This window comes from Faecalibacterium sp. Marseille-Q0746, from assembly GCF_017377595.1.
Taxonomy (GTDB): Bacteria; Bacillota; Clostridia; order Oscillospirales; family Ruminococcaceae; genus Faecalibacterium; species Faecalibacterium duncaniae.
On record NZ_JAFREI010000017.1, the window covers coordinates 1 to 56,941 of the forward strand.

Consider the following 56,941-nt stretch of genomic DNA (forward strand, 5'->3'; position numbering starts at 1 on the left):
AAGCTTTTCGATCTTTTCGAACTTGTGGCTCGTTTTTCAACGTATCCATATTGGTTCTTTCGCTTTGCTTCTGCCGCTTTCAGAAGTCATTCTTTCCGGCGGCCCTTGGCGCTCAAGTATAATACCACATCCCCAGCCTTCTGTCAACACTTTTTTGCATCTTTTTTGAGTTTTTTCTATATTTCTTGAATTTGTTTCATTTCCCCGGCCGGGTGTTTCTTTTTTATCCCATAAACAGCACAAAGCCCTGCGCGCAAACGCAGGGCTTTGAAATACAAATGATCACAGTTCTCCCCGGCCAGACAACGCCCGGTACAGGGTCGTCTCATCGGTATACTCCAGGCTGGCACCCACGGGCAGGCCATAGGCCAGACGGGTGGTCTTGATGCCCAGGGGCTTGATGAGCTTTGCCAGATACATGGCCGTTGCCTCACCTTCAACGGTGGGGTTCATGGCCATGATCACTTCCTTCACTTCACCGTCCCCCAGACGGGCCAGCAGTTCCTTGACCGTCAGCTGTTCAGCACCGATGCCATCCATGGGGCTGATGAGACCGTGGAGCACATGGTACATGCCATAGTACTCCCGGGTGCGCTCAAACGCCTGCACATCACGGGGCGTTTCCACCACGCAGATGACAGAGCGGTCCCGCTTGGCACTGGCACAGATGGGGCAGAGCTCGGCTTCGGTATAATTCTGGCAGACACGGCAGCGGTGGAGCTTGGTGTGGGCGTTCTGGATCGCACCCGCCAGTGCGGCGGCATCCTGATCCGACATGCTCAGTACCTGATAAGCCATCCGGGTCGCACCCTTCCGCCCAATGCCCGGGAACTTGCTGAATTCTTCGATCAGCTTTTCCAGCGGGGCTGCATTATAACCCATGGTGCTCCTCCACTTTGATCAAAGACCGGGAATGTTCAGGCCGCCGGTCAGTTTGCTCATTTCGGCCTCGGCAGTCTCATCCACCTGCTTGACGGTTGCATTGACGGCAGCAGCCACCAGGTCTTCCAGCATCTCGATATCATCGGGGTCCACGGCCTCAGGCTTAATGGTGATGCTCAGCACCTCGTGCTTGCCGTTCATCTTCACAGTGACCATCTCACCGGATGCACTGCCGGTGTACTCAGCAGCTTCCAGCTCTGCCTGCTTGGCCTTCATATCTTCCTGCATCTTCTGGGCCTGACGCATCAGGGAGTTCATATCGGGGCGGCCGAAGCCTGCGGGCATTCTTGCTTTCATGGTTGGTTCTCCTTTTATTTATCGTTTTTTGCGTTCACTATCCTCAATCGACACCTCCAGCCCCAGCTGTGCCAGCTTGCGGAGGGATTCCTCGGCGTTGGCCGAAGCGCGATTGACCGTCTTGGATTCATAGGGGCCGATGGGCACCGCCACACCGGACACCTGCGCGATCAGCTTTTTGATGAGCTTCTGGCTTTCCTTGTTGGCGCGGATAAAATCCCGGAAGGTCTTTCCGCCATCGATAAGCACCCGGGTACCATCAAAGTAACCCTTGGACTTTTTCAGGTAGGTGTAGAGCATGGGATCCTGCTCCTGCAGGAGCTTGATGACCTCTGCCCATTGCGGGAAGGGATTGATCCCCTCTGCTGCCACCTTGCGGGGCTTGTTCAGCGCCGGGTCCGCCGTATATTCCGGCTTGGGCTCCGGCTGAGGCTGGACCGCAGGCACTTCCTGCGCGGGAGCCGGAGGCGCTTCTCTCTGCGGCGGCGCAGCCGGGGCCGGCTCGTCCCAGGGGGGCGGGGCCTCCGAAGTCACCGGCGGTTCCTCCGGCAGGGGCGGAAGCTCTTCTTCCGCAGGAGCTGCTGCTTCTGCCTTGGGAGGTTCCACGGGCTGAGGTACCGTTTCCGGCTCAGACTGCTGCATCGGCGCCGGTTCCACAGAGGGTTCCTGCACGGGAGCCGATGCCGCCGGTGCACTTACAAAAGGCTTGACCGGTGCCGACGCAAACGGTCTGGGGGCCTCCTGTGCAGGGACCGCAGGCCGGGCGGCGGGCACAGCCTGTACCGCCACCTGCTGGGGCGGCTCCGAAAGGCTGAACAGGGCCAGTTCCAGCTCTATCCGCTGGTCACTGCCACGGGTCATGTGCTCCAGAGCGTTGCCCAGAGCCCGGATGGCCCGGATCGCCTCCCGCTGCCCCATCCGGGGGCCTTTTTCCAGATAGAGCTTTTCCTCTTCCGGGGATACACCCGAGAGCAGTGCCTGCCCGCCGGGCAGGGCCGCCAACATCAGCGCACGATAATGGGCAATTAGCTCCTCAGTCAGCCGCTTCACATCCACTGACTGCTGGCGCAGTTGAGCCAGCTGTGCCAGTGCCGCGGCAGCATCCTGCGCTTCCAGCGCATCCGAAATATGGAACAGATAGCTCCGGTCGGTCACACCTGCCATCCGGCGGACAACGTCCGCATCGATCTTTGCCGTGACACCGGCACAGGTATCCAGAATGGACAGCGCGTCTCGCATGGCACCATCGGCAAGGCGGGAGATGAGCTCCGCCCCCTCGCCGGACAGCTCCAGTCCCTCCTGCCCGGCGATGTACTCCACACGCTGGGCGATATCCTCGGGGCCGATGCGGGTAAAATCGTACCGCTGGCACCGGGAAAGGATGGTGGCGGGAACCTTCTGGATCTCTGTGGTCGCCAGAATAAAGATGACGTGGGCGGGCGGCTCCTCCAGCGTTTTCAGCAGGGCATTGAACGCTGCCGTGGAGAGCATGTGCACCTCGTCGATGATATATACCTTATAATGACAGGCGCTGGGGGTGTAGGCCGTTTCATCACGCAGATCACGGATATCGTCCACGCCGTTGTTGGAGGCCGCGTCCATCTCCACCACGTCCAGAATGCTGCCGTTGTCGATGCCCCTGCAGATCTCACACTCACCGCAGGGGTCACCGTTCTGGGGATGCAGGCAGTTGACTGCCTTGGCAAAGATCTTGGCACAGGTGGTCTTGCCGGTGCCGCGCACGCCGGTAAACAGATAAGCGTGGCCCACACGGCCTGTGGCGATCTGGTTGCGCAGTGCGGTCACAATGCCGCGCTGGGCCACCACGTCCTCAAACCGCTGGGGCCGCCACTTGCGGTACAGGGCTCGATACATCTGCTTCTCCCCTTTCAACAAAAAAGCCGGGCAGCGCTGACGGGGTTTGACCCCCGCCTTGCGTAACTCGGCATACGGATGCAGGCTGACTGAAACGCACGGGACACACCGCTTAAGGCTGCTTGGTTCCCCACCTGACCTGGTTCACAGCGGCCCCATCGTACAGGGCCCGCATCCGTATGCCGAACCACGCAGCAGGCGCTGTCCGGCATGGCACATTTTGTGCTTGATTATTATAGCATGTTTTTGGGGAGATTGCAAGCCCCGGCAGCGGGCTCACCCTCTCAGGCGCTTTGCGCCAGCTCCCCCAAAGGGGGAGCCTTTGGCAAAACCATCAAACAACATGCAAAACAAAAGCCCCTTCCGGCATTACACCAGAAGGGGCAGAGTGCTGAATAAAAGTTAGGACTGGCAGGCAGTGATCAGGCTCATCTTGTAGACCTCGTCAGCGTTGCAGCCACGGGACAGGTCGTTGATGGGTGCGTTCAGGCCCTGCAGAATGGGGCCGTAGGCAGCGTAGCCGCCCAGACGCTGAGCGATCTTATAGCCGATGTTGCCGGCCTCGATGCAGGGGAAGATGAAGGTGTTGGCCTGGCCAGCGACCTTGCTGCCCTTGCACTTGACCTGTGCAACTTCGGGAGCAACGGCAGCGTCAAACTGCAGCTCGCCGTCCACAGCCAGCTCGGGGTCCATCTCCTGAGCCTTGATGGTAGCGTCATGGCTCAGAGCAACGGTGCCGCCCTTGCCGGAGCCCTTGGTGGAGAAGCTCAGAACTGCGACCTTCGGATCGATGCCGAACAGCTTTGCGGTCTTGGCAGTCTCAACGGCCACCTCAGCCAGCTTTGCGGATGCAGCGAGCTTGACCTCGCCGGTAGCCTTATCAACGGTATCGGTGTAATCAATGTTGACAGCGCAGTCGCCCATGGCAATGCGCTTCAGGCCCTCTTCGCCAAAGTCACGGTCCAGAATGAAGCAGGAGCTCACCAGGTGTGCGCCCTTCTTGGTCTTGACCAGCTGCAGAGCGGGGCGGATGGTATCGGCGGTGGAGTAAGTCGCGCCGCCCAGCAGGCAATCAGCCTTGCCCATCTTGACCAGCATGGTGCCGAAGTAGTTGGACTTCTTCAGCATTGCGGTACACTCTTCAGCGGTCTGCTTGCCCTTGCGCAGCTCGACCATGGTGTTCACCATCTCGTCGAAGCCTGCGTAGTTCTCAGGGTCAATGATCTCAGCAGCGGAAATATCAAAATTGCCTGCGGCAGCAGCGGCCTTGCACTCAGCCTCGTTGCCCACCATGACAACCTTCAGAACGCCCTCGGCCAGCAGCTTGCTGGCTGCCTCCAGGATGCGGGGGTCATTGCCCTCGGTAAAAACGATCGTCTTGGGGTTTGCCTTCAGCTGTGCTACCAGCGGTGCGAACATATCAGCCATTGTTGATTACCTCCGAATTAACTATCCAATATTCACATCCGGGTGCCTGTTGGACACAAGGATGCCTTTCTCTTTTATTCTAGCACACCCGGCAAAAAGTTCAAGACAAAATTGGCTTTTTGTGCTATTATTTTAGGAGAAAACCATTTTTTATTTGTGAATAAATTATCATTCAGCTGCAAGGAGATCAAACTGCTATGGATTGGGATACATTAAAGGCCGAGTGCCTTGCCTGCCGCAGATGTGAGCTGTGCACTGACCGCACCCATGTGGTGTTCGGGCAGGGTGTCCAGACTGCTGAGGTGCTGTTTGTGGGCGAAGGCCCGGGCCAGAGCGAGGACGAGCAGGGCCTGCCCTTTGTGGGCCGCAGCGGCCAGCTGCTGGACAAATACCTGTTTGCCATCGATCTGGACCGGAGCAAAAACTGCTACATTGCCAACATCGTCAAGTGCCGCCCGCCCCACAACCGTGACCCGCTGCCCACCGAGAGCGAAGCCTGTATGCCCTGGCTCCGGGAACAGTTCAAGCTGCTGCAGCCAAAGATCGTGGTCTGCCTGGGCCGCATCGCCTCCCAGCGGATGATCCGCACCGATTTCTCTGTGACCAAGGAGCACGGTACCTTTGTGCAGAAGAACGGTGTGTGGTTTATGGGCACCTTCCACCCCGCTGCCCTGCTCCGGCAGGCGCAGAACAAACCCGCCGCCTTTGCGGATTTTGTGGCTCTGCGGGATAAGATCCACGAGGTGTGCGGGCACACATATTAACAAGCTCACCCTCTCCGTCATTGCTGTCGCAATGCCACCTCTCCCGAAGGGAGAGGCCTTGGCAGAAAGATGAAGCTCACAAAAACTGCCAAGGGCTCCCACTTTGGGGGAGCTGGCGAGCGGAGCGAGACTGAGAGGGCAAGGCCGTTTCCAAGTATCATCTCCCTTCATTTTTGCATACCCTAAAGCAAAAGTGAGGTGTTCTGATATGAAAACGATCCAAAGCCGTTCCCCCGATTTCTTTCTGGGGGCCACCACACCGGCGGGCTTCAAGGGTTATTTTGAGCCGCTGCGCCGGGAGCCCGGGATGCAGATGCTTCTCATCAAAAGCGGGCCGGGATGCGGCAAATCCACCTTGATGAAGCATCTGGCCCAGGCCGCCGAGCAGCAGGGCCAGCGCATCGAAAAGATCCACTGCGCCAGCGACCCGGACAGTCTGGACGGGGTCATCTTCCTCGACCAGAAACGCGCCATCATCGATGCCACCGCGCCCCATGTGGTGGAGCCGGACGCGCCCGGGGCTGATGAGCTGGTGGTGAGCCTGTACCACACCATCGATGCCGGAAAGCTGGCTCCCCACCGGGACGAGGTCAAGGCCCTGTTTGCCCGGAATGCCGCCCTGCGGGGCCGGGCGGCCCGGTATATCGCATCGGCGGGCAGCCTGATGCTGGACAGCCGCCGGGCCGAGGCCTGCAGCGCCAACTTTGAAAAGGTGCGCCGCTACGTCAAGCGGCTCTGCACCCGGCTGCTTCCCCGCACCGAGGGCACCGCCAGCGAGGAGCTGCGGCTGCTCTCAGCCATCACCCCCAAGGGGATGGTATTCTACCGGGGCACGGTAGAAGCGCTGGCCGACCGGTATGTGGTATTCCGGGATGATTATGGGGCGGTCTCCCGCCTGCTGCTGGAACTCATCCGGGCCGAAGCACTGGCCCGGGGCTACCACATCATCACCTGCCCCTGCGCCATGCACCCTGAAGATCAGATCGACCACATCTTCATCCCGGCCCTGCGGCTGGCTTTTTTGACCGACAACCTCTGGCATCCCATCCAGCTGCCCGGCGTGCAGGCCGTGCGCTGCACCCGCTTTGTGGACCGGGAGAACCTGTCCGGCTTCCGTGCCCGCCTGCGCTTCAACGACCGTGCCGCCTCCGAGCTCATCGACCAGGCTGTCGCCCTGATGGCTCAGGCCAAGAACTGCCATGATGAGCTGGAGACTTATTACCGGGCCGCCGTGGATTTTGACCAGGTGAATGCTGTTGCAGCAAATTGTCAAAAGATTCTGGGTCTCGGGTAGGCCCTGCTGTTAAACCCCACCGTCAGCCCTTTGGGCTGCCACCGCCCCTAGTAGGGGCGGCCTTGGCAAAGCGATGTAGTTTGTGCGTAAAGGGGAACCCCAAAAAACTTTACGTAACGCCAGAGGCCCCACTATTAGGGGGGCTGGCGAGCGATAGCGAGACTGAGGGGTTTAGTTTCCCAACATACTGTGCACAACCTGAAAGGAAGTGACCCCCATGCCAACCATCCGTCTCTCTGTCCGGGAGCTGGTGGAGTTCCTGCTCCGCACCGGCAGTATCGACAGCCGCTTTACCGGCTTTGACCGGGCCAACGAGGGCGCACGCATCCACCGCAGGCTCCAGAAGGCGGCGGGTGAAGGCTACGCCGCTGAGGTGTTCCTCACGGCAGAGCGGACGATGGAGGGAATCGGGTTCACCATCGAGGGCCGGGCCGACGGCATCCTTACTGACGAGGACGGCACAGTGGTCATCGACGAGATCAAGACCACCGCCGCGCCCACCGATGCCATCACGGAGGACATGAACCCCTGCCACTGGGCGCAGGGCATGGTCTACGGGGCCATCTGCGCCGAACAGCGGGAGCTGGAAACACTGGATGTCCGGCTGACCTATTACCAGATCGACACCGATGAGATCATCCGCTATACCCGGCACTTCTCCGCCGCTGAGCTGGATGCGTTTCTCAACGACTTACTGCGGCAGTATCTTCCCTGGGCACGGCGGCAGCTGGACTGGGTGGAAGCCCGGAACCGGAGCCTTGGGGCCCTGCAATTTCCGTTTCCGGCCTACCGTCCCGGGCAGCGTGCCCTTGCTGGGGAGGTCTATCGCGCCTGTGCTGCGGGCAAGGCAGAGCAGAAGGGCGGTACCCGGCTGTTCTGCCAGGCACCCACCGGCATCGGCAAAACGATGAGCGCCCTCTTCCCTGCCCTGAAAGCCATGGGCGAGGGCAAGGGGGAAAAGATCTTCTACCTGACCGCCCGCAACACGACACAAGCCGCTGCTGAGGATGCACTGGCCCGTCTGCGGGCGGCAGACCCGGCGCTTTCCCTGCGCAGCGTGACCCTTTCGGCCAAGGAGAAGGCCTGCCTGTGCAAGGATGCTGAGGGCCATCCCACCTGTCTGCCGGAAGCCTGCCCCTACGCCAACGGCTACTACGAGCGACTGAAGGATGCGCTGGCCGACCTGCTGGACAGCGCCGTCCCCTATGACCGGGCCGCCTTGACTGAGACTGCCCGGCGGCACAGGGTCTGCCCCTTTGAGCTGGGGCTGGACCTGAGCGAGTGGTGTGACGTGGTCATCGGAGACTACAACTATCTGTTCGACCCCACCGTGCACCTGCGGCGCTTTTTCGATGCGGCGGGCGACTACATTTTTCTCATCGACGAAGCCCACAACCTGCCGGACCGGGCCAGAGCCATGTACTCGGCGCGGTTCTGCAAGAGCAGCCTGACCGATGCCAGACGGGCCATCGGCAAAGGAAAAAGCGCACTGAAAACCGCGTTGACAAAGGCAGACAGGGGCTTTCTGGAAGCGCGCCGGGCGGTAACGAAGCTGGCCCCCCGCCGGGGTCCAGCGCCCACCGAATCGCCGGCAGAGGATCTCACCCAACAGACCAGCCTTCTGGACACCGAACCGGCAGAAGCCGCCTTCCCGCTGCCGGAGCCTTTGCTGGCGCAAGATGGCACGGTCTTTTTGCAAGAGCTGCCGAAGGAGCTGCTCCGACTGCTGTTCAGCCTGCAGGCCCCCCTGCAGGACTGGCTGGAGGCCAACCCGGAGGCCGATGCCCACGCTCAGCTGCTCGAGCTCTACTTTGCGTTGCAGGATATCACCCGGGCGGCAGAACGGTACGACGCGCATTTTGTCACCCAGCTGACAGCCCGGGGCAGCGAGCTGGAATGGGAGCTGCTCTGCCTTGACCCCGCCCCCTTTGTGGATGCCAGCCTTGCCGCCGGGCGGGCGGCGGCGCTGTTCAGCGCAACGCTCACCCCGCCGGGCTACTACCGCTCCGTGCTGGGCTGTCCCGATGCCCGGGCCGTGGCACTGGAAAGCCCGTTTCCGCCCGAACATCTGGGGCTTTACTGCCTGCCCGGCATCTCCACCCGCTACCGGGATCGGGAAGCCAGTGTGCAGGCCGTCTCGGATGCGCTGGCCGCACTGGCCCGGGCCAAGGTGGGCAACTATCTGGCCTTTTTTCCCAGCTACGCCTATCTGCGGCAGGTATATGAGGACTTCACCGCCCGTTACCCGGACATCGGGACGCTGGCCCAGGAGAGTGGTCTGGACGACGCGGCCCGGGCGGCCTTTCTGGAACAGTTCGGCCCAAGCCCCGCAAAAACGCTGCTGGGCTTCGGGGTCATGGGCGGCATCTTTGGCGAGGGCGTAGATCTGGTGGGCGACCGGCTCATCGGGTGCGCCATCGTGGGGGTGGGCCTGCCTCAGGTGAACCCCCGGCAAGAGATTCTGCGCCGCTACTATGACGAGGCAGGCGGCACCGGTTTCGACTACGCTTACCGCTTTCCGGGCATGAACAAGGTGCTGCAGGCGGCGGGCCGAGTCATCCGCACGCAGGAGGACAGGGGCGTGGTGCTTCTGCTGGATGACCGCTTTGCCCGCGCCGAATACACCCGCCTGTTCCCCCGCCACTGGCACCAGCTCCAATACCTGCGCAGCACCACAGAGCTGGAGCAGCAGCTTGCCGCCTTCTGGGCACGGAACCAATAGAAAAAAGCCTGTCAGCGCAAAAACCGACAGGCTTTTTCTCATGCTCCGGACATTTTCCGGCTCTTACTTCTTTCTGGGCAGGGATCTGCGCAGTTCATCCCAGGTAGTCATCTCCACCAATGTGGTGGCGCGCAGGGCGGCAAACGCTTCATCCAGATACTGCATCTCGCTCACCGCACGCATGGCGTGATCCGAAATGCACCACTTCCCAACGACCGTCTGCGCCATCCAGTAGACCATCCGCTCGGTCTTTTTCCGCTGTTTGGTGCCCTCGCGGTAGCGGTCGGTGTTCTCCGCATCGTTCACGGGTACACCTGCCGCTTTCAGCATCTCACAGCACTCCCAGGCGGCATCCACGATCATCCTGCGCTGTTCCACTGTGGTGCGGGAAAGTTCCCCATCCACCGCATAGCAGGCATAGGCGCAGGGCAGGATAAAGGCGATGTGGCTCTTGAGCCACTCGTCCATATCGCTGTAATAGGTCAGCTTGTAGTGGGTGCCCTCAAAGGCAGCCTGCAGCCGCAGGCGGAACGCGCCGGACAGGGGAGCGGTTGCGCCGCCAACGGTCATTCCCATTCCCATGTGCACACTGACCAGCCGGTCATGCTCCCGGCGGCCTGCATTGTTCTGGAAACCAAAGGCGATCTTATCCACCGGGCGCTGCATGGCCTGCAGCATCTCCTGCGCATAGGGATCATTGCCCACAAAGATGAAGTACTGGCTCCGGTTCGCCTTGAGGATGGGCAGCACATCGGCCAGCTGCCCGGCCTGCACCGTGACAAACACAAGGTCATACACATCCTCGGGGGCCAGCACATCTGTCGTCTGCATCCGATCCACCGTTGTTTTCCGCTGGAGCATGTGGCGGATGGTCAGGCCCTTCTGGTCAATGACCTCCTTCCACTCGCCCCGGGCCAGCAGGGTGACCACATTTTTCTTGTTCTGTGCCAGACTGTGGGCCAGCTGACAGCCCTGAACGCCTGCGCCGTACACCAAGATCCTCATAACGAGATACCTCCTGTTTTGCATGATCAGCCCGGCCAGAAACACCGGGCTGTTACTTTTTCAGGAACGAGAAGAAGCCCTTTTTCTCATAGGGCCGGGTCTGCACGCCGGTCACGGTGTAGCCCGTTTCGGCAATGGCAGCCTTCAGCGCCTCCACATCCACCGGCTGCTCCGAGACGATGACCGTCTCGCCCTTGGTGTGGGAAGAAGTCACCTTGTTCACCCGAGCGGCCTTGCGCACCACATCATTGATGTGGCTCTCGCACATACCACACATCATACCATCGACCCTCAGGATCGTTTCTACCATTGTTGTCCCCTCCATACTGTATCTGCGGGCACCCCTGTCAAACTGCACAAGTCCAGCCCGCTGTTTTCGTCATTTTGTTAGTTTCAGCTAACTCATTGCGGAAACAAAAAGGCTCCTGCCCCGCACAGCACTGCTCTGCGGAACTTTGCCGATTTGTTTTCAGTTTTATCATACCATACCGGTGGGCAAATTTCAAGCTGCCCGCAAAACCGGCCGTGGGACTTTTCAAAGGGTCAGTTCATGGAAAACAGCGCTGCTTTCCAGTTCTTTCCATTGCATCGTGTTTCCTTCCAGGGTCATGTAGCTGTGGGGGCTGTCCTCTTTGGGGATGCTCACAGAACCCGGGTTCAGGTAAAGATTTCCCTGCCCGAACTCTGTCCAGGCCGGAACATGGGTATGCCCATGCAGCAGTACATCTCCCGGGGCCAGCGGCGGCAGATTTTTCACATGATAGATATGCCCGTGGGTCGCATAAATGAGTCGCTGCCCCACCGGAAGCACCGCGTAATCGGCCAGCACGGGGAATTCCAGCACCATCTGGTCCACCTCGGCATCACAGTTGCCCCGCACGCAGAGCAGCACCTCCTTTTTCCCGTTCAGCAGGGGGATGACCTCCTTGGGGGCGTACTCTCGAGGCAGGTCGTTGCGGGGGCCGTGGTAGAGCAGGTCGCCCAACAGGAACAGCCGGTCGGCTCCCTCCCGCTCAAAGGCCTCCAGCATTTTGCGGCAGTAGTAAGCCGACCCGTGCAGGTCTGACGCGATCATCCATTTCATGGCAGATCCTCCTTTTGTGCGTTCTGTTCTTATTTTACCGCCGCCGCGCCCCTTGTCAAGGGCAAGGACCCGTTGTAAAAAGTCATACTTTTATTTTAAAAAGTCCTTGACAAGTATCCCTGTGATGTGGTATCTTTGAACCAATAAAATATCGTGTGGATTTTTACAGCATTCTGCAACTTTTCGCCACACAATGGTACAAAAGCCATTGTGTGGCTTTTGCTTTGCCTTCAAATCCAAATCTGACCCTCAGGAGCAATGAAAATGAACGATACTTTTATGAAAACCAGACCGGTATTCCCGCTGCTGCTCTCCATGGCCCTGCCCAACGTCATCTCGATGCTGGTGAACAGCCTGTACAACATCGTGGACAGCCTCTTTGTGGCCCAGATCAGCGAGCAGGCCATGACGGCGCTTTCGCTGGTGTTTCCCATCCAGAACTTTGTCAATGCAGTGGCCATCGGCTTCGGCATCGGCATCAATGCCCAGATCGCGCTCTACCTCGGCGCAGGCGACCACGAAAACGCCAACCGGGCCGCCACCCACGGCATGATGTTTTCCCTGCTGCACGGTGTGCTGGGCATGGTCCTCTGCATTGCCATTATGCCCGGCTTCCTGCGCCGCTTCACTACCGATCCCGCTCTGGTGGACATGGGCGTGACCTACTCCACCATCGTGTTCCTGTTCTCGCTGGTCAACATGGCAGACCTCGCCTTTGAGAAGATCTTCCAGTCCGTTGGCCGGATGAACGTTGCCATGGTGGCGCTGATCACCGGCTGCGTGACCAACATCGCCCTCGACCCGGTCCTCATCTTCGGCCTTGGGCCGGTGCCCGCCCTGGGCATTGCAGGTGCGGCCCTTGCCACCGGCATCGGGCAGGCCGTTTCTCTTGTGGTCTACCTCTATGTCTACTGCACCACCGAAGTCGCCGTCCGCTTCTCCCGCCGCTGCCTGCGGTTCGATGCCGCCCTTGACGGCAAGCTCTATGCCATCGGTGTACCGGCCATCCTGAATCTGGCCCTGCCCAGCCTGCTGGTCACCTTCCTGAACGGCCTGCTGGCGGTCTACTCCCAGAGCTATGTGACGGTGCTGGGCATCTACTACAAGCTCCAGACCTTCCTTTACCTGCCGGCCAACGGCATCGTGCAGGGGATGCGCCCGCTGGTGGGCTACAACTACGGTGCCCGGGAGCATGGCCGTGTGTCCAGGCTCTACAACCTGACACTGGGCCTGAGCGCTGGGATCATGGCCATTGGCACCCTGCTCTGCCTGACCATTGCAGGCCCGCTGATGGGTCTGTTCACCTCTAACCCCGAGACCATCGTCATCGGCCAGACCGCCCTGCGGATCATCTGCCTGGGATTCATCGTCTCGGCAGTGTCTACCACCTCCTCCGGCGCACTGGAGGGTCTGGGCAAGGGCGTGCCCTCGCTGGTCATCTCCCTCTGCCGCTACATCATCTTCATCATGCCCATTGCGTGGGTGCTGTGCGGCCGCATGGGCCCTACCGGTGTCTGGCACGCCTTCTGGATCACAGAGGCCCTCTCTGCCGTGATCGCCTATGCGGTATATCACAAGGCAGTCCATCAGAAATAATCCTCTCTAACAAAAATTCCCGCTCGATGGAGCGGGAATTTTTTGTTATCATCTCTTCTTTTGTGGAAGGCTGCTCTCAGATCAGGCCCAGAGTTTTGAGCTCCCTTGCCACGCCGTCCTCCGTCACAGCCGGGCAGATGCGGTCGCAGAGCTTTTTCAGGTTGTCAGAGCCGTTGGCCATGCAAACGCTGATGCCTACCACATCGGTCATCTGCAGGTCATTGTCGCTGTCGCCAAAGCCGATGGTATCGGCCAGCGAACACCCCAGCTCATCGCAGATGGCCTTGATGCCGGTGCCCTTGTTGAACTTGCGGTTGATGAGCTCCCCGTTGACGATGGCCGACGGGTTATCCCCCAGCCGGGACTCGCAGAAGATGAACTGATCCTCATACAGCTGCTTCGCCTCAGCAAGGCAGGCCTCGTTGGGGGCGATGAACACCACCTTGTAAACCGGCTCCCCGTGGTATTCCTCAATGGGCCGGATGGTCAAGCCATACTCCATCGTTTTGCGCCAGCGCTCGGCCTCGCTGTTCAGCTGCCCCGGCTTGCGGGGAAACAAATGGGCGAACCGCTCGATCATCCTGATGCCGCCGTAAGTATCATCCCGGGCTTCCAGTGTACACTCGGCACCGGCACGCCCCAGCACCTCCCGCAGGCCCTCGACCTGCGCAGGCTCCATGGGAAGATCCACGAGAATTTTCCCATCACAGCCTACATAGCCGCCTGCAGAGCAGACAAAGCCATCGAAACCGTAGGCAAGCAGCGGCTTCGTCATGCGCAGGTTACGGCCGGTGCACAGAAACACCTTGTGGCCGTTGGCCCGGGCCTGCCGGATGGCCTCCACGGCACTGGCCGGAACGGTCATCTCACCGGGCGGCAGCAAAGTACCGTCAATATCCAGAAAAATCAGTTTTTGCTTCATAGTTCCCTCACTCTTTCACTGCCAGTTCATGGTAAAGCCGCGAATCAGCAGACCCACGGCCAGGATCGCCAGCAATACCAGCAGAACGGTGCGGTTGGCCTGTTTCTGCTTCTGCCTGGCCCGGGCACGGCTGTTCCGGCTGCCGCCCTGCTTCCGGTTCTGGGATCTGCCGCCGGAGCTGCGGCCGCTCGTGTTCTGCTTTGTGCTGCTGCGGCGGGAAGCACTGCCGGAAGTCCCCTCTTTTTTCCTGCCCGCAGTGCTCTGGCCGGACTTTGCAGCGCGGGGTGCTTTCTCTTCCGGGGCCGCCGACGCAATGGGCTTTTTGGCCCCGCAGCGGCTCAGGTAATCCTCAGCCAGCCGGTAATACTGGCCCAGCTCACTGGTGCGCAGGGGCGCGCCCGCATAGCCCTCTTCCAGTGCTTCCACGGCCTCGTTGAAGAGGATCGCCGCCTGCGCAGCCGCCGTGCGGTCAGAAGCATGGGCCGCTTCATTGCGGGCAGTGCGCACCGCGTTGCAGGCCCGGCGGGCAGCAGCAGGGTGCTCCGTATTGCCCAGCAGATCCAGCTGGTGCGCAGCATCCTTTTCGGGGTCCAGCAGCACCCGCATACACAGGGTAGTATCCAGCTGCTGCCAGCTGTTTCGGCCCGCCAGATCGGGCAGACGGTCATAATATTCGGGGCTCTCCTGCTGGCGGGTGCGGATGTGATCCAGCAGGGCTCCCAGGCTGTGCTCCCCGGGCTTGTTCTCCCAGTGCCAGCGCAGCAGCTTGCGGCTGATCTCATCGCAGGTAGTTTTGATCTCAAAAGCGGTTTGCAGTGCTTCGTCGGGCATAACGTTTCTCCTTCGTACAACCAAAAAACGGAGGAAGCGCAGCCTCCTCCGTCATTCATTTACATCATAAACTGATAATAGACGAAGCCCCACAGCGCAATGCCTGCGCAGACGATGGCGGTGATGGGCGGGACCCAGCGGACGAGGGTCTCGGCAATGCCGTCACGGCTCTCTTCCGCATCGTCCTCCTCATCGTACTGCTCCACCTCGGGTTCCGGCTGGCGGGCCGGGGCGGCACGGCGGGCAGCAGCAGGCATCACACGGGTGCCCTCGTCATCCACAGCCGCTGCACCGCTGCCGGGGAACGCCGCGCGGGTGGCGGCATCCAGCACCCGGGTAGGCTCTGCTTCCGGAGCAGGGGTGTGTTCCACCGGCGGTGCAAAGCTGGTCGGAGCGCCGACAGGCTCTGCCGGGCGGGCCGTCTGGACGACCCGGGTGGGCTCTGCCTGCACCGGCGCGCTGGCCACGATGCGGGTCGGCTCTTCCTGCGGAGCGGCGCTCGCCACGCGGGTGGCCTCCGCCGCCGGGGCCTGCTCTGCGGGGGCGGCCTTCTGGCCGGGCTGCAGCAGGGTGTTCAGGGCGTTCTGCAGCAGGATGCGGTCACAGCCGCACTCGGTGCAGTAGACCGTGTCCTCTTCCTTCGGGTGGAAGGAACCGCAGGCACAGTACCAGCCGTTCTCGAACACCTGCGGCATATACTTGAGGCCGGTGCGGTTCATCCGGCTTTCCAGTGCCTTTTCCAGCTCCGGACTCAGGCGGCGCGGGGCAGGCAGGCGGACGCGCTTGATGGCATCCAGATGCACGACCTTTTTGCCGCTGTATACGTTCTTCAGGACCACATCCACGCTGGTGATGGCCTTCTGGGTCACGAACACAGCATCGTCCATGCCAAAGCTCTCACCGGGCTTGACCTCGATCTCGCGGTATTCAAAGGCATCCTCACACAGGATGATACCGTCCACACCCTTGCACTTGAAGTGGATCTCCAGTGCAGTCAGGGTAACCTTGGAGATGTTCTTGAAGGTCAGGCAGACTGCGTTCTCGCCGCTGAGTTCGCCCTTGAGCAGTTCCACACAGACGAACTGCACCGGGCTGCCCGGGGTATAATAGTTGGCCCGGGTGCGTGCGACCGGGTTAAAATTTTCCTCCACGACACTCGCTCCCTTCGATCATTCGTTTTCCTGCGGGGCATCCTGCGCCGGGTCGGGCATTTCCTCGCCCAGCACGGCCTGCTCCGCCTGTTCAGCGGGCTCTGCGCTCTCGGCAGGTTCTGCGGTCTCCACAGGGGCCGCCGGTGCGGCGGGTTCCTGTACAGGCTCGTCACCGTCACGCGGGGGCAGTTTGCCGCCGGCCATCACGGTGTTGAACTCCTGCTCGTTGAGCTTTTCGCGTTCCATCAGAGCCTGTGCCAGCGCATGGAGCTGGTCGATGTGCTCCGTCAGGGTGCGGCGGCAGGTCTCGTAAGCCTCATCGATGATATCCCGCATCTCGCCATCGATCTCGGCAGCGGTGCTCTCACTGTAGCCCTTGCCCTGGGCGAAATCACGGCCCAGGAAGGTCTCCTCCTGCGAGGTGCCGTAGACCACAGGGCCCAGGCGCTCGGAGAAGCCGTACTTGGTGATCATCTGGCGGGCAATGTTGGTTGCCTGCTGCAGGTCGTTGGAGGCACCGGTGGAGATATCCTCCAGGATCAGCTGCTCGGCCACACGGCCGCCCAGGCTGGAAACGATATCCTCGAACATCTCACCCTTGGTCACGTAGCTGCGATCCTTTTCAGGCAGATACATGGTGTAGCCGCCAGCCTGGCCGCGGGGAATGATGGTGATCTCGTGCACACGGGGATGGTGCTTGCAATAGAAGCCTGCCACGGCGTGGCCCGCCTCATGGTAAGCGGTCAGCTTCTTTTCCTCGGCAGTCACAACACGGCTCTTCTTCTCAGGGCCTGCCATGACCTTCATGGAAGCTTCCTCGATGTCCTCCATGGTGATGGCCTTACGGCTGCGGCGGGCAGCCAGCAGAGCGGCCTCATTGACCAGGTTCTCCAGGTCAGCACCCGCAAAGCCTGCGGTGCGCTGTGCGATGACCCTGAGGGAGACATCGGGAGCCAGAGGCTTATTCTTGGTGTGGACCTTGAGGATCTCCTCGCGGCCCTTGACATCGGGCAGACCCACATAGACCTGACGGTCAAAGCGGCCCGGACGGAGCAGTGCCTTATCCAGAATGTCGGCACGGTTGGTGGCTGCCATCACGATGACACCATCGTTGGCCTCAAAGCCGTCCATCTCGACCAGCAGTTGGTTCAGGGTCTGCTCCCGCTCGTCGTGGCCGCCGCCCAGACCTGCGCCGCGCTGACGGCCCACGGCATCGATCTCATCGATGAAGATGATGCAGGGCATGGTCTTTTTGGCCTTATCAAACAGGTCACGCACACGGGACGCGCCGACACCGACGTACATTTCCACGAAGTCGGAGCCGGAAATGGAGTAGAAGGGCACCCCTGCCTCACCGGCGCAGGCACGGGCCAGCAGGGTCTTACCGGTACCCGGAGGGCCCACCAGCAGAACGCCGTGGGGGATGCGGGCACCCAGCGTGTTGAACTTGTCGGGGCTCTTGAGGAACTCCACGACCTCCTTCAGCTCTTCCTTTTCCTCGTCCTCACCGGCAACGTCGGCAAAGGTCGCGGTCTTTTTGTTCTCATGCTCGTCCTTCACCTTGGCCTTGCCCACGTTCATAATACCGCCGCCGCCAGCGCCGCCGCGCATCATGGAGAAGAGCAGGAAGCCGGTGCAGCCCAGCATTCCCAGGTAGAACAGGATCTCCATCCAGGGGATGGACTCCTTCAGGGTGGTGTAATCGTACTCCATGGGCGCGGTCGGGTTGACTGCGTCGTAGGAATCGATATACTGCTGGACGTTCTCGATGAACACATAGGCGTAGGGCAGCTTGTAGCGCACCGTCACTGTGCCGTCATCATTTCTGGTCGCCCCCACGGAAGAGGTGGAGGAGGAGAACATATTGCTCAGCAGACCACCGGAGGCCTGTGTGGCAGCGGTGGCACCTGTGGTTTCGGGCAGCTCCTGCTTGCCCTCCTTCAACGTCAGGGTGATGATGCTGGTGTTGCGATCCAGCGTAAAGGCTGTGACCTGATTGTTCTCAAAGTAGTGCACCACAGTCGAGTAGCTCATGGTGGAGCCGCCGGTACTGCTGTCGCTGGTGCCCAGCACCGACCAGATCATCAGAACACCGGCCAGTGCCAGCGCCAGGATCAGGGGATTAAAGCGAGGTCGTTTCGGTTGCAAAAGGGATCAACTCCAGTTCTAATTCGTTTTTGTTATGCGTAGATTTCCGGTTTCAGCACACCCACATAGGGCAGGTTGCGGTATTTCTCATCGTAGTCCAGACCATAGCCCACCACAAACTCGTCCGGCACCTGGAAACCCTCGTAATCGGGCTGGATGTCGGCCTTGCGGCGGCTGGGCTTGTCCAGAATGGTGCAGATCTTCACGGAATTCGGGTTGCGCATCTTGAGCATGGGCACCAGCTTGGAAAGGGTGACACCGGTATCCAGAATGTCCTCCACGATCAGCACGTCCTTGCCGGACAGGTCGCTGTCCAGATCCTTGATGATCTTGACCAGACCGCTGGTGGTGGTATTGCTGCCGCCGTAGCTGGACACGACCATAAAATCAATGCTGCAGGGGATGGTCACAGCCCGCATCAGGTCGGCCATGAAAACCACCGAACCCTTGAGGATGGAGACGAGGACAAGGTTTCTGCCCTCGTAATCCCTGCTGATCTGTGCACCCAGTTCGGCAACCTTGGCTTTCAATGCTTCCTCACTGACCAGGATGTTCTTGATATCGTCATTCATGCTCATGGGTTGTTCCTCCATTTTCCAATTCCAACTGCAAGATCTGTACAGTCTCCTCGTCCGGGGCCAGCCCCTCGGCAAAGCCCTCCCCACAGACCCACAGGATCTCGCTGCCCGCCGCCAGCAGCGGCAGGCCCTCTCGTATTCCGGCAGGAATGCCTGCCTCATTCATCCATTTGCGCAGGGGCTTGCTCAGCCCCCGCCCCGCAGGCCGGAACCGGTCTCCCGGTTGACGGGTGCGCAGCGTAAGGGCAGAATATAACAAGGTTATTCTAGCATAATCCGCCCGATTTTTTAAGTCTTTTTTATGAACACCCTGTGTTTTTTCTCGAAAACCGCTTACAAAAAGCCGTGTTTTCAGGGTTTGGCCCCCGGGCAGGGCAAATTCTGCCCCATCGGCAGGGGCAAACGGCAGCGAAAACGCCGGGGCCGCAGCCGCTTCCGGCCGGCCCTCTTCCTGCCAGAGCATCCCGCTGCCTGCGCAGAAGCGGACCGTATCGGTCAGTTGCACCGCCCCGCTCCCCTGCTCCACCAGCTCTGCCAGCAGACGGATGTACTTTTCCTCGGCATCCCGCACCGGGGCAACAAGTCTGTGGAGCGCTGCTTCCAGAATGAGCGGGTCCGCGCCCTGCAGCGGCTCCAGCCGCCATGCTGCCTTGGCTTTCGGGGCCTTGCGGGCAGTCTGGGCTGCATCTAGACGCGCGACAGAAAGCAGCTGTTCCGCCTGCCGGGCAAAGTAGGCATCCGCGCGGCCCGCTTTTTCACAGAAGCGGGCCAGATTTTCCTCTGCCGCATCGTTGACGCTGCGCAGGGACGGAACGGCCCCATGGCGCAGGCGGTTGCGGGCGTAGGCATCGGAATCGTTCGTCTCGTCCGTCACCCACGCCTGCCCGAAGGCGGCGCAGAGCGCTTCGGTCTCGCCCCGGGTCAGCCCCAACAGCGGGCGGCAGTAACCGGGCCGCCTGGGCCGGATGCCCCCTGCCCCATGCAGCCCGGTGCCCCGGGCCAGCCGGAACAGCAGGGTCTCGGCCTGGTCAGTAGCAGTATGGGCCGTTGCAATGCAGTCTATCCCGCCTGCCAGCAGTTGGGCGAAGCAGGCATAGCGGAGTCTGCGGGCCCAGTCCTCCCCGGCATGGGGCGGCACAGCCATTCCCACATCTGCCGGGCGGAAGACTGTCAGCGACACCCCCAGCCTGGCACACTCGGCCCGGACAAAAGCTTCGTCCCGGTCCGCAGTCTCACCCCGCAGGCCGTGGTTGACGTGGCAGGCCGTAAGGGGATACCCAAAAGCTTCCCGCAGCTCCAGCAGCACCCGCAGCAGCGCCATGCTGTCGGCCCCACCCGAAACGGCGGCGCACAGGTGCAGAGCCCGGCCCGGCTCCGCAGGCGCAAACAGCTGCTCCTGCCGGGCAAAGCGTTCTACTTTTGCGATCAATTTTGATGTTTCGTCGTTCATCAGCGTTTGAAGTCCACATCCATAAAGCGGGTGTGTGCGCCATCCCAGCCCAGCGGCACCGTGCTGGTCTCGCCGTGGCGGTTCTTTGCCACAATGCACTCCGCGGTATCCGCATCCACCTCTGCCCCATCGGGGTTCTGGCTGGCGTAGTAGGAATCACGGTAAAGGAAAAGGACGCAGTCGGCATCCTGCTCGATGGAACCGGAGTCACGCAGGTCCGACAGCTGGGGCCGGTGAGAAGAGTTGTTGCCCTGCTTCTCCACCGCACGGGACAGCTGAGAAAGCGCGATGATGGGCACATTCATTTCCTTAGCCATGATTTTCAGGTTTCGGGTGATGGAGCTGATCTCCTGCACACGGTTCTCGCTGCGCTGGCCGGTGGTCATCAGCTGCAGGTAGTCGATAACGATCAGGCCCACATTGGGGCGGGTGGGATCCTGATTGACCCGGCGGATCTTCGCCTTCATCTCGGTGATGGTGATGCCTGAGGTGTCGTCCATATAGATGGGGGCATCGTGGAGCTTTTCCGTTGCCAGTGCCAGATACTCCCAGTCCTCACTGCGGAGGGCACCGGTGCGGAAAGCCTGGCTGTCGATGCCAGCTTCCGCCGAAAGGATGCGGTTGGTCAGCTGCTCCTTGGTCATTTCCAGGCTGAAAATGGCCACCGGCACCTTTTGCTGCATGGCAACGCGGGTGGCGATGTTCAGCGCAAAGCTGGTCTTGCCCATACCGGGGCGGGCGGCCAGAATGATGAGGTCGCCGCGGCCCAGGCCGGTCAGAACAGTATCCAGCAGACGGAAGCCGGTGGGGATGCCCTTGTACTTGTCGGCATCCGGGCCGCTGATCTTCTGCAGGTTGGTCAACGTCTCCACCATGCTGGAGGAAAGCGGGGTCAACGCGCTGGAATCCCGCCCGGAGCGGATCTCGTAGATGCGCTGCTCGGCGTTTTCCAGCAGCAGGTCAGCGTCCGGCTCATCGCCCGCGTCCTGCAGAATGTCCTTGGCAACGCCCATCAGCTGGCGCACCAGATACTTTTCCTGCACGATCTGGGCATAGGCCTTCACATTGGAGATACTGGGCACCGTCTCGGCCAGACCGGTCAGGTAGACCTTTGCCTCGTCCGCACTGGGGAACACGCCATCGGAGATGACGGCATCCAGCAGGGTGACAAAGTCGATGGTCTGATCTGCTGTGAACAGGCGCAGCATCTCAGAATAGATCTGGGCGTTCTGCCGGGTGTAGAACATTTCCGGCCGGATGATCTCCACCAGATCGGTCAATGTCTCGGGCTTGAGCAGCACCGCGCCCAGCACGCTCTGCTCGGCCTGCATATTGTAGGGCAGATTGATGCCCACACTCTCCAGATTCAGTTCATTGGAATAATGTCGTTGTTCGTTGGGCATGGTTCATCCCCCTCCATACTGGGCCAGCTTCCCAAAACGCCAAAAACGCCCCCTGAAGGCAGGGGGCGCAGATGGCATTTCAATCAGGCCTGTTCTACTTCCACCATGATCTTGAAGGAAGCCACAACACCGACATGCAGGCGCACCTTTGCGTTGAACACACCGGCATCCTTGATGTCCTTGGTCTCCAGCTCGATCTTCTTTTTATCAATGGGAGAACCGGCCAGCTGGGCCAGAGCCTCGGCAACTTCCTTGCCGGTGACCTTGCCGTGCAGGCGGCCGGATGCGCCGCCCTTGGCCTTGATGGTCACGGTCTTGCCCTCGATCTTTGCAGCCACAGCCTGTGCGGCGGCCACAGTTTCAGCCTCGTGGAAATCCGCAGCGGCCTCCTTGCCGCGTGCGATATTCACCGCAGAAGCATCGGCCACAGCGGCCAGCTTGCGCGGGAACAGAAAGTTGCGGGCGTAGCCGTCGGAGACCTCATGGATTTCATCCTTCTTGCCAATGCCCTTTACGTCCTGCTTCAGAATCACTTTCATGGTGTTATCCCTCACTTCTCACCGGGGAACCGGTGGATTTCTATGGTTAGTATACAGCATTCAGACCGTTGCGTCAACGCCTTCGATGACAGTGGGGTTACCCCAGCTCCCGTGCCGCCGCATCCAATGCTGCTTCGATCACCTTATCCATATCATAATACTTGTACTCGCCCAACCGGCCGCCAAAAATGACCTTTGTCTCGGCATCGGCCAGCGCTTTGTATTTTGCGTAAAGCGCGCCATTCTTTTCATCGTTGACGGGGTAATAGGGCTCGTCACCCTGATGCCACTCGGTGCTGTACTCCCGGCTGATCACCGTTTTGGGCTGGGTGCCGAATGCAAAATGCTTGTGCTCAATGATCCGGGTATAGGGCGTTTCCGCATCGGTATAGTTCACCACCGCGTTGCCCTGATAGTTGTCGGTATCCAGCACCTCGGTCTCAAAGCGGACGCTGCGGTACTGCAGCGCGCCCAGACGGTAGCCGAAGTAGGCATCCACCGGGCCGGTATAGACCACCTTGTCGGCCAGTGCGTTCAGGCTCTCCCGGTCGGCCAGATAATCCACATTCAGCCGCACCTCGATGCCCTCCAGCATCTTTTCCACCATGGCGGTATAGCCGCCATCGGGGATGCCCTGATACAGCGCGTTGAAATAGTTGTTGTCGTAGGTAAAGCGGACCGGCAGGCGTTTGATGATGAAAGCCGGCAGTTCGGTGCAGGGGCGGCCCCACTGCTTGCCGGTGTAGCCTTTGATGAGCTTTTCGTAAATGTCCGTGCCCACCAGACTGATGGCCTGCTCCTCAAGATTTTTCGGGTCGGTGATGCCCGCTTCCCGCTTCTGCTCCTCGATCTTTGCCTTGGCCTCGGCGGGGGTCACCACGCCCCACATCTTATTGAAGGTGTTCATATTGAAAGGCAGATTGTAGATCTCGCCGTGATAGTTGGCAACGGGACTGTTGGTGTAGCGGTTGAACTCCGCAAACTGGTTCACATACTGCCACACTGCCTTGCTGCTGGTGTGGAAGATGTGGGCACCATAGCGGTGGACCTGTATGCCCTCCACTTCCTCGGTATAGATATTCCCGGCAATGTGGCCGCGCTTATCAATCACAAGGCATGTTTTGCCCGCCTTTTTTGCTTCCTGGGCGAACACCGCACCGTAAAGGCCTGCGCCTACGATGAGATAATCGTAATGGTTCATCCCTGCTTCTCCTTTTTTCTGGATTCAGGTTCATTTTTGGAGAGCGGCTTCTTCTGGCTCTCACGGTACTGGTCGATGGCGGTCTGGATGCGTGCCCGGGCTGCCTCGGGGGTAATATGCTTGAGCTGGGCCGCCGCCATGGTCTGGTGGCCGCCGCCGCCCAGACTTTCCATGATGACCTGAACATTGACCGCCCCCAGACTGCGGGCGGAAATATTCACACCGTTCCCCACCTGCACGGCCACAAAGCTGGCCTCCACATTCTGGATGGTCAGCAGGTCGTTGGCAGCCTGCGCAATGGCAACACGGGCCTCGGGGGGCACCTCGCCGCTCACCGAAATGGCACAGTTGCGGTACATCTGGGCAGCCTCCACAAGGTCTGCCTTGGCGTTGTACTCCACCATGGTCACATCAAAGAGCTGGCGCACCCGCTCCGTCTCCGCACCGTAACGGCGCAGAGCGGCGGCAGCTTCAAACGTGCGCACACCGGTGTGCAGGGTGAAGTCCCGGGTATCCAGCATAATGCCCGAGAGCAGGCCCTCGGCCTCCACCCGGCTGGGCTTGTCGTCCCGGTCGCCCACATACTGCAAAAGCTCCGTGACCAGTTCACTGGCCGAGGAGGAGTAGGGCTCGTGGCAGACAAGGTCTGCATGCTCGATGAAGCCCACGCCCTTGCGGTGGTGGTCGATAACGGCCACCTTGCCGCACCTTTCCAAGATCTCCTTACTTTCCACAAGGCCCAGCTGGTATGTATCCACCACCACGCAGAGCGTTTTCTTGGAGATAATGGGCAAAGCCCCCTTGGGGTCGATGAAATCATCCGCCTGCCCGGCCCGGCACAGGGCATCGATCAAACTGCCCGCCAGCGTGGCATCCCGCCTGACGGCGATCACCGCCGGGACATCGCAGATCTTGCAGATGCGCAGCACGCCCTCGGCAGCGCCGATGGCATCCAGATCGCTCATCCGGTGGCCCATGATGACCACATGGTCCGCCTCCTTGACGAGCCTGACCAGCTGGTCGGCCACGATGCGGCTGCGCACCTTGCTGCGCTTTTCTACGCCATGGCTCACGCCGCCGTAAAAGGTAAAGCCGTCCGGGGTCATCTCAGCGGCCTGATCGCCGCCGCGGCCCTGCGCCATATCCAGCGCCTGCACGGCCATATCCTGGGCTTCCCGCAGGGTCTTGGCCCCGCGCCCGATGCCAATGGAGATGGACAGGTTCACGCTGGGGTCCAGAGCACGGATCTTATCCAGCACATCGTAGCCGCGCTGGGCATACTGCTCCAGATGGCGCTCTTCCACCACGGCAATATAGCGGCCGCTGGCAACGCGGCGCAGAAAGCCTGTGCCCCGGCCGATCATATCCTCCAGCACCCGGTTGATGCCCTCCAGCAGGCGGGCACGCTCACTGTCCAGCATATCGCTGAACACATCGTCGTAGCCGTCCACCAGGAACACCATGTAACCCGGGCGGCTGGCCTTGTACTCCGTTTCGATCCTGCGCAGGGCGGTCTCCTCATTGAACACGAGCAGCGTCATGCTCTCGCTGCCGCCCGGCACGGTACTGCTGTGCACATTCCACACACCGTCGGCCAGATTGAGCTGCTGCCCCTCCGGGGTGCGGGCCTGTGCGGTGTCCAGGCCGGGCAGCAGCTTTTGTGCCCTGCCTGCAAGCCGGTCCTCGCCGCCCAGCAGCGCCGTGCGGAAGCGGCTGTTATACCACAGCACCGTCTCGCCAGAAAGCAGAGCCGCCGGCTGAGAGAGGGATTCCAGGCTGTATTGGGTCCTGGAATTTTCAAAGCTGCCGCCAGTCACCCACTTGGCGGTCCAGCGCCGCAGCTGATACCGGAAAACGCAGATGCCGATGCCCCACAGCACCACCAGCACTGCCAGCGCAGGCCAGCCTGCGGGCCGCTGCACCAGAAGCGCCAGTGTCAGCAGTGCACACAGCACTGCCAGCGCGGCGATCAGCATTTCCAACGTCCATCTCGGTTTTTGTTTCATGGAATCTTCTGCCTCCTGGTCTGCCTGCCCCGGCGGGGCGGCTTCCGGCTTATACCTCCATCAGAATGGGGAGGATCATCGGGCTGCGCTTGGTGCGGCGGTAGATATAGCTGCTCAGCGCCTCACGCACCCGGGTCTTGACGCTGTTCCAGTCGCGCACATGCTCTTCCACGCAGCGATCCAGCGCGTTTTCCACAATGCTCTGTGCCCCGTCCATCAGGCTCTCGTTCTCGCGCACATAGACAAAGCCGCGGCTCACAAGGTCAGGCCCCGCCAGCACCTTGCCGGTCTTGCTGTCCACGGTGGCCACAATAATGACCAGACCGTCCTCAGAGAGATGCTTGCGGTCACGCAGGACCACATTGCCCACATCACCTACGCCCAGGCCGTCCACCATCACGGCACCGGCGGTGACAGGCTCGCCCAGCTTGATCTCGTCCCGGCTCAGGATGACGTTGGAGCCGTTCTCGGCAATGAGGATGTTGCTGGTGGGAATGCCCAGAGACGCGGCGGTCAGGGCATGCTTTTTCAGCTGCTTGTACTCGCCGTGCACGGGCAGGAAATACTTGGGTCTGGTCAGGGTGAGCATCAGCTTCTGCTCCTCCTGGCAGGCGTGGCCGGAAACATGGACATCATACATGCTCTCGTAGATGACCTCCGCGCCCAGCAGGAGCAGACCGTTGACGATCTTGGTCACGCTCTTCTCGTTGCCGGGAATGGGGTTGGCGGAGATGATGATGAAGTCGCCGGGGCCCACCCGCACCTGGCGGTGGCTGCAGGAGGCCATGCGGGAAAGGGCGCTCAGGGGCTCGCCCTGGCTGCCGGTGGTGATCAGCACCACCTGTTCCGGCGGGTACTGGTTCAGCTCATCCACACTGATAAGGGTGCCCTCGGGGATGTGCATATAGCCCAGCTCCTGCGCCATGGCAGTGTTATTGACCATGCTGCGGCCGCTGAACGCCACCTTGCGGCCATCCTCCACGGCCAGATCAATGATCTGCTGGACGCGGTAGATATTGGACGCAAAGGTCGCAATGATGATACGCTTGTTCCGGGCACGGGCAAACAGGTTGCGGACACCGGCGGCCACCTTCTGCTCCGTGGCGGTAAAGCCCGGGCGCTCGGCGTTGGTGGAATCGCTCAGCAGGGCCAGCACACCCTTCTGACCATACTCCGAAAGGGTGGTCAGGTCGGTCACGCCGCAGGCCAGCGGGGTGTAATCGATCTTGAAGTCGCCGGTCTGGATGATCGTTCCGGCAGGGCTGTCAATGGCAAAGGCCACGGAATCGGGGATGGAGTGGTTGACATGGATGGGCTCCACGGTAAAGCAGCCCAGCTTGATCTTCTGTTTGGGGGTGATCTCCACGAACTTGGTCTTGCCCGCCAGGCCAAACTCCTCCAGCTTGTTCCGGATGAGGCCGCAGGTCAGCCGGGTGCCGTAGATGGGCAGATCAAACTTCTGCAGCAGGTAGGGAATGCTGCCGATGTGGTCCTCGTGGCCGTGGGTGATGAGCAGGCCCTTGATCTTGTCCTTATTCTGCACCACAAAGGTAAAGTCGGGGATGACCATGTCCACGCCGTACATCTCACTGTCCGGGAATACAAGGCCGCAGTCCACAATGATCATATCCCCGTTGCACTCGTACACGGTCATGTTCTTGCCCACTTCGCCCAGACCGCCCAGCGGATAGATGTGGATGGGCACAGCAGCCTCCTTGGGCTGCTGAGTACGGCGGGGCCGCCGGTTATAATAAGGGCGGCGGGTGCGGGTACGCTTTTCCCCGCCGGATTCACTGTTTCTGTTCGGATTGTTCTGAGCCTGAGCCGGGTTCTGTTCTTTGACCTGTGCCATGCGGTACCTCCAAAATCAATTACAAAACGCAGGCACACCCCTTTGCGAGCGGCCTGTCTGTTGTGAAGGAGCAGCAAACGCACCGCCGCTCCCATCGAAACCATCGTATAGAATTTTTCGCTTCCATGCCCGTTTTCGGCACTGGGATGGCCGAAACGGAGTAATTTCTGCCCTGTCAGTCCATCTGTTCGATGCGACCGCGGCACTGCCCCGTTCCGGCCGGACACACCGCACCGGTGCGCCCCTATACGCATTTTGTTACAAACAGTATAGTATTTCTTGTCCACTTTGTCAATTCAAAGCTTTGCCGGAAAAGCCGGGGATGATACGTTTTCCTCTTGACAGAACCGGAAAAATAGCTCTAAATAGAGGTATCCAAAAATTCAAGTTCCGGGAGAAACAGATGAAACAAGTCGAAGTTTACACCGATGGCGCGTGCAGCGGCAACCCCGGCCCGGGCGGCTGGGGCGCAGTGCTGCGCTACCGCTTCAACGGCAAGGTCTACGAAAAAGAGCTCAGCGGCGGCGATGCTTCCACCACCAACAACCGGATGGAGCTGACCGCCTTTATCGAGGCCCTGCGCCAGCTCAAGGAGCCCTGTGAGGTGCGGCTGTGCTCTGACAGCCAGTACGTCATCAACGGGCTGGAAAAGGGCTGGGCCAGGGGCTGGAAGCGCCGGGGCTGGAAAAAGTCCGACGGCTCCCCTGCCCTGAACCCCGACCTGTGGGAACAGGCATTGGAGCAGGAAGCCCGGCACAAGATCACCTATGTCTGGGTCAAGGGCCATGCAGGCCACCCGGAAAACGAGCGCTGCGACCAGCTGGCCGTGGCACAAAGTCAGGCACACGGAGGGAGACAGGGACGATGAGCGATACATTTCTGCCCGGCAGCGGGTTCGATACCTATGAACAGCAGGACAAGGTGCTGGTGGGCCTGTGCGGCGGCACGGGCTGCAAAGCAGCTGTCCGCATTTTACAGCAGCAGGGCTTTGCGGTGATGGGCGCTGTGGTGCGTCTGTGCACCGATGACCCCGTTGTGGATGCCGCCAGGGAAGCCGCCAAGGCTCTGGGCATCGAGTGCATCACCCTGAATGCCAGCGAACTGGCCAGCCAGCTGGCCGAGGAGACCGCTGCCCCGGCCGACCTGCGCTTCCCCGCCCTGCTGGCGGCGGCTGACCGGCTGGGCATCCAGTACATTGCCACCGGCCACCGCGCCCGGGTAGAGACTGGTGCGGACGGCGTGCACGTCCTCTGCCCTGCCGAAATTGCGGACGAGAGTGTCCGGCTTGCCGCCCTGCCGCAGGAAACGCTGGGCCGGCTCATCCTGCCCTTGGGCGATTTCAGCCCCGAGGATGTGGCTGAGATGGCAGCAGAATAAAAAGCAAAAGAGATGCACCCCGCCTTCCTGAAACCGGTTCAGGGAGCGGGGTGCATCTCTTTTTGCTCTGTTTTATTTTATCGTACAACGCTCAATGGAAGTCATCCGCTTACTTTGCGAAGATCTGGATCCAGTTGTGGCCCCACTGAGAATTGGCATCGTAGTTGTAGCCAAGGCACATATACTTGGCGGCGGGGTCCATGATATTGACACGGTGGCCTTCCGAAGCCATCCAGTCTGCAACGACCTTTTCAGGCGTGGTCTCACCCCAGGCGGCATTCTCGCCGGTGGCGGTATCAGACACGCCGTACTCTTTCAGCACGGTGAAGCAGTTGGTGCCATCGGGGCGGGTGTGGGAAGCGACCTTTGCCACTTCCTTTGCGCGCTCATCGGCGGCGGCCTGCAGCTTGGCATCGCCCATGGCCAGAGGTGCCAGATTTTCCTTTGCACGCTCAGCGTTGACCAGCGCCAGCACTTCCTGTGCGAAACCGTTCTCACTGGTGCCGCGGGCGTAGGTAAAGATCATCACCCAGTAATTGCCGTACTCGCCGCCCTCGTAGTAGCCAATGCCAACGGAGGTGGCATCCTTGTCCAGCATCCGCTCCTTGAAGAAATCGTAGCGATTCCAGGCGGCGACCACGTCCGAAGCATTCTCAGCAGCTGCCCAGTAGTTCTCGCCCACAGAAACATCGTCCACACCGTACTCCGGCAGGATGGTGAACTCGCGGCTGCCATTGGGGCGGTTGTAGGAGTAATTGACGGTAAGTTCTTTTGCACGGGCCTGTGCAGCGGCATTCAGTGCGCTGCTGCCCATGCTCAGAGGAGCCACACCAGCCTGTGCACGCTCTGCGTTGACGAGCTGCAGCAGCTCATCGGCCTTGGAAGCTGCGTGTGCGGGCATTGCCAGAACAAACATCAGGCAGATGAATGCGGCGCAGCAGACCAGATTCTTCAGGACTTTCATCGAAGCGTTACGCATGGTGTTGAACCTCTTTTGTGTTGCCCCATGAAAAAAGGTGTCGATTGCTGGTATACTCGGCAATCGACACCTGATGCTTCAGATGAAGGTCACTCAACACCCAATCTCCGCTGTGGAGACCCTCAGGTGATGAGAAGCAACTGGCTACCATTTTACAGGCCCTATAGCTTTGCGTCACAGCCTTTCGACTGCTTTGTCGAGGATATTCAGTTTTGCGTGCCTTTCTTCTTTTGGGAAGAAATTTGAGAACGAAAAAAGGTGTTGTTCTGCAATACACTCAGCAAAACAACACCTAGAAATTCTAAGCAGGTCACCCAAAGAAAGATTTCTTTGAGAAGCAGCTGGCTGCCATTTTACAGGCCCTGTAGCTTTGCGTCACAGCCTTTCGACTGTTTTGCCGAGAATATTCAGTTCACCTTGAGGAGCTGTTTCCATTTCCTCGACGCTATCCTACCACATCGGACAGAACCTGTCAACTGTTTTGGAGCAGCTTTCTCAAAAAATCTGCTTTTTGAAGAGTTCTTCCGTTATGCCTGCACCTCTGCCGCCTTTTTGCGCAGCTGGTCGAGGTCTGCGGCATCCGGGTGAGCCAGCGCCTTGTCAAAATTCTCGATCAGCATCTCGAGGTTGGGTGCATGGTTGGGCTGCTGCAGCATCTTTTCGTACTGCTGGCGCACGGTCATGGGCATCTTGCCCTGGCACATATAAGTTCCAATGACCGTGTTGCTCTCATCCAGCGATTTCTGCACCGCTGCCAGGATCTGCTCGAAATATTCCGCACTGCCGCCAAAGCCTGCGGTACCGAACAAAAAGACCCGCTTCCCCTTCAAGGTCTGCAAAAAGGCGGTGAGGGTGTCATCGGCATGGCCCTTGTCCGTCCAGAAGCCGATGTAAAGGGTCTCAGCCTCCAGTGCCTCCGGGGCCGGTGCTCCGAAGTAGGTGCACTCATTCTGGGGCAAGCTTGCGCGAAGGGTGTCGGCCAGCAGGCGGGTGTTGCCGGTCTTGCTGCTGAAAACGATGGCGTAGCTCATGGTCATTCTCCTTTATTATGTTTGATATCAGATGCTTCCCTGTTCTTTTGCGTTCAGGGCATCATAGATACAGCGGGTGCCCTGATGGGCGATCAGGCCGCCCAGGCACTTCTTGTTGCAGCGGACACAGCGGTGGATCTTTGCCGCATTGCCGCTCTGCAGTTTGTTGACCCAGTTGGGGTCGGCCAGCAGCTGGCGGCACATTGCCGCGCACTGGATGCGGCCGCTGGCAAGCTGCTGCTCCACGAAATCGGGGTCGTTCAGGCCGCCCACACCGCAGAGCGGCACGCTGGTATACCGGCGCACCTCATCGCAGAACTTGAGGAAGCAGCCGGTCTCCTTGAACTCGGGGTGGCTGGCCGGCGGGATGGTGTTTTCCAGCGCAGAGTGGTTGGCCAGTGTCACATGGAAGCTGGTCACGCCTGCCTGCACCAGCAGGGGCACGAACACGGCCAGTTCCTCCTCCACCACACCGGCGTTGCCGTAATGGGGGTTCTCCTGCCGGACAGCCAGCTTGTAGTCAATGGCCATGCCGGGCACAGCGGCGTGCACTGCCTTGACAGCTTCCACGGCAAAGCGGGCGCGGCGCTCGGCACTGCCGCCGTATTCATCGGTGCGGTGGTTGAAGATGGCGGAAGAGAAGCTGCCGCACATCCGGTCGCCGTGCACCTGCACCATGTCAAAGCCCGCCTGCTTTGCCAGCACAGCAGCCTTGCCAAAGCCCGCGATGATCTGATGGATCTTTTTCTGGGACATCTTGGTGATGTAGGGGCCCACGGCATCGTTCATCCGCTCCCGCAGCTGGTCGGGGGTGATCTTTTTCATCAGCATCCCCGGGATGCACTTGATGATGGACATCATGTCGGTATCGGTCTGGTGGAGCTGGGCGCAGACCTTACAGCCGTATTTGTGGGCAGTCTCGCAGATCTGCTGATAGAAGGCAAAGCCCTTTTTGTCAAACAGAGACTTCTCGAACCGGCTCTTGGCCACCGGCACGTCGCCGATGATGATCATGGCGCAGCCGCCCTTGGCCAGCCGCTCCATCTCTGCCAGATATTCCTCGTCCGAAAGGCCGAAGGTGGTGGGGGCAAAGATGATGCGGTTCTTCAGCTGCAATCCACCGTAATCAATGGGGCTCAGGATGGTGTCGTACATGTTACACACTCTCTTTCCTCGTCCGTGCTGCCTTTTGCAGCAGGCTCAGGAGCTGGTGCTGTTCCTCTTCGGTCAGCCCGCTCAAATTTTGTGCATCCCAATCGAAAAATACCTGGTGGCAGGTCCGGAATGCTCTCTCACCCGCCGGGGTCAGCCCCAAATGATAACTGCGGCCCTGCTTTTCCCGGGTCATAAAGCCATCTTCCACCAGCTTGATCACGCTGCGCTGGCAGTGGCCCCAGTCCAGGTGCAGGTTTTTGGTCATCTCAGCCGGGGTGCAGCCGGGATGTTTGCCCACGTAGATCACAAAATACATCATGCCAAAGCTCAGGCCAAACTCCTGCAGCTGCTGGGTGGTGTAGGCTGCGAACCGCTTGTAAAACTCCATCGCGTAGAAGGATATGGTCGATTGGATCACTCTTTGCATCTCCTTTACTTGACAAGGTCTAGTATAATCACATTACTTGATAAAGTCAAGTACTTTTTTCAAAAAATTTCTCCCTGCTCCGTATTTCTGTTTCGGGAGCAGGGAGAAAACGATTTTTTTCTCAGACCAGCGGCATGATATTTTCCGGGGCGGCAGCAAGGCAGGCGGGTGCTTTTGGCGGCGGGGCCGCCAATGTCTCCTTGGACACCTTCCACCACAGGCGGGTCTCACCGCCGGGCAGGGTGAAGATCATGTTCCAGTCAAAGGGGTTCTCACTGGTGGTGACAGCCTGCACCGGCAGGCTGTTGGGGGTGCCGGGAGCGCAGGGCGCAAAATCATGGGCGCGGATGCCCACGGCACGGCAGCCCTCGGGCACCGGCAGAGCCACGGTCAGCGGCTGTTCCCAGCCCGCCAGATGAACGGTATGCTCCCCCACCCGGGTGCAGGGCAGAATGTTCTTGCAGCCGGTCAGGCGGGCGGCGGCACGGGTGCGGGGGTCGGCAAAGACCTCCTTGGTCGTGCCCGCCCGGAGCACCTCGCCGCTGTCCATCACGATCATCTCCCTGCACAGGCGGTAGGCCTCGTCCCGGTTGTGGGTCACCAGCAGGGCCGTGCCCGCAAACCCGGCCAGCAGGCTGCCTACCTCCCCCTCTACCTCCTCGCGCAGGTAGCTGTCCAGCGCACTGAACGGCTCGTCCAGCATCAGGATGCGGGGTTTGGCCGCCAGGATGCGGGCCAGGGCGGCACGCTGCTGCTGCCCGCCCGAAAGCGCGCCGGGCAGGCGCTTGGCCAGTTCCTCCAGCCGCATGGCCCGCAATGCCTCGGCACAGGCGGCCCTGCGGGCGGCAGGGTCCTTTTCCTTTTTCAGGGCACAGAGGATATTCTGTTCCACGGTCATGTTGGGGAACAGGGCGTAGTTCTGGAACAGCAGACCCACATTGCGCTGCTGGGGCGGCAGGTCGATGCCCTGAGCGCTGTCGAACAGCACCCGGCCATCCAGCACGATGCGCCCCTCGTCCGGCCGGACGATGCCTGCAATGCAGCGCAGGGTCATGCTTTTGCCGCAGCCGGACGCGCCCAGAAGGGCGGTGGCAGTGTCCCCTGCCGTGAACGCAGCGTGGAGGGTAAAGCCATCAAACCGCTTGGTCACATTTACTTCCAGGCTCATGCGCGCTTTCCTCCCTGCTTCTGCCTGCGTTCCAGCAGGTTGACTGCCAGCAGCACCACCGCCGAGATAGCGATATCCACCAGCACCCACTGCATGGCCCCGGCTTCATCGTTGGTGCGCCAGAGCTGGTAGACCGTGGTTGCAATGGTGGCCGTCTTGCCCGGCGTGTAGCCTGCGATCATGCTGGTGGCACCATATTCGCCCAGCGCACGGGCAAAGGCCAGCACCGTGCCGGCCAGAATGCCCTGACGGCAGCAGGGCATCCGCACCCGCCAGAAGATCCAGGTGTTGGAAAGTCCCAGCGTCTGTGCCGACCAGGCCAGCGTTTCGTCAAAACTCTCAAAGGCACCACGGGCCGTGCGGTACATCAGCGGAAAGGCCACCACGATGGAAGCAAAGATGGCGCTGTACCAGTTCATCACCAGCTTCACGCCGAAATGTTCCATAAAAAAGATGCCCAGCGGCCTTTTTGCGCCGAACAGCAGCAGCAGGAAATATCCCACGACTGTGGGCGGCAGCACCATGGGCAGGGTGAGCACCACATCCAGCACGCCCTTGAGTACGCGCGGGAGCTTTGCAATGTAGTAGGCCGCAAAGATGCCTAAAAAGAACACTGCTGCGCAGCTGATCAACGCAATGCGCAGGCTGTTCCATAAGGGATACCAGTCCATACCATCCCCCCAGCGGATGCTTACAGTGCGGTGAAGCCGACGCTCTCGAACACGGTCGCAGCCTTGTCGGTGCGCAGGTAAGCCAGGAACTCCTTGGCAGCCTCGGCATGGAGGGCGTTCTTCATCACAGCGGCGGGGTAGATGACCTGACCGCACATTTCCTTGGTAGCCTCGTCCACGGAGGTCAGACCGGCGCTGTACGCATCGGTGCAGTAAACGACACCGGCATCCACGCTGGCCTCGCTGACCTGGGTGGTGACTTCCTTGACGTTGGAACCGTAGGTGATGACACCGGCAGCAGCCAGAGCTGCCTCATCCAGATCATAGTAGGCCAGGATCTTCTGGGTGTACTGACCCACAGGCACATCACTGTTGCCCATGCAGAACAGGATATCCTCTGCCTTCAGGTGCTCAGCCAGGCTGTCGAAGCTGTCAATCCCCTTGTCGCTGCCCTCGGGTACACAGAGCACGACCTTGTTCTCCAGCAGATCCACACGGCTTTCGGCATCCACAAAGTCCAGGCCCTCGGTGTTCACCTCAGCGGAAGCGGTGCTGTCCAGCTGGTTCATCTGCTTCTGACCGGCGGAGATGAACAGGTCGCAGTCCGCACCCTCCTGGATCTGGGTCTTGAGGGTTCCGGAGGAGTCAAAGTTGAAGCTGAAGGTCACGCCGGGGTTCTCTGCAGAGTAGGTCTCGGCAATGGCGTTCAGGGTCTCGGTCAGGGAGGCGGCAGCAAAAACGATCAGCTCCACGCTCTCGCCGGAGGCAGCCTCAGAGGAGGCGGCAGCGGAGGATGCGGTGGAAGATGCAGTGCTGCCGGAGGAGCCGCCGCAGGCGGTCAGAACAGCAGATGCAGATGCGATGCCGGCAGCGCACAGGAAGCTGCGGCGGGAGATCATAGTTTTCATAGTCTTGCTCCTTACAGTGGGTATGCTTTTGTTGTACTTTTATTTTCACGTCCGGCACCAAAAGCAACGCCGCGGCGGTGAAACAGACTTATTTGCGGGCGCACTCGCCGTCCAGCCCGGCGGCAATGCGTACCCCATGCTCCAGGCTGGGCAGGATGTACTCCAGATTCTCTTTCACGGCCTTGGGGCTGCCGGGCAGGTTGACGATGAGGGTCTTGCCCCGCAGCACGCTGGCGGCACGGCTGAGCATCCCGCGCGGGGTGATGCTCAGGCTGTGGTAACGCATGGCCTCAGCAATGCCGGGGGCGTTGCGGTCCGCTACGGCATAGGTGGCTTCCGGGGTGATATCCCGGGGGGCAAAGCCGGTGCCGCCGGTGGTCAGGATCAGGTTGACCTGACGGCCATCGGCCAGCCGGATGAGCTGTGCTTTCAGGGCCTTTGCCTCATCGGGCAGGATCATGGTCTCCTCCACCTGATAGCCTGCAGCGGTGAGCATCTCCACGATCAGGGGGCCGCTCTTGTCCTCCCGCTCACCACGGCTGCCCTTGTCAGAAAGGGTGATGACGGCAGCGCGCAGGGGCGGGTTTTCCGGCGGAGGCAGCAGGGTCACCTCGTCCCCCACGTGGATCTCGCCGCCCTGCAGCACCCGGGCAAACACGCCCTCCCGGGGCATAATGCACTCGCCGGTCTTCTGCTTGATGACGCAGTCGTTGTGGCACTCTTTGCCGATCTGGGTCATTTCCAGCACCACGTCCCCGATGGCAAAGCGGCTGGTCACGGGCAGATTGCGGAAATCGTAGCCCTCCACCACCAGATTCTCACCAAAGGCACCGTAGTCCACCCAGATCTTCTTGCGGAAGTTCTCGATCTTTTCAGCACTCAGCAGACTGACCTGACGGTGCCAGTTCCCGCCATGGGCATCGGTCTCAATGCCCCATTCCGGGGTCAGGCGTGCGCTTTCCACTTCGGTCTTGACCGTGCCCCGCTGGGGGCTGGTGCAGATCGCCAGAAGTTTTCCCATAGATTTATCCTCCAATTCGGTACATGCCCCGGGTCGCGGGGATGTCCTGTTTCAATTCAAAATGATGTTCCTGGGGCTTTTTCCAGATGGTGGTACGGATGGCGGCCAGCAGCTCCTCGTCTGACGCACCGCCGCGCAGCAGGGCTTTCAGGTCACATCCGGCCTCACTGGCAAGGCAGGGGCGCAGAAAGCCCTGACTGGTCAGCCGCACCCGGTTGCAGGAGGCGCAGAACTTGCCGTGGACAGCGGCAATGAAGCCGATGTCCCCTTTCCAGCCCGGCACGGTGTAATAGACCGCCGGGCCGTCGCCCAGCGCGGCACATGCCGCCCCGGGCAGCGGAGTCAGCGCCGGCCAGCGCCTGCGGAAGCGGGCCAGCAGCTCCGGGCCGGAGATACAGGGCATGGCCGCCCCGTAGCCGATGGGCATCATCTCGATGAACCGCACCTGCAGGGGCTTGTCCTGTGCCAGAGCGGCCAGCGCTTCCAGCTCGCCCTCGTTCACGCCCACCTGGGGCACGCAGTTCAGCTTGACCGGAATGCCGCTTTCCAGCGCGGCATGGATGCCCGCCTGCACGGCGGCAAATGCATCCCGGGCCGTGATCTTTGCAAACAGAGCGGGGTCCAGCGTATCCAGACTGATGTTCACGCTGTCCAGCCCGGCCTCCAGCAGGGCGGGCAGCTGCTGTTCCAACAGGACGGCATTGGTGGTCATGGTGACCTTCCGGATGCCGGGGATGGCTTTCAGCCCTTTGACCAGCTGCTCCACACCCTTGCGCACCAGCGGTTCGCCGCCGGTGACCCGCACGGTATCCACCCCGCACCGGGCAAACAGGGCGGCAAGGCGCAGGAATTCCTCGTAGGTCAGGATATCCTCCCGTTCCAGCTTGTCCACGCCATCCGGCATACAGTAGCGGCAGCGCAGGTTGCACAGGTCGGTCACGGAAAGGCGGAGATAATGGATATTGCGGCCCTTGGAATCAAACATAGCCGCCCTCCGCCCGGATGTAATGTCCGCTCTTGCCGCCGGTCTTTTCCACCAGATGAATCTCGCCCAGCTCCATGCCCTTATCCACGGCCTTGCACATGTCATAGATGGTGAGCAGGGCGGTGGAAACGCCGGTCAAGGCTTCCATCTCCACGCCGGTCACGCCGCTGGTCTTGACCGTACAGCGTGCTTCCACAGCCCGGCGCTCGGGCAGCAGGTCAAACTCGATCTGCACCTTGGTCAGCGGCAGCGGGTGGCACAGGGGGATCAGCTCGCTGGTGCGCTTGGTGGCCATGATGCCGGCCACCCGGGCCACGCCCAGCACATCGCCTTTTTTCACGGTACCGCCCTCCACGGCGGCAAAGGCTTCCGCATTCATGGTAATGATACCGTGGGCCGTGGCCTCCCGGGCCGTGACGGGCTTTTCGCTCACGTCCACCATCACGGCGTTTCCGGCGGCATCAAAATGTGTCAGATTATTTTCACTCATATTTTTTCACCTTAGTTAAGCTCCCCCTTCGGGGGAGCTGGCAAAGCCGAAAGGCTTTGACTGAGAGGGTTTCAGCAGTGTCCGAAACCGCAGTTGGGCCAGTGGCACTCGGCGCAGCCCAGGCAGAGGCCGCCCTCGCCCAGACGGGCGATATCCTCGGCGGTGATGGGGTCATCGGCCAGCAGGCGGGGCAGCAACAGGTCAAAAATGGTGCGCTTGGCGTACATCACACAGCCGGGCAGACCGCAGACCGGCACACCGTCCAGATAGCTGACCAGGAACATGGCACCGGGCAGCACGGGCGCGCCGTAGGTAACGATCTCGGCCCCAGTGTTCCTGATGGCCAGCGGGGTGCGGTCGTCCGGATCCACGCTCATGCCGCCGGTGGTAAAGATCAGCTCACAGCCTGCGGCCTTTGCTTCCAGAATGGCGTCCGTGATGCCCGCCGGGTCATCATCACAGACCTTGTGGAAGGTCATCTCACAGCCATACACCGCCAGCTTCTGCTCGAGGATGGGGGTAAACTTGTCCTCAATGCGGCCCTTGAACACCTCGCTGCCGGTGGTGATAACGGCAAACTTCTTCTGGTGGAAGGGCAGCACGTTCAGGATGGGCTTCGGCCCGGCAGCAGCCTGCATGGCCTCCATCTTCTCCTGCTCAATGACCAGCGGGATGATGCGGGTACCAGCCAGCTTGGCTCCCTTTTTCACAGGCAGGTCGCCGTGGATCGTGGCGATCATCATCTGGGGAGTGCTGTTCACTGCCAGCAGGGCTCTGCGGTCGATCTTGAGCAGACCGTCGCAGTCAGCGATCAGTTCGATCTTGCCCTCCCGGGGCTCGGTGCCGTGGATGTTCTGACCGGCAGCGGCCTTGTAGAGCAGGGCGGCAGCCTCGTCCTCGTGGAGGATGCCGGGCTTTTTCTCCCAGACATAGAGGTTTTCCTTGCCGATGCTCAGCAGCACCGGAATATCCTCGGGCTGAATGATGTGGCCCTTTTTGAAGCGAGCCCCCTTGAACTCACCCGGGATGATCTGGGTGATATCGTGGCAGAGCACCTGCCCTGCCGCGTCTTCGGTACGGATCAGTTTCATGGTTTCTTCCTCCCCCTGTTACAATGCAGGCATCTGTGCAGCGATCCAGTCGGCCAGCGCTGCGGGCTCGTCCAGTGCAAAGTCTGCCCCCGGAACATCCCCCACGATGGCCAGCGGCTCAAAGGAGACCGGCTCCTCCGAGACAGCCCTGCGCACCACCTCGATCTTGGGCCAGCCGCTCTCCTTGAAGCCCTCCATCAGCACCAGATCATAGCCGTGGCGCTCAAACAGGGCCAGCAGATCCTGCTCATTCAGGCGGAATTCCTCCGTCAGCAGGTAGCGGCTGCCTGAAAAGACCGCCACGCCCTCGGCCCCGGCCTCCCGCAGGCGGAAGCTGTCGGTGCCCGGCACGTCGGGGGTGAAATCGTGGCCGTCATGCTTGATGACACCCACCTTCAGGCCCCGTGCCCGCAGCAGGGGGATGAGTTTTTCCAACAAAGTCGTTTTGCCGCTGTTGTGCGCACCGCTCACGGCCAGCACAGACGGGCGCTTCAGGCTCAGCTCGGCAGCAAGCGCCTGTTTCTTTTCACTGTACAAAGTTCAGTACCTCCACTTCTTCGCCCGGAGCCACCGGGCCGCTGCCCGCAGGCAGCTCCACCAGGCAGTTGCAGCCCATCATGGCCGACAGACTGCCCGAGGAATGCGCCTCCGCGTTGCCCTCGCCGGGGATCTCCACCAGGCCGCCCAGCGCTCTGGCCCGCAGAAAGCGGGTTCCCTTGCTGGGTTTGGAAAAGCCGGTGGTCAGCCTGCCCCGGGTATGCACCGGGATGCAGTCCTCTTCCCGCCGCCCTGCGGCCCGCAGCAGGGCCGGAACGGCATACTGCTCCAGCGTGGCAGCAGCGGCAAAGGGATTGCCGGACAGGCAGAACACCAGCTTTTCTCCCACCTGTGCAGCAATCATGGGGCTGCCGGGCTTCTGGGCTACCCCGGCAAAAACAGGCTCCGCGTGCAGCATTTCCAGCACAGTGGGCAGGTAATCCTTCTGCCCCACCGAAACACCGCCGCTGGTGATCACCGCATCACACCGGGTGAGCAGATCCTGCATCCGGACGGCGATCTCCTCCGGGTCATCCGAGCAGTGGGTGCGCTCCACGGCAAAGCCCAGCTGCCGCAGGCGGGCGGCATTCTGGATCCCGTTGGCATCGTAGATCTTGCCGGGAGCCCAGGCCTCACCCGCTTCCAGCAGCTCACTGCCGGTAGCAAGCACGCCCACGGTCAGGGGGCGAAAGACCTCGGCATCCGGGATGCCCTGACCGGCCAGCACACCGATGTGCGCCGGGGTCAGCACAGTTCCGGCGGCGGCAATGGGGGCACCAGCGGCGATGTCCTCACCCCGGAACACCACATTGGCGTTGGGCTGGAGCTGGGCGTAAATGTGCACCTGCTCCTCCCCGCCGTCGGTCAGCTCCTGCATCAGAACGCAGTCCGCGCCCGGGGGCAGGGGTGCGCCGGTCATAATGCGGGCGGCACACCCGGCAGGCAGGGCAGCGGCGGGGGCATCCCCGGCGTAAAGCTTCATCACTACCGGCAGGGTGACAGGGGTTTCCTCCCCCGCCCCGGCCGTGTCGGCACTGTGGAGGGCATAACCATCCAGAGGGCTCCGGTCAAAAGGGGGCTGATCCATCCGGGCACACAGGTCCCGGGCTGCGATCCGCCCACAGGCATCATCCAGCGGAACCCGCTCCGTGGCAGGCACCGGGAGAGCCGCAGCAGCATCCAGCACCCGGCGCAGAGCCTGGGCTGGCGTGCAAAAAGGCTGTTTCATTGCAAAAATCCTCCATCGCTCCCCGGGGCACAGTTTGCCCGCTATGGCCCGGACAAACTCCCGGGGAGATCTCTTTTCGATCGGCAGGTGAAAAAAAGCGGAGACGTTCTGACCGAAAATCAAAACGCCCCCGCAAAAAACCGAACATGGCCCGGAGCGGCAGCCTGCAGGCCGCCACGCCGAGGGAGCCGCTTCCTTTTCCGCTGTTGCAGCAACGGGAAGGAGGCAACGCTCCGGAACGGTGGATGGGAGGAGTTCTTTTTTTCAAATTGCAGCGTTTCTTCTGCGGGAAGGCGGCCGGGTTTCCCCTGCCACCCTTGAATGCCGGCGTTGGCCCTTAGCATTGCGGCGCGGTGTCCTGCCCCCTGCGGGGTTTAGACAGCCTTGCTCAAAGAAGCTCTTGTACCCTATTCAATTGTGTATGATCTTTTAGTCGCAGAAATCATCCACGTCGCTGATGGCTTTTGCATAGCGGCGGGTGAGGTACTGGGTGGAGAAGAGGAACCGCTCGTTCTGATTGTTGGTCAGCTCCTCGATGTCGGCAAACTCCGGCCTGCCCTGCATGGTCTTCCAGGTCTGTTCGATCTCCTCCGGCGCAAGGCCGTAGGGGGAGCGCTGGAAGTACTTCAGCGGGGTGGCACTGGGGTAGACCCGTGCGTTGAAGCGCACCATCTCAGCAAACATGATACAGAGGTCTTTGTCCTCAATGAGCTGGGCGATCATGGCGTAGTTGTCGCTCATGTTGGCGTTGGAGTAATAGTAGGTATCCTTTGCGCCTGCACGGACAACGATATCCTCACACTGGGGGTCCTGCGGCATCTGAGCCAACAGCTCATCGGCGTTCTCCACCTCACTGACCAACAATGCGTGAGGCGTGACAAGCGCGGCGGCGCTGCGGGAACGGATGTAACCGGCCAGCTCCTGCGCGGGGGTCAGCTCCGGCAGCTCCGGCGCGGTCTTGGTGGGCTGATCCGCAAAGGGATCGTTTTCAGCCTCCGGCTCACCGGCCAGAAAATCCAGCAGCTGAGGCTTTGCGGCCTCGTCCTGCACAGTTTCGGCGGCTTCGGGTGCGGCCCCGGCAGCCTGCATTGCTGCAAGCTCTGCGGTCTCCCGCTCCACGGCAGCGATCACATCCTCGCCGGTCTTGGCGGCGCTGCCGTCAAAGCTGCTGCCCGTTTCCTTCAGGCGGCGGGCCGTCTCGCTGGCGGCATCGATGTCGAACACCTCTGCCTTGGGCTTTTTCTTAGCGGCCAGCTCTGCCTTCTGCAGGTCCAGAACGGCCTGCTCCGGGTCCACGCTGCTGTCCACAGTGGTGGTGTAGCCGGGTTTACGTCTGCCAAACAACATGACGATCGTTCCTCTTTCTATGGGATTTATTCAGCTGCTGCGGTGTTCTGGGCGTAGATGCCGCGCTTTTCCAGATCATCAGCCATGTCAGCCAGATCATACTTCTCCAGCGTCTCGCGGGTGGGCACACCGGTGGTGCGGTCCCAGCCGAAGATGTCGTAGAACAGATCCTTTGCCTTCTCCATGTCGGCGCGGTCCAGCTTGGTGGTGCCTTCCTCAAATGCCTTGAAGTCGGGGTCCTTATCGAACACCCAATCACAGATGGCATCGTGCTCCTGACGCAGGTTTGCGCTGCCGCAGTTCTGCTGGAAGCTGATGGCGGTCATCGCGCGCAGCATCTGGGTGATGCGGGCACCGTCCTCCTGCAGATCGGCCTGGGTATAGGTCTCGCCAGTAACAGCAGTCATAAAGTCTGCCTGCAGATCCAGGTCGCCGTGATACTCACGCTCCTTGGAGGGAGACTGGGTCATGGGCCACATCCAGTTGCACAGGGTGGCAGAGTCGTGGAAGTTCTTGTCGTTGACGCAGTATGCAGCCAGCTTTGCCTTGTTCTCGTTGATGGGAGTGTAGGCCTTGGCCTTATCGTAGCAGCCCTCGCCGAAGAAGTCTTCCATGACCTTCTTGGTCACATCATAGGGAGCGCCGGAGCCGGTCTCGCAGACGATCTCGTGGATCATGCAGTCGCGGTTGTAGACGAGGTTGTACAGCATACCCACCTGCCATGCCTCAGCAGGGCCGTGGTGGTTGGGGAAGCCGTTGTAGATCAGGTTGGAGTTGGTGGCACCATCGTCGCGGTCCAGCCAGCTCTTGGGCAGGCCGAACTTCTCCATCATGGCCAGGGTGCCCTTGGCGATCACGGACAGGTCGCCCTCACCGTAAGCCATGCGGCGGATCAGCTCCACCTCCCAGCGGGGATCGCCAGCCTTCTCCCACTCCCAGGGCAGAGAGTCGTACTCAGCCTCGCTGATGTACTTGGTGGCCTCCTCACGCGGCATCCGCAGGATCCACAGCAGGTCGCGGTTCAGGTTGCCGTAGTTGTCCCACAGGCCCATATCGTCCACAGCATGAGACCATGCCAGGTTGATGACCATGGTGCCGTCGCCCTCGTACTTGAAATCGTGCACGCCGTCCGGATAGACGCGGGTGCCGTACAGCACGGGCATACAGGTGTTGGAGTTGTGGGTGGGCAGGTCGTAATCGGCCAGCGGATCCACATCGTACTCAGTGTAGCAGCGGATGGGGCAGGAGGAGCAGCCGCCGTTCTTCACGGTGTACTCCGCAGCCGGAGCGCCGAAGTCGAAGTAGCCCTTGAAGCAGCGCAGAGCCACCTTGTTGATATCATTGTAGGGCTGCTCGCCGGTATCCACGGGGCCGCCGGGAGCCTTCTTCCACATACGGCCGGGAGCGCCGGACCAGCGGTTCTTGCCGGAGGTGGCGCTGTACTCTGCCCAGCTCTGGGGCTGTGCGGGCACGTTGTGGTTGTTGTTGCCGCCGATCAGGTTGCCCATCATGTAGTTGGAGAGCTCCAGCACCTTCTTGGGGTCAGCCACCTTGACGCTGCCGGTGCCGCGGATGGCCAGGCCCTTCAGCTTCTTGTTGCCCATGGCAGCGCCCAGACCGGCACCGCCGGAGTTGCCGAAGCTGGTGTTCAGAGTGGAGTAATCCACCAGGTTCTCACCGGCGGGGCCGATGGAAGCAGTCTCGAACTCACGGCCGTTCTGCTCCACCATCCACTTGTTGGCAGCAAAGGTACCCTTGCCCCAGATCTCGCTTGCGTCCTCCAGAGAGACTTCGCCGTCCTCGATGCGCAGGTAGACGGGCTTTTCGGAGATGCCGCTGACAACGATGCCGTCGTAACCGGCATACTTCAGCATGGAGCCGATGTGGCCGCCCATGTGTGCATCGATGATGGAGTGGCCCTTGGACCAGGTAGAACGGAAGGTCACGTTCATACGGCCGGAGCAGGGCACGCCGGCACCGGTCAGGGGGCCGACACCAAAGATGACCAGAGCCTTCTCGTCATAGGGGTCCAGCTCCATGGGAGCTTCCTCGTACATGATGCGGTAGGCCATGCCCATACCGCCGATATATTTATGGTATTTTGCGTCGTCCTGGGTGGTGATCTCACCGGTGGTCAGGTTGACGCGCAGGATCTTGCCTGCCCAGCCATAGGTTTCAGCCATTGTTGTTCCTCCTTACAGATCCTTGTAAGCAGCCTGTGCTGCGCTGGTAACGGCATCCCAGTCCACGATGGACAGAGCGCCGGACGGGCAGCCCGCCACGCAGGCACCGCAGGCGATGCACTTGGAGGACTTGCCGGTCTCGGGGTTGACGGTAGGCATGTGCCAGGGGCAGGCCTCCACGCAGGCACCGCAGCCGATGCACTTGTCGGTATCGACCACGCGGATGCCCTGCTCATTGGTGACAATGGCCTTCTGGGGGCATGCATTGCCGCAGGCGGGATCCTCGCACTGGCGGCAGGTATCCGGGAAGTAGACAAAGCAGTTGTCGGTGCCGGACAGCAGACCGTTGCCGTCGCCGTCCAGATTCAGGCGGCGCTGGATCTTGACGCGGCTGATGTAGGAAGAGCACACGCCGTCGTTGGTCAGGGTGCAGTTGATCTCGCACCGCTGGCAGCCGGTGCACAGGTCAGCATTGACCACCAGCAGACCCTGGGGCAGTGCCCAGGTCGCCACAGCACCGGCGTCCACCTGCTTCTGAGAGCAGCCAAAGAGGGACAGCATAGATGCGGAAAGGGTGAGTCCTGCAAGGCTCTTGCCCGAGATCTTCATAAATTGACGGCGGGTCATGTCAGCCGTCAGAAAATCAGTTTTTGCCATAGGTTTCCATTCCTCCGTGAGGTCACTCTGCGCAGAGCACCTCGGTTACATAGAAATAAGAATTGTTGACGATGTCCGTGACCGCCGTGGACGTAATGGTTGCACCGGAAAGCGCATCCACCTGGGTCATGTCAGCGCTGACCGTGTCGGCCGCACTGCCCTGGGTGGTCAGATCAGCGGCCTGCAGCTTGTACTCGGCCTGCTTTTCAGCGGACCAGTCTGCATAAGGCACTGCCTGTTCCTCGCCGTCCTGCGCGCTCTTGCTCAGACACGCCGCGTACAGCTTGCGCCGTGCCACAGCCTCAGCACTGTTGTCCATCGGGGGGATGAGTGCGTCGTCCATCGGCTGGCCGTTCAGGGCCGAGAGGGTCAGCCCGGCTTCATACATTTTCCGGGTAGCCTCGGCCTCCGGGGAGGTATCGCCCGCACGCCATGCGGCGGGGTCGAAGGCCTCAGCGGAGGCAGCGTCGGTCTCGGCGCTGCCTGTGGCAGCAAAAGCCGTACCGGTGGCCGGGTCGGTCACAGTGTAGCGCTTGCCTGCCAGCGTGAAGGGAGCTGCGCCCTGGTACTGGGCCGTGAACTCCGGGTTCTCACACTGGGCACCCAGGCTGTCGGTCTCGGCCTGTGCCAGGATCTTCACATCCAGCACATTGCCGTCGCGGTCCAGCGTCACACCGGCCTGCACCTCGCTCTGGAAGCCCTGCTTGCTGCCCACCACATAATACGTGGTGTCATCCAGCTGGTACACCGCGCTCACACCATAGGTGGCAGCGTCGGCATCTGCCAGCGGCAGAACCGTTCCGGCCACCGTGGTGCGGCTGTGCATCAGCCCGCCAAGGCCAAGCGCCATGGCAAGCGTTGCCGCACCCATGGCCGCATAGCCGGGCAGCCGCCTGCGCCACAAGGACTGCGGCGCATGATTTGCCTGCTTCAATTGTATCACCTGCCTGTTTGATTCAGCTGTGCCCGGAACTCCCGGGCACGAAAACAGCCGTTCCACCTGCTGCAACAGTGCGGAACGGTTTCTTCGTTATAAGAATAACATCTTTTCCACCGGTTAGTCAACGTATACGCACAAATAAAGCCCTACAATTTCTCTCAAAAGCTCTTGCCTCTTGGTGAAATCATTTCTTTTGCCGGATAAACAGTTTCAATCCATATTCCTCTGCCAGCTCCAGCGACTGTACCGTGGGCATACTCTTGCTCACCAGCGCGGGCACACCGGCCCGGATGGTCTTGCGCACCATATCCACCGGCACCCGGCCGCTGGTAAAAAGCACACACTCCGCCAGCGGCACACCCTCTGTCAGGGCGCAGCCCACGGCCTTGTCCAGCGCGTTGTGGCGGCCCAGATCCTCGCACCGGTACAAGATCTTGCCCGCACGCAGCAGCAGGCAGCTGTGCACGGCATGGGTGGCACGGTAGAGCGGCAGGCCCTGCCCCATGGCATCGGCTAGCGCATCCACCCATGCGGCGGGGATCTCCCGCTGGGGCACCGGAGCCAGCGGCGGCAGCTGCACCGGGCTGGCCAGCGTCAGGTTATCGGTGCAGCAGCTGGGCACCTCCTGCCCGGCCTGTTCCGCTGCCGCCAGCGGATGGCGCAGCTGAACGCTTATCTTGAGCCCCTGTGCGCAGACGGCCACCCGCTCCACCTCGTCAGCGGAGGTGATCCAGCCCTCGGTCAGCAGGCGGCCCAGCGCCAGCTGCGGCAGCAGCTCCGGCGTGCAGACCACCCGGAAGGCTGGCTGTTCGTTGACCAGAATGGCCGCGGCGTGCTCTGCCGCCAGTGTCCGCTCGGTGCCATCGGGCATCCGGACGCTCTCTGCCCCCGGTGCTGCACCGAATTGATCCATGATCTGCATTGGGTGTTCCTCCCCTGTCTGTTTTACTCTGCCCCTATTGTAACACGCTTTTGCTCCGCTGAAAAGCGCCTGTGTCCTCTGGAACAAACTGCCGATCCGTGTCGTTTCCATTTTTCCCGGCTTTGTGATATACTACTGTAAAATGACAGAACCATATCCCAGTACCGAGGTGGAATCCAAATTGAAGCATCTCTTCCGCTCCCTCACGCGGGCACGCCGGACCTACAAGGATACCCGGAACCATGCCCTGACCCTGCTGCACCGGGCCTCCGCTGCCGTTCTGGCAGCCGTGCTGGTGTACAAAGCCCTGACCTATCTTTTGTTTCTGCCCGCCATGAATGGCATCTGGTCGCTGACACTGCGCTGCTCGCCGGTGAACTACCTGACCAACAACAACGCGCATCAGATCTTTACTTCACCGACCATTTTAGGCGGGATCGTGCTCATCGTCCTTCTGGCGGCGTGCTGGAACCTGTACGGCTTTTCCATCCTTCTTCATGGGTTTGAACTGGCCCGCCGGGGTGAAACACTGCGTCCTGTTTCCCTGTTCGTTCGGTCACTGGGGGATATCCGCCACGTCCTTCTCCCCAAAAACTGGCCAATCCTGCTTTACTGCACCCTGCTCATCCCCTTTACAGATGTATCCGTGACCTACAACTATATCTCTCAGCTGGCTGTGCCGGAGTACATCCTTGGGCTTGTCCGGGCAAAGCCGCTCTATCTGGCGCTTTTTCTTCTCATTCTGGGTGCGGCGTTCCTGTTTACCCTGTTCTGGGTCCTGGTGCTCCCCCTCTTTACGCTGGAACGCAAAAGCCTGTGGGAAGCCGTTCAGGAGAGCGCTGCCCATGTCAGGGCACAGCTGCCCCGGCTGGCCGGTGTGCTGCTGCGGTGGAACCTCAGTGCGCTGGTCCGGTCTGTTCTGGTCTTTTTCGGAGCTTCCCTGCTGGTTTACAGCGTGGCAGCGCTGATCGGCCTGCGGAGCACCCGCGCCATGCTGCTGCTCGCCCGTGCGCTGTATCTGTTGGAGATCCCCTTCTTCGGCTTTTTGCTGGACTGCAAGGTCACCACGGCCCAGTGCACCATCATCGCATTCCTCTACGATCGCTGCCGTGACTGCCCGCCGGAAGAGCTGCCGGAAGGCAAACCGCACCGCTTTGGCGGCTGGCCCCTGCTCACCGCTGCGGTGGCCGGGGTCACGCTGGCCACCGGGCTGATGGCAGTCTACCTCTACGCTCTGCCCCAGGACGATGCCCTGCTCACCGCCGTGGGCGGCGTGACCCCACTGGTCACCTTCCACCGGGGCGACTGCACCGTGGCCCCGGAAAACACCCTTCCCGCCTTCCGGTCGGCCATCCTCAAGGGCGGCGACCGCATCGAGCTGGATGTGCAGATGACCAGCGACGGCGTGGTCGTGGTGACCCACGATTCAAACCTGAAACGCTGCACCGGCAAAAACGCAAAAGTCTATGATCTGACCTACGCCGAAGTGGCACAGCTGGACGCAGGCCGCTGGTTCAGCAGCCGCTTTGCCGACACCCGGATTCCCACCCTGGAACAGGTGCTGCAGCTCTGCCGGGGCCGCATCGGCCTGAACGTGGAGATCAAACCCAGCGCCGCCACCCCTGCTCTGGAGGCTGAGACCGTACGCCTGCTGCGGGAATACGGCTTCGACAGCTCCAACTGCGTCATCACCTCCCAGAGCTACGAGACCCTGCACAAGGTCAAGGCGCTGGCCCCTGAGTACCCCACCGGCTACATTCTGGCTCTGGGCGTAGGCAACTACTACGACCTGCCCGATGCCGACTTTTTCAGCGTGGAGACCACCTTTATCACCTCCGGCATGGTCAACGCCGTCCATCTGCGGGGCAAGACCGTCTCTGCCTGGACCATCGACCGCGAAAAGGTCGCCACCCACATGCTGGAGCTGGGCGTGGACGACCTCATCACCGACAAGCCCGACATGGTGCAGGACCTGCTGGCCCGGAATCAGCAGGTGGACGACAGCCTGATCGACTTCCGTGACCTGCTCAACGCCCTGCTCCACCCGGAGCAGCCTGCCGACTCCTCCGATGACGCGGAGGAGACCATCACCGATGCCGTGGAAGATCCGGAGGAGTTCGTGGACGCGGCGTAACACAGCCCCCTCTTTCTTGCGGTATCATTGAACCAACGGTCTGTAAAAGTAAAACATCCCCGCACGGCCTGCCGAAACAGGAAGTGCGGGGATGTCTTTTTGTTCAGAGGAATGGGTTATAGAACCTTCCAAAGCGGATGGTCACGGTCAGGCTGATGAGCAGCAGAACCACGCCCACGCCCAGGGCAATGAAGTCCCGCCGGGCAAAGGGGCGCTGGGTATACCAGGTGCGCTTGCTGTTCTTGCCGAAGCCGCGCAGCTCCATCGCATTGGAAATGGTGTCGATGCGGTTCAGACTGGTCAGGATGAGCGGCAGCAGGATGTTGACAGAGTTCTTCATCCGCTTGAAGAAGGGCTCCTTTTTGCCCAGCTCCACGCCGCGGGCCTGCTGGGCCTGGCTGATGCTGTGGTAGTCGCGCTGGATATCGGGGATGTAGCGCAGGGCAATGGCCACCGAATATCCGACCTTGTACGAGATGCCGATGCTGTTCAGGCTGGCAGCAAACTCGCTGGGGTCGGTGGCAGAGATGAAGAGGATGGCCACCGGCAGGGCCACAAAATATTTCAGGCTGATGTTGACCATGTAGAACAACTGCTCCGCTGTCAGGTCATACCGCCAGAACAGGTGGCAGAGCACCGTGCGGGTGCCGTACAGGGTGGTGCCCTGATTGGGATCGAACAGGAAGATGAACAGGTTGTTCAGCAGCAGGAACACCAGCATGAAGGTCATCATAAACCGGACTTCCCGGAATTTGATCCGGCTCAGCCTGAAGGCCAGCAGGCTGACCACCAACAGGCCCAGCAGCACCCAGGTGTTGTAGGTGATCATGCTGGCAAAGGTGAACAGCAGGAAGAACGCCAGCTTGGTGGTTCCGGTCATCTTGTGGATGACGCTCTCCCGGGGGAGATAATTCAAAACAGTCTTAGCGGCCACCCTCTCTCACCTCCCGGTCCTGCTCAATAAATCTCTCTACAAATTCCTGCGCGGGCGCAATGCCGCAGCGGTTGGCCAGCGTGTACAGGCTGGTCTCCTTCAGGGCCGCCTGTTCCACCAGCGCGGGGTCACACAGAACGGCGGCCGCGGTGCGGTCTGCAATGAGCCGTCCGTCGCAGAACACCAGCGCGCGGCGGGTGTATTCCAGCATCAGGTGCATGTCATGGGTGATCATCACCACCGTCACACCCCGGGCATTCAGGCCCCGCAGGAACTCCATGATGTCGGTATAGTGCCGGAAATCCTGCCCGGCGGTGGGCTCATCCAGAAGGATGAGCTCCGGGTCAAGCACCAGCACGCTGGCAATGGTCACCCGCTTTTTCTGGCCGAAGCTCAGTGCCGAGATGGGCCAGTTCCGGAAAGGATACAAGCCGCAGACCCTGAGGGTCGCTTCCACCTTTTCCCGGATCTGCTCCTCGGTCAGGCCGGAGCGCTGCAGACCCAGAGCCACCTCATCGTAGATCATGGTCTTGGAGATCATCTGGTTGGGGTTCTGCATTACATAGCCGATGTGCTGGGCGCGGCGGCGGATGTTCTCCTCAGCCAGCGGCTTGCCGTTCAGGAAGATCTCGCCCGCATCCGGGGTCTCGAAGCCGCAGATGAGCTTGGAAAGGGTAGATTTGCCTGCGCCGTTCCGGCCCACGATGCTCACCATCTCCCCCTTGCCGATCGAGAAGCTGACATCCCGCAGGGTCTGCTGGCCCTTCTGATAACCAAAGCTCAGGCCCTTTACCTCCAGCAGCGGCTCCCGTTCCGGCTGCGCGGCGGGCCGGGGCCGGGCCGTGAACCAGTCCCGGAGCTTTTGGGTGTCGGTATCGTCCAGCACAAGGCTGTCCACATGGGCGGGGTGCTTGTCCGGAGTGATATCCACCCCGGCATAGCGCAGAGCCGTGACATACAGCGGCTCCCGGATGCCGTTTTCCGCCAGCAGGCTGCCCGAGAGCAGCTCGTCCGGGCGCAGGTCTGCCAGAATGGTGCCGCCGTTCACCAGCACGATGCGGTCCACGTTCCGCCAGAGCACATCCTCCAGCCGGTGCTCGATGATGAGCACCGTGGTATCCGTCTTTTTCTGGATCTCGTCGATCAGCTCAATGGCCTGCTTGCCGGTGGCGGGGTCGAGGTTGGCCAGCGGCTCATCGAAGAGCAGGATCTTGACCTGATCCACCATCACGCCCGCCAGGCTCACCCGCTGCTTCTGCCCGCCCGAAAGCTCGTGCGGCGCATAGCCGAGATGGTTCTCGATGCCCACCAGCTCGGCGGCATGGCGGGTGATGGCGTGCATCTCATCCTGCGGGGTACAGCTGTTTTCCAGTGCAAAGGCAATGTCCTCGCCCACGGTCAGCCCGATGAACTGGCCGTCCGGGTCCTGCAGCACCGTGCCCACATGGGCCGAAAGTTCAAAGATGCTGCTGTGGGGCGCATCCACACCGTCCACGGTCAGGGTGCCGGTGCACGCGCCGGGGTTGGAAAACGGGTTCAGCCCGTTGATGCACCCCGCCAGCGTGCTCTTGCCGCTGCCGGAGGGGCCCGCAATGAGCACCCGTTCACCCGGGTAGATCTCCAGATTGATATCGGTCAGGGTGGGGCGCTTCTGGGCGCGGTACTGGAAGGAAAAGTTGCGGAATGAGATGATGGGTTTACGTTCTGCCATGGGTATGGTACCTCAGCTGTTCATCAAAAAAGCCTTTCCAACGGGCCGGACGGCGCAGATGGAAAGGCCGGGTTTCATGCGGGGATCACTCCTGATCCAGAGAGCCCTTCTTGGCGATGGTTCTGGTGTAAGCCAGCACCAGCAGGCCGCCCACCACCACAGCGGTGATACTGTTGGACACGGCGGCAAATGCACCCTGTGCAAACACCTTCTTGACGGGCTCGGCGTAGATGGCAATATCCAGCACGGGGGCCACCAGGATCCAGGCCAGCAGATGGGCCACGATATTGGCCAGCGCAAAGAAAGCCACCTGCTTCTTGCTGAACTCGCCTTCCTGCAGGTTCAGCTTCTTGGAGAACAGGCCCACCACAACGCCCACAAAGGCGGAGGCGATGACCCAGCTCCACCAGGGGCTGCCGCCCCAGGACAGGTCGATGAGGGTGTGGCCGATGAAGCCGATCAGGCCGCCGGCCACGGGGCCGTACATGGCAGCCAGCAGGGCCAGAACGGCGTACTGCAGGCTGATGTTGGTGTTGGGCACCGGGCTGGGAATGGCCACAAAACGTCCCAGAACAAAGAACAATGCCGCGCCGATACCGACAGCGACAACGGGCTTGATGCTGCTGTTGTTATTTTTCATATTCTCTCTCCTCTTTTATTCCGCGGATGCGGGGTTTCTTGCAAGGCACCGTTAGTATACGACACCCTCTTGAGCCTTGTCAATGGACAATCCGCCCGCTTTGCAGAAAAACGGCTGCTTTCCTGCATTTGGGGGCGAATGCCTTCCCGCCCTGTGCAGCAAAAAAGAGCACCCGCGCCTACCGGAGCGGATGCCCTGTAAATGCTGATTCGGTTTTGGCCCAAACCTTAGTTCTTAGCGGTCAGGCTGAAGGTGCTCAGGGTCTGGAAGGTGGTCACGATAACATTGATGTTGTTGACGATGGAGCTGCCTGCGGAGAACACGCGGGCGATGTAGTTGAACAGCTTGCCAACGTTCAGGAACACGTCCCAAGCGGTAGCCTCGGTGGTTGCGCCACCCTGCAGGTACACCATTTCGTTCTCATCGATCGCAGCAAAGTTAGCGGGCATTTTGATCTCATTGTTCATCATAACGGGGATTCCTCTCTTTCAAATCAATCTATACTTACCGTCTGCACCAAACCAAGTACACCGGCACCAGAACCAGACCGTGGTTCCTCCGACAGGAACGGGCAGGGGCACGAGTTCCGCATTCCCTCCGGAATTGTTCCCATATATAGGTTATACGATAAATATTCGGATTTGTCAATCGAATTTCCGGAATTTTTACCATTCTGAGCCAAAAGTGGATACACACAACGCGGAACACCTGCCATTTCGACAGCTTTCCACAAAATATCCGCTACCGCACGATCCCCGGGCACGAAAAACTCCTTCGTCCGCACGGCAGCACACAGATCCGTTCCACCCTGCGGCATTTCCCGGGCAAAAATCCGGCAAAAAATGCCCCCGCGCCCCCTACACAAACCGGAGCGGTTGTGCTATGATAAGGCTGAAAAATCGGTTTGGCAAAGCCAACCGCAAGGAGATGTCTTGGATGTCTGATCTGATGGAAACATTACGGCAGGAGGGCATCAGCCCCGACCTGCTGCACGCTGTGGAAGAATACCGCGCCGCCCACGCTCTGCCCGAGGCCCTGCGCCCCCGTATCCCCGTTTCCGGCTTTACCTATTATGGCCGTGAGGTCTGGGAGCAGGCACTGGCGGCCCTGCTCTGCGGCGAGAACCTGCTGCTGGCCGGCGGCAAGGCCACCGGCAAAAATGTGCTGGCCGAGAATCTGGCCGCCGCTTTTGGCCGCCCCGCATGGGACATCTCGTTCCATGTGAACATGGATGCAGCCTCCCTCATCGGCATGGACACCTTTGTGGATGGGGCGGTCACCTTCCGGCCCGGGCCGGTCTACCGCTGTGCCCAGTGCGGCGGCTTCGGCGTGCTGGACGAGATCAACATGGCCAAAAACGAGGCCCTGGCCGTCCTCCACGCCGTGCTGGACTTCCGCCGCGCCATTGATGTGCCCGGCTACGAGCGCATCCCGCTGGCCGAAGAGACCCGCTTCATCGCCACCATGAACTATGGCTATGCGGGCACCCGTGAGCTGAACGAGGCCCTGACTTCCCGCTTTGCAGTCATCCAGATGCCCACCATCACGGAGGAAAACCTTGAAAAGCTGCTGCGGGCCCAGTTTGCCGACCTGACGGACAAATATGTGCACCAGTTTGCTCTGCTCTTCCTCGACCTGCAAAAGAAATGTGACAGCGCCGAAATTTCCACCAAAGCGCTGGATCTGCGCGGAATGCTGGACGCTCTGCGCCTGATGCGCCGGGGCGTGGCTGCGGGGCCTGCGCTGGACATGGGCATCACCAACAAGGCCTTTGATTCCTACGAGCAGGGGCTGATCCGGGACGTGATCGCCGCCCGCATCCCGGCCAGCCTGACGGCTGAAAAGCTGTTCCGCTGATGGATGCCCGGAGTTATACCGCCGAGGAGCGGCGGGCCGCCAATCAGGTGTGGGCGGCGGCGGGAGCCTACGGCTTTGAGCCGCTTTTCCTGGCCCGCAACACCGACGGCACGATCGATTTTTATATGAACTGTGTCGTGGGGCTGGTGCACAAATACTATGGCGACGACCTGCTCCGCGATCTTTTTGCCACATGGGACGGCGATCTCCGGGAGAGCCAGCTGGATGATCTGACATGGCTCTACCTCGAAAGCGCGGTCTATCTGCTGGAGCTGCCCCGCCGCCCGGTCCTTTCCGAGCTGCGCCGGGCCCACGCGGACTATTTCTTCGGCATCCAGTACAAGCTTTCGCGGCAGGAGTGGATGGCAAAAAATCAGCTGGTCTACACCATGCAGGCTGACCGCTGGCGCACCGTACAGGGCAGGCATCCGCCTGTGATGACCCCCTACGAGAGCCGACTGGCAGAGGCACTTTCTCCCTCCCAACCGCCCCAGCCCGGCCAGCTCAAGGGTGAGCTGCTGGGCCTGTTTGCAAGGTTTGCCCTGTTTGACGGCAGGATCCGGCACAAAGTGGGGCTTCATCTGCATCTGGAGGGACTGCTGGCCTCTCTTGCCACCAAAACGCTGCCCACCCAGATGATCAAGACCGACCGGCTGACCGTGGAGCACTCCGGTTCCGTGGAAGCGGGCGGCTCCGGCCCCACGGCAGACAAGCGGCTGGCCCACATCACCCTGCGGCAGAATGCCGCCGAGGACCGCGCCTACATTGAAAGCTGCTTTGGCCGTTCCCTCTACCCGCCTGAGCGTCTGCGCAAGGCCGAGCAGGCGCTCTGCACCGGGGCGCACCTCGGGTGCCGCCTCTGGTTTGCCTCCGGCGTGCCCAGCCCGGAACAGGCCCCCACACCGGAGGCAAAGCACCTGGCCGAGCAGGCTCAGCTGCAGGCCGACCGCAACCGCGCCTACTACGCCAAAAACCGGGCACTTCACCGCAGTGTGGTGCTCCGGCTCACCGAGCAGATCCGCAACTGCATTCTGGTCCACCAGCAGCCCAATGCCCGGATCGCCCGCAGCGGCGCTCTGGACCCGGAGCGGGTCTGGCGCGCTCCCCTTCTGAACGACAGCCGGGTGTTCCGCTGTGCCGAGGAGGAGAATCAGCCCTCCTTCACCGTGGACCTGCTGCTGGACGCGTCGGCTTCCCGGCTCCACTGTCAGGAGGTCATTGCGGCGCAGGGCACGATCCTGGCCCAGAGCCTTGCCGCCTGCGGCATCCCGGTGCGGGTCAGCAGCTTCTGCAGCCTGCGGGGCTATACGGTTCTGCGGGTGCTCAAGGGCTTTGCGGACAAAAGCCTGCAGGGGATCGACCAGTATTTTGCATCGGGCTGGAACCGCGACGGCCTTGCCCTGCGGGCGGCAGGCGATCTGGTCAGCTTTGACCCCGGCCCCGCACCCCGGCATCTGCTCATCCTGCTGACAGATGCTTCCCCCAACGACAGCCGCCGCGTACCGCCCAGCCCGGAACAACCGCTGGGTTGTGATTACGGCGGCTCCTACGGTGTGGACGATGCCGCCGCTGAGGTTCGCACCCTGCGGCGCAGGGGTCTGCGCGTTTCTGCCGTGTTCATGGGCGAGGACAGCTCCAGCCACGATGCAGAACGCATCTACGGCAAAAATCTCGCCCGCATCCGGGGCATGGATCAGCTGGCACGCGCCGCTGGGCGGCTCATCCAGAATGAGATCCGGGAGCTGGGCGATTGAATCCTGCCACCACAAAAGGCTTCTCCCGTCGGAGAAGCCTTTTCTATTTACAACCAATCCGTTTGTGCGCATCCCCGGATTTCCAAAATATTTTGGTTTTTGTCAAACTTATAGTTGTATTTTGTTGTCATCTATGCTATAATGCAGGCAGAGAACAACCGATGGATGGTTTCCGACACATCATCCAAAACCAGAGAGGAGACCCGCTATGGATGCCAGCCGCTATTTTGAAGAGATGCACCGTGCCATGTCCGCACAGAAAAACAATTCTTCCCTGCTCCTGATCGTCAAGGTACAGGACCTGGGCGGCGCTGATGCCTATCTGGAGCTGCGGCAGTCTCCCAACGGCCGCGCCCGGGTGTTTTACTCCACCATGGGCCGCCGCAACCTGAACTTCCAGCTGTTCCGCAAGGGCTGGCAGCTCTGCCACAACGCATCCGGCGAAATGACAGGGCAATTCCCCACCCGGGCCGAAAACCTGTTGGACAGTGCGGACTTTTCCGCCTGCATCCGGGATGACACCCTGGACGCGGGCCGTACTGAGATCATTCTGCGGGAGCTGCGCCGCGCGGCAGGCACCTCCCGCTCCTGCCTGCCTCAATCTGCCCGGGAAGGTGCCATGATCACCGTGGAGAGCTTTGTGGGCCGGGGCGGCGAGTGGAACTACTGGTCCACCCGTGCCGCCGACTGCCTGCCCATTGCGGCCATTCTCTGCTGGCTGGGCGATTTTCTGGCCGGAACGGAGCGCCGCACCCTGCAATCCAGCCCTGAAGCCATGGCACTGGCCGCCCGCTGGCAGGCCGAACTCGCCTCCCCCTTTGCGCAGCCGGCTGACTGCGTCCAGCGTCCTGCCCGCACGGTTTCGCCTTCCGCGCCCCGCCGTGCCGCGCAGCAGGTGCAGAACCCCCGCTGGCAGAGCATCCTTGCCGTGCTTGCAACCGTATAAGAACAACAGGCGGTGCCGAAAATTTCTGGCACCGCCTGTTGTTTTCTGTTTTACTGTGCGGATGCGGCATCCACCACATGGCCCACCAGCACAGAGGTGGTCACTGTGCCCACACCGCCGGGCACCGGGGTAACAGCCTCCACGATGGGTTCTGCCTCATCAAAGCGGACATCGCCGCAGAGCTTGCCCTCTTCGTTGACGTGGATGCCCACATCCACCACGACCTGACCTTCCCGCAGGCAATCGGCCCCGATGGCTCCCCGCCTGCCCATGGCAACCACCAGCACATCGGCCTCCCGGCAGAGGGCGGGCAGGTCCCGGGTGCGGGAATTGCAGAGGGTCACGGTGGCGTTCTCCCGATCCAGCATCATGGCGGCGGGCTTGCCCACCACCAGGCTGCGGCCCACGACCACGGCCCGTTTGCCGGACAGCGGCACGTTGTAGTATTTCAGGATCTCAAGGCAGGCCTGCGCCGTGCAGGGCGGATAGCCGATGGGCATATTGGTGAACACACCGGCCATCGAGCCGTCCGTGATGCCGTCCACGTCCTTTTCCGGGGCAAGCGCCTCCTGGACCCTGCGGTCATCGAACCGCTTTGGCAGGGGCCGGAAGATCAGGCACCCGTGAACCGATGCATCCCCATTGATCTGCCGGATCACATCCAGCAGTTCCTCCTGCGTAACATCTTCCGCCAGATGGAACTGCCGCACCTCCACGCCAACCTTACCGCACCGGGTGACGATCCCCTTTTCATAAGAAA

General features: G+C 60.9%; 51 protein-coding genes, 1 other RNA gene and 2 riboswitches (1 of these 54 cut by a window edge). Of the genes, 10 read left to right on the top strand and 42 right to left on the bottom strand.

Features of this window, described 5'->3' with window-relative positions; translation table 11 throughout:
* Nucleotides 1–282: 282 nt before the first annotated feature.
* The 5 genes from recR to pta all read right to left on the bottom strand — a co-directional run bounded on the left by recR (nt 283) and on the right by pta (nt 4,542).
* Nucleotides 283–882 (bottom strand): recombination mediator RecR, encoded by a 600-nt coding sequence (recR, locus tag J3351_RS10105; protein WP_207697666.1) that lies wholly within the window; start codon nt 880–882, stop codon nt 283–285.
* A gap of 18 nt (nt 883–900) precedes the next feature.
* Entirely contained in the window at nt 901–1,239 is a 339-nt protein-coding gene (locus tag J3351_RS10110; protein WP_207697667.1) for a YbaB/EbfC family nucleoid-associated protein, read from the bottom strand.
* An 18-nt stretch (nt 1,240–1,257) separates the two neighbouring features.
* Entirely contained in the window at nt 1,258–3,114 is a 1,857-nt protein-coding gene (dnaX, locus tag J3351_RS10115) for a DNA polymerase III subunit gamma/tau (protein WP_207697668.1), read from the bottom strand.
* Nucleotides 3,115–3,189: 75 nt separating this feature from the next.
* Nucleotides 3,190–3,289, bottom strand: an RNA gene (gene ffs / locus J3351_RS10120) — signal recognition particle sRNA small type.
* 227 nt (nt 3,290–3,516) lie between these two features.
* A complete protein-coding gene (pta, locus tag J3351_RS10125; RefSeq protein WP_186851360.1) occupies nt 3,517–4,542 on the bottom strand; it encodes a phosphate acetyltransferase in 1,026 nt (341 codons plus the stop codon).
* A 197-nt stretch (nt 4,543–4,739) separates the two neighbouring features.
* Here pta and J3351_RS10130 point away from each other — a divergent pair, with 197 nt between their 5' ends.
* The 3 genes from J3351_RS10130 to J3351_RS10140 all read left to right on the top strand — a co-directional run bounded on the left by J3351_RS10130 (nt 4,740) and on the right by J3351_RS10140 (nt 9,322).
* Nucleotides 4,740–5,306, top strand: coding sequence for a uracil-DNA glycosylase family protein (locus J3351_RS10130; protein WP_154277761.1), 567 nt, complete (start codon nt 4,740–4,742; stop codon nt 5,304–5,306).
* Nucleotides 5,307–5,514: 208 nt separating this feature from the next.
* Nucleotides 5,515–6,600: a hypothetical protein gene (locus J3351_RS10135; RefSeq protein WP_098925150.1), complete on the top strand. Its 1,086-nt coding sequence runs from the start codon at nt 5,515–5,517 to the stop codon at nt 6,598–6,600.
* 217 nt (nt 6,601–6,817) lie between these two features.
* Nucleotides 6,818–9,322: an ATP-dependent DNA helicase gene (locus tag J3351_RS10140; protein WP_207697669.1), complete on the top strand. Its 2,505-nt coding sequence runs from the start codon at nt 6,818–6,820 to the stop codon at nt 9,320–9,322.
* 63 nt (nt 9,323–9,385) lie between these two features.
* On the opposite strand, the gene J3351_RS10145 is transcribed toward J3351_RS10140, so the two are convergent.
* From J3351_RS10145 to yfcE, 3 genes are all read right to left on the bottom strand, one after another.
* Nucleotides 9,386–10,327, bottom strand: coding sequence for a ketopantoate reductase family protein (locus J3351_RS10145; RefSeq protein WP_207697670.1), 942 nt, complete (start codon nt 10,325–10,327; stop codon nt 9,386–9,388).
* A gap of 52 nt (nt 10,328–10,379) precedes the next feature.
* Complete coding sequence (locus J3351_RS10150; RefSeq protein WP_207697671.1) at nt 10,380–10,637, bottom strand: heavy-metal-associated domain-containing protein; 258 nt, start codon at nt 10,635–10,637, stop codon at nt 10,380–10,382.
* Between the two features lie 225 nt (nt 10,638–10,862).
* On the bottom strand, nt 10,863–11,411 hold the full coding sequence (gene yfcE, locus J3351_RS10155; protein WP_207697672.1) for a phosphodiesterase: 549 nt from the start codon (nt 11,409–11,411) through the stop codon (nt 10,863–10,865).
* Nucleotides 11,412–11,675: 264 nt separating this feature from the next.
* Between yfcE and J3351_RS10160 the strand changes: the two genes are divergently transcribed.
* On the top strand, nt 11,676–13,007 hold the full coding sequence (locus J3351_RS10160; RefSeq protein ID WP_207697673.1) for an MATE family efflux transporter: 1,332 nt from the start codon (nt 11,676–11,678) through the stop codon (nt 13,005–13,007).
* 76 nt (nt 13,008–13,083) lie between these two features.
* On the opposite strand, the gene J3351_RS10165 is transcribed toward J3351_RS10160, so the two are convergent.
* The 11 genes from J3351_RS10165 to J3351_RS10215 all read right to left on the bottom strand — a co-directional run bounded on the left by J3351_RS10165 (nt 13,084) and on the right by J3351_RS10215 (nt 27,088).
* Nucleotides 13,084–13,929, bottom strand: a complete 846-nt coding sequence (locus J3351_RS10165; RefSeq protein ID WP_186851366.1) for an HAD family hydrolase — start codon at nt 13,927–13,929, stop codon at nt 13,084–13,086.
* 15 nt (nt 13,930–13,944) lie between these two features.
* Nucleotides 13,945–14,760 (bottom strand): hypothetical protein, encoded by an 816-nt coding sequence (locus tag J3351_RS10170; RefSeq protein ID WP_207697674.1) that lies wholly within the window; start codon nt 14,758–14,760, stop codon nt 13,945–13,947.
* A gap of 59 nt (nt 14,761–14,819) precedes the next feature.
* Nucleotides 14,820–15,911: a hypothetical protein gene (locus J3351_RS10175; RefSeq protein WP_207697675.1), complete on the bottom strand. Its 1,092-nt coding sequence runs from the start codon at nt 15,909–15,911 to the stop codon at nt 14,820–14,822.
* Between the two features lie 18 nt (nt 15,912–15,929).
* Nucleotides 15,930–17,996 (bottom strand): ATP-dependent zinc metalloprotease FtsH, encoded by a 2,067-nt coding sequence (gene ftsH / locus J3351_RS10180; protein WP_207697703.1) that lies wholly within the window; start codon nt 17,994–17,996, stop codon nt 15,930–15,932.
* 95 nt (nt 17,997–18,091) lie between these two features.
* Complete coding sequence (gene hpt, locus J3351_RS10185) at nt 18,092–18,637, bottom strand: hypoxanthine phosphoribosyltransferase (protein WP_207697676.1); 546 nt, start codon at nt 18,635–18,637, stop codon at nt 18,092–18,094.
* On the bottom strand, nt 18,624–20,087 hold the full coding sequence (gene tilS, locus J3351_RS10190; protein WP_207697677.1) for a tRNA lysidine(34) synthetase TilS: 1,464 nt from the start codon (nt 20,085–20,087) through the stop codon (nt 18,624–18,626). The genes hpt and tilS overlap by 14 nt, the downstream gene beginning before the upstream one ends.
* A complete protein-coding gene (gene dnaB / locus J3351_RS10195) occupies nt 20,087–21,490 on the bottom strand; it encodes a replicative DNA helicase (RefSeq protein ID WP_005931854.1) in 1,404 nt (467 codons plus the stop codon). The genes tilS and dnaB overlap by 1 nt, the downstream gene beginning before the upstream one ends.
* An 83-nt stretch (nt 21,491–21,573) precedes the next feature.
* The gene (gene rplI, locus J3351_RS10200) at nt 21,574–22,029 is read right to left on the bottom strand and encodes a 50S ribosomal protein L9 (RefSeq protein WP_097770524.1); all 456 of its coding nucleotides are present in this window, start codon (nt 22,027–22,029) and stop codon (nt 21,574–21,576) included.
* Nucleotides 22,030–22,126: 97 nt separating this feature from the next.
* Complete coding sequence (gene glf, locus J3351_RS10205; RefSeq protein WP_207697678.1) at nt 22,127–23,230, bottom strand: UDP-galactopyranose mutase; 1,104 nt, start codon at nt 23,228–23,230, stop codon at nt 22,127–22,129.
* Nucleotides 23,227–25,236, bottom strand: coding sequence for a DHH family phosphoesterase (locus tag J3351_RS10210; protein WP_242699383.1), 2,010 nt, complete (start codon nt 25,234–25,236; stop codon nt 23,227–23,229). The genes glf and J3351_RS10210 overlap by 4 nt, the downstream gene beginning before the upstream one ends.
* A 49-nt stretch (nt 25,237–25,285) precedes the next feature.
* Entirely contained in the window at nt 25,286–27,088 is a 1,803-nt protein-coding gene (locus tag J3351_RS10215) for a ribonuclease J (protein WP_098925128.1), read from the bottom strand.
* A gap of 403 nt (nt 27,089–27,491) precedes the next feature.
* Between J3351_RS10215 and rnhA the strand changes: the two genes are divergently transcribed.
* Together rnhA and J3351_RS10225 are read left to right on the top strand one after the other, a co-directional pair.
* The gene (gene rnhA, locus J3351_RS10220; protein WP_035393761.1) at nt 27,492–27,956 is read left to right on the top strand and encodes a ribonuclease HI; all 465 of its coding nucleotides are present in this window, start codon (nt 27,492–27,494) and stop codon (nt 27,954–27,956) included.
* Entirely contained in the window at nt 27,953–28,465 is a 513-nt protein-coding gene (locus tag J3351_RS10225) for a hypothetical protein (protein WP_207697679.1), read from the top strand. Before rnhA ends, J3351_RS10225 begins: the two co-directional genes overlap by 4 nt.
* A gap of 109 nt (nt 28,466–28,574) precedes the next feature.
* Here J3351_RS10225 and J3351_RS10230 read toward each other — a convergent pair whose 3' ends face one another.
* The 18 genes from J3351_RS10230 to J3351_RS10315 form a co-directional block, all read right to left on the bottom strand.
* Nucleotides 28,575–29,444, bottom strand: a complete 870-nt coding sequence (locus J3351_RS10230; protein WP_227623010.1) for a CAP domain-containing protein — start codon at nt 29,442–29,444, stop codon at nt 28,575–28,577.
* A 132-nt stretch (nt 29,445–29,576) separates the two neighbouring features.
* Nucleotides 29,577–29,652, bottom strand: a riboswitch (cyclic di-GMP riboswitch).
* A gap of 125 nt (nt 29,653–29,777) precedes the next feature.
* A riboswitch (cyclic di-GMP riboswitch) is annotated at nt 29,778–29,853 on the bottom strand.
* 118 nt (nt 29,854–29,971) lie between these two features.
* Nucleotides 29,972–30,475, bottom strand: a complete 504-nt coding sequence (bilS, locus tag J3351_RS10235; RefSeq protein ID WP_097770529.1) for a flavodoxin family protein BilS — start codon at nt 30,473–30,475, stop codon at nt 29,972–29,974.
* A gap of 27 nt (nt 30,476–30,502) precedes the next feature.
* Nucleotides 30,503–31,630 carry a bilirubin reductase gene (gene bilR / locus J3351_RS10240; protein ID WP_097773736.1) on the bottom strand — a complete coding sequence of 376 codons (1,128 nt, stop codon included), beginning with the start codon at nt 31,628–31,630 and terminating at the stop codon, nt 30,503–30,505.
* Between the two features lies 1 nt (nt 31,631).
* Nucleotides 31,632–32,057 (bottom strand): bilirubin utilization transcriptional regulator BilQ, encoded by a 426-nt coding sequence (gene bilQ / locus J3351_RS10245; protein ID WP_207697680.1) that lies wholly within the window; start codon nt 32,055–32,057, stop codon nt 31,632–31,634.
* 121 nt (nt 32,058–32,178) lie between these two features.
* Entirely contained in the window at nt 32,179–33,225 is a 1,047-nt protein-coding gene (locus J3351_RS10250; RefSeq protein ID WP_207697681.1) for a sulfate/molybdate ABC transporter ATP-binding protein, read from the bottom strand.
* Nucleotides 33,222–33,896, bottom strand: a complete 675-nt coding sequence (modB, locus tag J3351_RS10255; protein ID WP_207697682.1) for a molybdate ABC transporter permease subunit — start codon at nt 33,894–33,896, stop codon at nt 33,222–33,224. The genes J3351_RS10250 and modB overlap by 4 nt, the downstream gene beginning before the upstream one ends.
* 20 nt (nt 33,897–33,916) lie before the next feature.
* The gene (gene modA, locus J3351_RS10260; protein WP_154277331.1) at nt 33,917–34,804 is read right to left on the bottom strand and encodes a molybdate ABC transporter substrate-binding protein; all 888 of its coding nucleotides are present in this window, start codon (nt 34,802–34,804) and stop codon (nt 33,917–33,919) included.
* Between the two features lie 88 nt (nt 34,805–34,892).
* A complete protein-coding gene (locus J3351_RS10265; protein ID WP_097773733.1) occupies nt 34,893–35,825 on the bottom strand; it encodes an MOSC domain-containing protein in 933 nt (310 codons plus the stop codon).
* Nucleotides 35,826–35,829: 4 nt separating this feature from the next.
* On the bottom strand, nt 35,830–36,810 hold the full coding sequence (moaA, locus tag J3351_RS10270) for a GTP 3',8-cyclase MoaA (RefSeq protein ID WP_207697683.1): 981 nt from the start codon (nt 36,808–36,810) through the stop codon (nt 35,830–35,832).
* Complete coding sequence (gene moaC / locus J3351_RS10275) at nt 36,803–37,300, bottom strand: cyclic pyranopterin monophosphate synthase MoaC (protein WP_207697684.1); 498 nt, start codon at nt 37,298–37,300, stop codon at nt 36,803–36,805. Before moaC ends, moaA begins: the two co-directional genes overlap by 8 nt.
* A 71-nt stretch (nt 37,301–37,371) precedes the next feature.
* Entirely contained in the window at nt 37,372–38,391 is a 1,020-nt protein-coding gene (locus J3351_RS10280) for a molybdopterin-binding protein (RefSeq protein ID WP_207697685.1), read from the bottom strand.
* Nucleotides 38,392–38,409: 18 nt separating this feature from the next.
* The gene (gene mobB, locus J3351_RS10285; RefSeq protein ID WP_207697686.1) at nt 38,410–38,928 is read right to left on the bottom strand and encodes a molybdopterin-guanine dinucleotide biosynthesis protein B; all 519 of its coding nucleotides are present in this window, start codon (nt 38,926–38,928) and stop codon (nt 38,410–38,412) included.
* On the bottom strand, nt 38,918–40,156 hold the full coding sequence (gene glp / locus J3351_RS10290) for a gephyrin-like molybdotransferase Glp (protein ID WP_207697687.1): 1,239 nt from the start codon (nt 40,154–40,156) through the stop codon (nt 38,918–38,920). Before glp ends, mobB begins: the two co-directional genes overlap by 11 nt.
* 429 nt (nt 40,157–40,585) lie before the next feature.
* On the bottom strand, nt 40,586–41,503 hold the full coding sequence (locus J3351_RS10295; protein WP_207697688.1) for a hypothetical protein: 918 nt from the start codon (nt 41,501–41,503) through the stop codon (nt 40,586–40,588).
* Nucleotides 41,504–41,529: 26 nt separating this feature from the next.
* On the bottom strand, nt 41,530–43,686 hold the full coding sequence (locus tag J3351_RS10300; protein ID WP_005931922.1) for an aldehyde ferredoxin oxidoreductase N-terminal domain-containing protein: 2,157 nt from the start codon (nt 43,684–43,686) through the stop codon (nt 41,530–41,532).
* Between the two features lie 12 nt (nt 43,687–43,698).
* The gene (locus J3351_RS10305) at nt 43,699–44,343 is read right to left on the bottom strand and encodes a ferredoxin-like protein (RefSeq protein ID WP_005931925.1); all 645 of its coding nucleotides are present in this window, start codon (nt 44,341–44,343) and stop codon (nt 43,699–43,701) included.
* A gap of 22 nt (nt 44,344–44,365) precedes the next feature.
* Complete coding sequence (locus tag J3351_RS10310; RefSeq protein ID WP_207697689.1) at nt 44,366–45,277, bottom strand: FMN-binding protein; 912 nt, start codon at nt 45,275–45,277, stop codon at nt 44,366–44,368.
* Nucleotides 45,278–45,467: 190 nt separating this feature from the next.
* Nucleotides 45,468–46,205 (bottom strand): formate dehydrogenase accessory sulfurtransferase FdhD, encoded by a 738-nt coding sequence (locus tag J3351_RS10315; protein WP_207697690.1) that lies wholly within the window; start codon nt 46,203–46,205, stop codon nt 45,468–45,470.
* 181 nt (nt 46,206–46,386) lie between these two features.
* Here J3351_RS10315 and J3351_RS10320 point away from each other — a divergent pair, with 181 nt between their 5' ends.
* The gene (locus J3351_RS10320; RefSeq protein WP_242699384.1) at nt 46,387–48,339 is read left to right on the top strand and encodes a glycerophosphodiester phosphodiesterase family protein; all 1,953 of its coding nucleotides are present in this window, start codon (nt 46,387–46,389) and stop codon (nt 48,337–48,339) included.
* 103 nt (nt 48,340–48,442) lie between these two features.
* Here J3351_RS10320 and J3351_RS10325 read toward each other — a convergent pair whose 3' ends face one another.
* From J3351_RS10325 to J3351_RS10340, 4 genes are all read right to left on the bottom strand, one after another.
* Entirely contained in the window at nt 48,443–49,273 is an 831-nt protein-coding gene (locus J3351_RS10325; RefSeq protein ID WP_156060869.1) for an energy-coupling factor transporter transmembrane protein EcfT, read from the bottom strand.
* Entirely contained in the window at nt 49,263–50,984 is a 1,722-nt protein-coding gene (locus J3351_RS10330; protein ID WP_207697692.1) for an ABC transporter ATP-binding protein, read from the bottom strand. Before J3351_RS10330 ends, J3351_RS10325 begins: the two co-directional genes overlap by 11 nt.
* Before the next feature lie 85 nt (nt 50,985–51,069).
* Nucleotides 51,070–51,624: an ECF-type riboflavin transporter substrate-binding protein gene (locus J3351_RS10335; protein WP_005931943.1), complete on the bottom strand. Its 555-nt coding sequence runs from the start codon at nt 51,622–51,624 to the stop codon at nt 51,070–51,072.
* Between the two features lie 227 nt (nt 51,625–51,851).
* Nucleotides 51,852–52,094: a hypothetical protein gene (locus J3351_RS10340; RefSeq protein WP_005931949.1), complete on the bottom strand. Its 243-nt coding sequence runs from the start codon at nt 52,092–52,094 to the stop codon at nt 51,852–51,854.
* 466 nt (nt 52,095–52,560) lie between these two features.
* Between J3351_RS10340 and J3351_RS10345 the strand changes: the two genes are divergently transcribed.
* The 3 genes from J3351_RS10345 to J3351_RS10355 all read left to right on the top strand — a co-directional run bounded on the left by J3351_RS10345 (nt 52,561) and on the right by J3351_RS10355 (nt 56,181).
* Nucleotides 52,561–53,481, top strand: coding sequence for an AAA family ATPase (locus tag J3351_RS10345; protein ID WP_207684097.1), 921 nt, complete (start codon nt 52,561–52,563; stop codon nt 53,479–53,481).
* A complete protein-coding gene (locus J3351_RS10350) occupies nt 53,481–55,235 on the top strand; it encodes a hypothetical protein (RefSeq protein ID WP_207697693.1) in 1,755 nt (584 codons plus the stop codon). Before J3351_RS10345 ends, J3351_RS10350 begins: the two co-directional genes overlap by 1 nt.
* A 208-nt stretch (nt 55,236–55,443) precedes the next feature.
* Nucleotides 55,444–56,181: a hypothetical protein gene (locus tag J3351_RS10355; RefSeq protein WP_207697694.1), complete on the top strand. Its 738-nt coding sequence runs from the start codon at nt 55,444–55,446 to the stop codon at nt 56,179–56,181.
* Between the two features lie 50 nt (nt 56,182–56,231).
* On the opposite strand, the gene J3351_RS10360 is transcribed toward J3351_RS10355, so the two are convergent.
* On the bottom strand, nt 56,232–56,941 hold the 3' portion of the coding sequence (locus J3351_RS10360; protein WP_117504874.1) for a bifunctional 5,10-methylenetetrahydrofolate dehydrogenase/5,10-methenyltetrahydrofolate cyclohydrolase. The gene runs 136 nt beyond the window's last position; only the last 710 of its 846 coding nucleotides appear in the window; the start codon falls outside the window, past its right edge; the stop codon is at nt 56,232–56,234.

What these genes read in the sequence shown, in the direction of transcription:
- recR (WP_207697666.1), bottom strand. Translation starts at nt 882, where the DNA reads ATGGGTTATAATGCAGCCCCGCTGGAAAAGCTGATCGAAGAATTCAGC.
- J3351_RS10110 (WP_207697667.1), bottom strand. Translation starts at nt 1,239, where the DNA reads ATGAAAGCAAGAATGCCCGCAGGCTTCGGCCGCCCCGATATGAACTCC.
- dnaX (WP_207697668.1), bottom strand. Translation starts at nt 3,114, where the DNA reads ATGTATCGAGCCCTGTACCGCAAGTGGCGGCCCCAGCGGTTTGAGGAC.
- pta (WP_186851360.1), bottom strand. Translation starts at nt 4,542, where the DNA reads ATGGCTGATATGTTCGCACCGCTGGTAGCACAGCTGAAGGCAAACCCC.
- J3351_RS10130 (WP_154277761.1), top strand. Translation starts at nt 4,740, where the DNA reads ATGGATTGGGATACATTAAAGGCCGAGTGCCTTGCCTGCCGCAGATGT.
- J3351_RS10135 (WP_098925150.1), top strand. Translation starts at nt 5,515, where the DNA reads ATGAAAACGATCCAAAGCCGTTCCCCCGATTTCTTTCTGGGGGCCACC.
- J3351_RS10140 (WP_207697669.1), top strand. Translation starts at nt 6,818, where the DNA reads ATGCCAACCATCCGTCTCTCTGTCCGGGAGCTGGTGGAGTTCCTGCTC.
- J3351_RS10145 (WP_207697670.1), bottom strand. Translation starts at nt 10,327, where the DNA reads ATGAGGATCTTGGTGTACGGCGCAGGCGTTCAGGGCTGTCAGCTGGCC.
- J3351_RS10150 (WP_207697671.1), bottom strand. Translation starts at nt 10,637, where the DNA reads ATGGTAGAAACGATCCTGAGGGTCGATGGTATGATGTGTGGTATGTGC.
- yfcE (WP_207697672.1), bottom strand. Translation starts at nt 11,411, where the DNA reads ATGAAATGGATGATCGCGTCAGACCTGCACGGGTCGGCTTACTACTGC.
- J3351_RS10160 (WP_207697673.1), top strand. Translation starts at nt 11,676, where the DNA reads ATGAACGATACTTTTATGAAAACCAGACCGGTATTCCCGCTGCTGCTC.
- J3351_RS10165 (WP_186851366.1), bottom strand. Translation starts at nt 13,929, where the DNA reads ATGAAGCAAAAACTGATTTTTCTGGATATTGACGGTACTTTGCTGCCG.
- J3351_RS10170 (WP_207697674.1), bottom strand. Translation starts at nt 14,760, where the DNA reads ATGCCCGACGAAGCACTGCAAACCGCTTTTGAGATCAAAACTACCTGC.
- ftsH (WP_207697703.1), bottom strand. Translation starts at nt 17,996, where the DNA reads ATGATCTGGTCGGTGCTGGGCACCAGCGACAGCAGTACCGGCGGCTCC.
- hpt (WP_207697676.1), bottom strand. Translation starts at nt 18,637, where the DNA reads ATGAGCATGAATGACGATATCAAGAACATCCTGGTCAGTGAGGAAGCA.
- tilS (WP_207697677.1), bottom strand. Translation starts at nt 20,087, where the DNA reads ATGAACGACGAAACATCAAAATTGATCGCAAAAGTAGAACGCTTTGCC.
- dnaB (WP_005931854.1), bottom strand. Translation starts at nt 21,490, where the DNA reads ATGCCCAACGAACAACGACATTATTCCAATGAACTGAATCTGGAGAGT.
- rplI (WP_097770524.1), bottom strand. Translation starts at nt 22,029, where the DNA reads ATGAAAGTGATTCTGAAGCAGGACGTAAAGGGCATTGGCAAGAAGGAT.
- glf (WP_207697678.1), bottom strand. Translation starts at nt 23,230, where the DNA reads ATGAACCATTACGATTATCTCATCGTAGGCGCAGGCCTTTACGGTGCG.
- J3351_RS10210 (WP_242699383.1), bottom strand. Translation starts at nt 25,236, where the DNA reads ATGAAACAAAAACCGAGATGGACGTTGGAAATGCTGATCGCCGCGCTG.
- J3351_RS10215 (WP_098925128.1), bottom strand. Translation starts at nt 27,088, where the DNA reads ATGGCACAGGTCAAAGAACAGAACCCGGCTCAGGCTCAGAACAATCCG.
- rnhA (WP_035393761.1), top strand. Translation starts at nt 27,492, where the DNA reads ATGAAACAAGTCGAAGTTTACACCGATGGCGCGTGCAGCGGCAACCCC.
- J3351_RS10225 (WP_207697679.1), top strand. Translation starts at nt 27,953, where the DNA reads ATGAGCGATACATTTCTGCCCGGCAGCGGGTTCGATACCTATGAACAG.
- J3351_RS10230 (WP_227623010.1), bottom strand. Translation starts at nt 29,444, where the DNA reads ATGCGTAACGCTTCGATGAAAGTCCTGAAGAATCTGGTCTGCTGCGCC.
- bilS (WP_097770529.1), bottom strand. Translation starts at nt 30,475, where the DNA reads ATGAGCTACGCCATCGTTTTCAGCAGCAAGACCGGCAACACCCGCCTG.
- bilR (WP_097773736.1), bottom strand. Translation starts at nt 31,630, where the DNA reads ATGTACGACACCATCCTGAGCCCCATTGATTACGGTGGATTGCAGCTG.
- bilQ (WP_207697680.1), bottom strand. Translation starts at nt 32,057, where the DNA reads ATGCAAAGAGTGATCCAATCGACCATATCCTTCTACGCGATGGAGTTT.
- J3351_RS10250 (WP_207697681.1), bottom strand. Translation starts at nt 33,225, where the DNA reads ATGAGCCTGGAAGTAAATGTGACCAAGCGGTTTGATGGCTTTACCCTC.
- modB (WP_207697682.1), bottom strand. Translation starts at nt 33,896, where the DNA reads ATGGACTGGTATCCCTTATGGAACAGCCTGCGCATTGCGTTGATCAGC.
- modA (WP_154277331.1), bottom strand. Translation starts at nt 34,804, where the DNA reads ATGAAAACTATGATCTCCCGCCGCAGCTTCCTGTGCGCTGCCGGCATC.
- J3351_RS10265 (WP_097773733.1), bottom strand. Translation starts at nt 35,825, where the DNA reads ATGGGAAAACTTCTGGCGATCTGCACCAGCCCCCAGCGGGGCACGGTC.
- moaA (WP_207697683.1), bottom strand. Translation starts at nt 36,810, where the DNA reads ATGTTTGATTCCAAGGGCCGCAATATCCATTATCTCCGCCTTTCCGTG.
- moaC (WP_207697684.1), bottom strand. Translation starts at nt 37,300, where the DNA reads ATGAGTGAAAATAATCTGACACATTTTGATGCCGCCGGAAACGCCGTG.
- J3351_RS10280 (WP_207697685.1), bottom strand. Translation starts at nt 38,391, where the DNA reads ATGAAACTGATCCGTACCGAAGACGCGGCAGGGCAGGTGCTCTGCCAC.
- glp (WP_207697687.1), bottom strand. Translation starts at nt 40,156, where the DNA reads ATGAAACAGCCTTTTTGCACGCCAGCCCAGGCTCTGCGCCGGGTGCTG.
- J3351_RS10295 (WP_207697688.1), bottom strand. Translation starts at nt 41,503, where the DNA reads ATGTTGTTTGGCAGACGTAAACCCGGCTACACCACCACTGTGGACAGC.
- J3351_RS10300 (WP_005931922.1), bottom strand. Translation starts at nt 43,686, where the DNA reads ATGGCTGAAACCTATGGCTGGGCAGGCAAGATCCTGCGCGTCAACCTG.
- J3351_RS10305 (WP_005931925.1), bottom strand. Translation starts at nt 44,343, where the DNA reads ATGGCAAAAACTGATTTTCTGACGGCTGACATGACCCGCCGTCAATTT.
- J3351_RS10315 (WP_207697690.1), bottom strand. Translation starts at nt 46,205, where the DNA reads ATGCAGATCATGGATCAATTCGGTGCAGCACCGGGGGCAGAGAGCGTC.
- J3351_RS10330 (WP_207697692.1), bottom strand. Translation starts at nt 50,984, where the DNA reads ATGGCAGAACGTAAACCCATCATCTCATTCCGCAACTTTTCCTTCCAG.
- J3351_RS10335 (WP_005931943.1), bottom strand. Translation starts at nt 51,624, where the DNA reads ATGAAAAATAACAACAGCAGCATCAAGCCCGTTGTCGCTGTCGGTATC.
- J3351_RS10340 (WP_005931949.1), bottom strand. Translation starts at nt 52,094, where the DNA reads ATGATGAACAATGAGATCAAAATGCCCGCTAACTTTGCTGCGATCGAT.
- J3351_RS10345 (WP_207684097.1), top strand. Translation starts at nt 52,561, where the DNA reads ATGTCTGATCTGATGGAAACATTACGGCAGGAGGGCATCAGCCCCGAC.
- J3351_RS10350 (WP_207697693.1), top strand. Translation starts at nt 53,481, where the DNA reads ATGGATGCCCGGAGTTATACCGCCGAGGAGCGGCGGGCCGCCAATCAG.
- J3351_RS10355 (WP_207697694.1), top strand. Translation starts at nt 55,444, where the DNA reads ATGGATGCCAGCCGCTATTTTGAAGAGATGCACCGTGCCATGTCCGCA.